At 61.0% G+C, this 57,319-nt stretch carries 53 protein-coding genes (1 of these 53 cut by a window edge); 24 read left to right on the forward strand and 29 right to left on the reverse strand.

All coding sequences use genetic code 11. The annotated features are described in order from the left end of the window. Positions 1–144 precede the first annotated feature (144 nt). Genes AC19YY_RS28060 through AC19YY_RS28070 form a run of 3 tightly spaced genes read right to left on the reverse strand, consistent with a single transcriptional unit; the run spans position 145 to position 2,480 of the window. Positions 145–912 carry an SDR family NAD(P)-dependent oxidoreductase gene (locus tag AC19YY_RS28060; protein WP_106803943.1) on the reverse strand — a complete coding sequence of 256 codons (768 nt, stop codon included), beginning with the start codon at positions 910–912 and terminating at the stop codon, positions 145–147. A gap of 18 nt (positions 913–930) precedes the next feature. Next, positions 931–1,767, reverse strand: coding sequence for an enoyl-CoA hydratase-related protein (locus AC19YY_RS28065; RefSeq protein WP_495093859.1), 837 nt, complete (start codon positions 1,765–1,767; stop codon positions 931–933). Then, on the reverse strand, positions 1,764–2,480 hold the full coding sequence (locus tag AC19YY_RS28070) for an NAD(P)H-dependent oxidoreductase (protein ID WP_106803944.1): 717 nt from the start codon (positions 2,478–2,480) through the stop codon (positions 1,764–1,766). The genes AC19YY_RS28065 and AC19YY_RS28070 overlap by 4 nt, the downstream gene beginning before the upstream one ends. 96 nt (positions 2,481–2,576) lie before the next feature. Between AC19YY_RS28070 and AC19YY_RS28075 the strand changes: the two genes are divergently transcribed. Together AC19YY_RS28075 and AC19YY_RS28080 are read left to right on the forward strand one after the other, a co-directional pair. Further along, positions 2,577–3,602, forward strand: a complete 1,026-nt coding sequence (locus tag AC19YY_RS28075) for a GlxA family transcriptional regulator (protein WP_106803945.1) — start codon at positions 2,577–2,579, stop codon at positions 3,600–3,602. Between the two features lie 75 nt (positions 3,603–3,677). Continuing rightward, positions 3,678–4,496 carry an AraC family transcriptional regulator gene (locus AC19YY_RS28080; protein WP_500605169.1) on the forward strand — a complete coding sequence of 273 codons (819 nt, stop codon included), beginning with the start codon at positions 3,678–3,680 and terminating at the stop codon, positions 4,494–4,496. Here the strand turns inward: AC19YY_RS28080 and AC19YY_RS28085 are convergent. The 4 genes from AC19YY_RS28085 to AC19YY_RS28100 form a co-directional block, all read right to left on the reverse strand. Continuing rightward, positions 4,414–5,643 (reverse strand): pyridoxal phosphate-dependent aminotransferase, encoded by a 1,230-nt coding sequence (locus AC19YY_RS28085; RefSeq protein WP_500605170.1) that lies wholly within the window; start codon positions 5,641–5,643, stop codon positions 4,414–4,416. The genes AC19YY_RS28080 and AC19YY_RS28085 overlap by 83 nt on opposite strands. 40 nt (positions 5,644–5,683) lie before the next feature. Then, entirely contained in the window at positions 5,684–9,166 is a 3,483-nt protein-coding gene (locus AC19YY_RS28090) for an indolepyruvate ferredoxin oxidoreductase family protein (protein WP_500605171.1), read from the reverse strand. Positions 9,167–9,299: 133 nt separating this feature from the next. Beyond that, positions 9,300–9,491 (reverse strand): hypothetical protein, encoded by a 192-nt coding sequence (locus AC19YY_RS28095; protein WP_424082632.1) that lies wholly within the window; start codon positions 9,489–9,491, stop codon positions 9,300–9,302. Positions 9,492–9,528: 37 nt separating this feature from the next. Then, positions 9,529–10,599 carry an AraC family transcriptional regulator gene (locus AC19YY_RS28100; protein WP_500605172.1) on the reverse strand — a complete coding sequence of 357 codons (1,071 nt, stop codon included), beginning with the start codon at positions 10,597–10,599 and terminating at the stop codon, positions 9,529–9,531. A gap of 193 nt (positions 10,600–10,792) precedes the next feature. Between AC19YY_RS28100 and AC19YY_RS28105 the strand changes: the two genes are divergently transcribed. From AC19YY_RS28105 to AC19YY_RS28140, 8 genes are all read left to right on the forward strand, one after another. Continuing rightward, entirely contained in the window at positions 10,793–11,566 is a 774-nt protein-coding gene (locus AC19YY_RS28105; RefSeq protein WP_500605173.1) for an enoyl-CoA hydratase, read from the forward strand. A 68-nt stretch (positions 11,567–11,634) separates the two neighbouring features. Beyond that, positions 11,635–12,819: an acetyl-CoA C-acyltransferase family protein gene (locus AC19YY_RS28110; RefSeq protein WP_500605174.1), complete on the forward strand. Its 1,185-nt coding sequence runs from the start codon at positions 11,635–11,637 to the stop codon at positions 12,817–12,819. 127 nt (positions 12,820–12,946) lie between these two features. After that, entirely contained in the window at positions 12,947–13,756 is an 810-nt protein-coding gene (locus AC19YY_RS28115; RefSeq protein ID WP_177009969.1) for an AraC family transcriptional regulator, read from the forward strand. A gap of 264 nt (positions 13,757–14,020) precedes the next feature. Beyond that, on the forward strand, positions 14,021–14,332 hold the full coding sequence (locus tag AC19YY_RS28120; RefSeq protein WP_101270074.1) for a DUF485 domain-containing protein: 312 nt from the start codon (positions 14,021–14,023) through the stop codon (positions 14,330–14,332). Continuing rightward, the gene (gene actP / locus AC19YY_RS28125; protein WP_500605175.1) at positions 14,329–15,993 is read left to right on the forward strand and encodes a cation/acetate symporter ActP; all 1,665 of its coding nucleotides are present in this window, start codon (positions 14,329–14,331) and stop codon (positions 15,991–15,993) included. Before AC19YY_RS28120 ends, actP begins: the two co-directional genes overlap by 4 nt. A gap of 69 nt (positions 15,994–16,062) precedes the next feature. Next, positions 16,063–16,671, forward strand: a complete 609-nt coding sequence (locus AC19YY_RS28130; protein WP_424082619.1) for a TetR/AcrR family transcriptional regulator — start codon at positions 16,063–16,065, stop codon at positions 16,669–16,671. Between the two features lie 151 nt (positions 16,672–16,822). After that, entirely contained in the window at positions 16,823–17,302 is a 480-nt protein-coding gene (locus tag AC19YY_RS28135; RefSeq protein WP_500605176.1) for a hypothetical protein, read from the forward strand. Positions 17,303–17,346: 44 nt separating this feature from the next. Further along, positions 17,347–18,660, forward strand: a complete 1,314-nt coding sequence (locus AC19YY_RS28140; protein ID WP_500605177.1) for an autotransporter domain-containing protein — start codon at positions 17,347–17,349, stop codon at positions 18,658–18,660. Positions 18,661–18,856: 196 nt separating this feature from the next. Here the strand turns inward: AC19YY_RS28140 and AC19YY_RS28145 are convergent, their stop codons facing one another. Together AC19YY_RS28145 and AC19YY_RS28150 are read right to left on the reverse strand one after the other, a co-directional pair. Further along, positions 18,857–20,188 (reverse strand): sensor histidine kinase, encoded by a 1,332-nt coding sequence (locus AC19YY_RS28145; RefSeq protein WP_170058015.1) that lies wholly within the window; start codon positions 20,186–20,188, stop codon positions 18,857–18,859. Beyond that, positions 20,181–20,855: a response regulator transcription factor gene (locus AC19YY_RS28150; RefSeq protein WP_500605178.1), complete on the reverse strand. Its 675-nt coding sequence runs from the start codon at positions 20,853–20,855 to the stop codon at positions 20,181–20,183. The genes AC19YY_RS28145 and AC19YY_RS28150 overlap by 8 nt, the downstream gene beginning before the upstream one ends. A gap of 138 nt (positions 20,856–20,993) precedes the next feature. On the opposite strand from AC19YY_RS28150, the gene AC19YY_RS28155 reads away from it, so the two are divergent. Together AC19YY_RS28155 and AC19YY_RS28160 are read left to right on the forward strand one after the other, a co-directional pair. Further along, complete coding sequence (locus AC19YY_RS28155; protein WP_169956971.1) at positions 20,994–21,170, forward strand: hypothetical protein; 177 nt, start codon at positions 20,994–20,996, stop codon at positions 21,168–21,170. Then, entirely contained in the window at positions 21,148–21,534 is a 387-nt protein-coding gene (locus AC19YY_RS28160) for a hypothetical protein (RefSeq protein ID WP_170043215.1), read from the forward strand. The genes AC19YY_RS28155 and AC19YY_RS28160 overlap by 23 nt, the downstream gene beginning before the upstream one ends. A gap of 312 nt (positions 21,535–21,846) precedes the next feature. On the opposite strand, the gene AC19YY_RS28165 is transcribed toward AC19YY_RS28160, so the two are convergent. The 4 genes from AC19YY_RS28165 to sohB form a co-directional block, all read right to left on the reverse strand. Continuing rightward, positions 21,847–22,296 (reverse strand): hypothetical protein, encoded by a 450-nt coding sequence (locus AC19YY_RS28165; protein WP_170043214.1) that lies wholly within the window; start codon positions 22,294–22,296, stop codon positions 21,847–21,849. Between the two features lie 186 nt (positions 22,297–22,482). Further along, positions 22,483–23,091: a LysE family translocator gene (locus tag AC19YY_RS28170; protein ID WP_169956967.1), complete on the reverse strand. Its 609-nt coding sequence runs from the start codon at positions 23,089–23,091 to the stop codon at positions 22,483–22,485. Positions 23,092–23,350: 259 nt separating this feature from the next. Next, positions 23,351–23,755 carry a hypothetical protein gene (locus tag AC19YY_RS28175; RefSeq protein ID WP_169956966.1) on the reverse strand — a complete coding sequence of 135 codons (405 nt, stop codon included), beginning with the start codon at positions 23,753–23,755 and terminating at the stop codon, positions 23,351–23,353. 283 nt (positions 23,756–24,038) lie between these two features. Next, on the reverse strand, positions 24,039–25,061 hold the full coding sequence (sohB, locus tag AC19YY_RS28180) for a protease SohB (protein ID WP_170043213.1): 1,023 nt from the start codon (positions 25,059–25,061) through the stop codon (positions 24,039–24,041). Positions 25,062–25,254: 193 nt separating this feature from the next. On the opposite strand from sohB, the gene AC19YY_RS28185 reads away from it, so the two are divergent. The 3 genes from AC19YY_RS28185 (at position 25,255) to hglS (ending at position 27,885) form a co-directional block, all read left to right on the forward strand. Continuing rightward, a complete protein-coding gene (locus AC19YY_RS28185; protein ID WP_169956964.1) occupies positions 25,255–25,965 on the forward strand; it encodes a histidine phosphatase family protein in 711 nt (236 codons plus the stop codon). Between the two features lie 55 nt (positions 25,966–26,020). Further along, the gene (locus AC19YY_RS28190; protein WP_169956963.1) at positions 26,021–26,335 is read left to right on the forward strand and encodes an SCP2 sterol-binding domain-containing protein; all 315 of its coding nucleotides are present in this window, start codon (positions 26,021–26,023) and stop codon (positions 26,333–26,335) included. A 179-nt stretch (positions 26,336–26,514) separates the two neighbouring features. Then, a complete protein-coding gene (gene hglS / locus AC19YY_RS28195; protein WP_169956962.1) occupies positions 26,515–27,885 on the forward strand; it encodes a 2-oxoadipate dioxygenase/decarboxylase HglS in 1,371 nt (456 codons plus the stop codon). 150 nt (positions 27,886–28,035) lie between these two features. Here the strand turns inward: hglS and AC19YY_RS28200 are convergent, their stop codons facing one another. From AC19YY_RS28200 to AC19YY_RS28235, 8 genes are all read right to left on the reverse strand, one after another. Then, complete coding sequence (locus AC19YY_RS28200) at positions 28,036–28,275, reverse strand: DUF465 domain-containing protein (RefSeq protein ID WP_032857259.1); 240 nt, start codon at positions 28,273–28,275, stop codon at positions 28,036–28,038. A 78-nt stretch (positions 28,276–28,353) separates the two neighbouring features. Next, positions 28,354–30,888 (reverse strand): excinuclease ABC subunit UvrA, encoded by a 2,535-nt coding sequence (locus tag AC19YY_RS28205; RefSeq protein WP_169956961.1) that lies wholly within the window; start codon positions 30,886–30,888, stop codon positions 28,354–28,356. 57 nt (positions 30,889–30,945) lie between these two features. Further along, positions 30,946–33,075: a hybrid sensor histidine kinase/response regulator gene (locus AC19YY_RS28210; RefSeq protein WP_500605179.1), complete on the reverse strand. Its 2,130-nt coding sequence runs from the start codon at positions 33,073–33,075 to the stop codon at positions 30,946–30,948. 229 nt (positions 33,076–33,304) lie between these two features. After that, complete coding sequence (locus tag AC19YY_RS28215; protein WP_500605180.1) at positions 33,305–36,403, reverse strand: error-prone DNA polymerase; 3,099 nt, start codon at positions 36,401–36,403, stop codon at positions 33,305–33,307. Beyond that, the gene (locus tag AC19YY_RS28220) at positions 36,379–37,794 is read right to left on the reverse strand and encodes a Y-family DNA polymerase (RefSeq protein ID WP_500605181.1); all 1,416 of its coding nucleotides are present in this window, start codon (positions 37,792–37,794) and stop codon (positions 36,379–36,381) included. The genes AC19YY_RS28215 and AC19YY_RS28220 overlap by 25 nt, the downstream gene beginning before the upstream one ends. 7 nt (positions 37,795–37,801) lie before the next feature. Then, on the reverse strand, positions 37,802–38,413 hold the full coding sequence (gene imuA / locus AC19YY_RS28225) for a translesion DNA synthesis-associated protein ImuA (protein ID WP_169956956.1): 612 nt from the start codon (positions 38,411–38,413) through the stop codon (positions 37,802–37,804). Continuing rightward, complete coding sequence (gene lexA / locus AC19YY_RS28230) at positions 38,413–39,030, reverse strand: transcriptional repressor LexA (protein WP_169956955.1); 618 nt, start codon at positions 39,028–39,030, stop codon at positions 38,413–38,415. The genes imuA and lexA overlap by 1 nt, the downstream gene beginning before the upstream one ends. 79 nt (positions 39,031–39,109) lie before the next feature. Further along, complete coding sequence (locus AC19YY_RS28235) at positions 39,110–40,078, reverse strand: Gfo/Idh/MocA family protein (RefSeq protein WP_169956954.1); 969 nt, start codon at positions 40,076–40,078, stop codon at positions 39,110–39,112. A gap of 141 nt (positions 40,079–40,219) precedes the next feature. Between AC19YY_RS28235 and AC19YY_RS28240 the strand changes: the two genes are divergently transcribed. Further along, the gene (locus AC19YY_RS28240) at positions 40,220–40,582 is read left to right on the forward strand and encodes an NUDIX hydrolase (protein WP_169956953.1); all 363 of its coding nucleotides are present in this window, start codon (positions 40,220–40,222) and stop codon (positions 40,580–40,582) included. A gap of 3 nt (positions 40,583–40,585) precedes the next feature. Here AC19YY_RS28240 and AC19YY_RS28245 read toward each other — a convergent pair whose 3' ends face one another. Continuing rightward, positions 40,586–40,834: a DUF1652 domain-containing protein gene (locus AC19YY_RS28245; RefSeq protein ID WP_169956952.1), complete on the reverse strand. Its 249-nt coding sequence runs from the start codon at positions 40,832–40,834 to the stop codon at positions 40,586–40,588. Positions 40,835–41,296: 462 nt separating this feature from the next. Continuing rightward, positions 41,297–41,626: a hypothetical protein gene (locus AC19YY_RS28250; protein WP_169956951.1), complete on the reverse strand. Its 330-nt coding sequence runs from the start codon at positions 41,624–41,626 to the stop codon at positions 41,297–41,299. A 168-nt stretch (positions 41,627–41,794) separates the two neighbouring features. Here AC19YY_RS28250 and AC19YY_RS28255 point away from each other — a divergent pair, with 168 nt between their 5' ends. Beyond that, a complete protein-coding gene (locus AC19YY_RS28255) occupies positions 41,795–42,337 on the forward strand; it encodes a hypothetical protein (protein WP_500605182.1) in 543 nt (180 codons plus the stop codon). Between the two features lie 57 nt (positions 42,338–42,394). On the opposite strand, the gene AC19YY_RS28260 is transcribed toward AC19YY_RS28255, so the two are convergent. From AC19YY_RS28260 to AC19YY_RS28280, 5 genes are all read right to left on the reverse strand, one after another. After that, the gene (locus tag AC19YY_RS28260; RefSeq protein ID WP_169956949.1) at positions 42,395–43,033 is read right to left on the reverse strand and encodes a hypothetical protein; all 639 of its coding nucleotides are present in this window, start codon (positions 43,031–43,033) and stop codon (positions 42,395–42,397) included. 119 nt (positions 43,034–43,152) lie between these two features. Next, positions 43,153–45,630, reverse strand: a complete 2,478-nt coding sequence (locus AC19YY_RS28265; protein ID WP_432755612.1) for a TonB-dependent siderophore receptor — start codon at positions 45,628–45,630, stop codon at positions 43,153–43,155. Positions 45,631–45,732: 102 nt separating this feature from the next. Further along, entirely contained in the window at positions 45,733–46,677 is a 945-nt protein-coding gene (locus AC19YY_RS28270) for a FecR family protein (protein ID WP_500605183.1), read from the reverse strand. Beyond that, on the reverse strand, positions 46,677–47,219 hold the full coding sequence (locus AC19YY_RS28275; RefSeq protein WP_169956975.1) for a sigma-70 family RNA polymerase sigma factor: 543 nt from the start codon (positions 47,217–47,219) through the stop codon (positions 46,677–46,679). The genes AC19YY_RS28270 and AC19YY_RS28275 overlap by 1 nt, the downstream gene beginning before the upstream one ends. Positions 47,220–47,351: 132 nt before the next feature. After that, positions 47,352–49,499, reverse strand: coding sequence for a TonB-dependent receptor family protein (locus AC19YY_RS28280; RefSeq protein ID WP_432755610.1), 2,148 nt, complete (start codon positions 49,497–49,499; stop codon positions 47,352–47,354). Positions 49,500–49,670: 171 nt separating this feature from the next. Here AC19YY_RS28280 and AC19YY_RS28285 point away from each other — a divergent pair, with 171 nt between their 5' ends. From AC19YY_RS28285 to AC19YY_RS28300, 4 genes are all read left to right on the forward strand, one after another. Next, the gene (locus AC19YY_RS28285) at positions 49,671–49,832 is read left to right on the forward strand and encodes a hypothetical protein (RefSeq protein ID WP_169956945.1); all 162 of its coding nucleotides are present in this window, start codon (positions 49,671–49,673) and stop codon (positions 49,830–49,832) included. 5 nt (positions 49,833–49,837) lie between these two features. Further along, the gene (locus AC19YY_RS28290; protein ID WP_170058001.1) at positions 49,838–50,476 is read left to right on the forward strand and encodes a helix-turn-helix domain-containing protein; all 639 of its coding nucleotides are present in this window, start codon (positions 49,838–49,840) and stop codon (positions 50,474–50,476) included. A gap of 67 nt (positions 50,477–50,543) precedes the next feature. Beyond that, the gene (locus AC19YY_RS28295) at positions 50,544–51,035 is read left to right on the forward strand and encodes a hypothetical protein (RefSeq protein WP_500605191.1); all 492 of its coding nucleotides are present in this window, start codon (positions 50,544–50,546) and stop codon (positions 51,033–51,035) included. Between the two features lie 349 nt (positions 51,036–51,384). Continuing rightward, on the forward strand, positions 51,385–52,221 hold the full coding sequence (locus AC19YY_RS28300; RefSeq protein WP_500605184.1) for an HAD family acid phosphatase: 837 nt from the start codon (positions 51,385–51,387) through the stop codon (positions 52,219–52,221). 1,055 nt (positions 52,222–53,276) lie between these two features. On the opposite strand, the gene AC19YY_RS28305 is transcribed toward AC19YY_RS28300, so the two are convergent. Beyond that, positions 53,277–54,044, reverse strand: coding sequence for an AraC family transcriptional regulator (locus AC19YY_RS28305; RefSeq protein WP_169956941.1), 768 nt, complete (start codon positions 54,042–54,044; stop codon positions 53,277–53,279). Between the two features lie 200 nt (positions 54,045–54,244). On the opposite strand from AC19YY_RS28305, the gene AC19YY_RS28310 reads away from it, so the two are divergent. The 3 genes in view from AC19YY_RS28310 to AC19YY_RS28320 are tightly spaced (at most 44 nt apart) and all read left to right on the forward strand, a layout consistent with a single transcriptional unit that may run on beyond the window. Continuing rightward, positions 54,245–55,861 carry an APC family permease gene (locus AC19YY_RS28310; protein ID WP_170043069.1) on the forward strand — a complete coding sequence of 539 codons (1,617 nt, stop codon included), beginning with the start codon at positions 54,245–54,247 and terminating at the stop codon, positions 55,859–55,861. A gap of 26 nt (positions 55,862–55,887) precedes the next feature. Further along, positions 55,888–56,814 (forward strand): 4-hydroxyproline epimerase, encoded by a 927-nt coding sequence (locus tag AC19YY_RS28315; protein WP_492634540.1) that lies wholly within the window; start codon positions 55,888–55,890, stop codon positions 56,812–56,814. A 44-nt stretch (positions 56,815–56,858) separates the two neighbouring features. Then, positions 56,859–57,319, forward strand: partial view of a dihydrodipicolinate synthase family protein gene (locus AC19YY_RS28320; RefSeq protein ID WP_500605185.1) — the start only. It continues 487 nt past the right edge of the window; 461 of the gene's 948 nt are visible here — the first part of the coding sequence; its start codon is at positions 56,859–56,861; its stop codon lies off the right edge, out of view.

Consider the following 57,319-nt stretch of genomic DNA (forward strand, 5'->3'; position numbering starts at 1 on the left):
AAGCGCTTCGACTTCAAATGCCCAATCGAAGTTATGGGCGAGGTGATGCAGAAGGCCATGGCTATGCGGCATGATGCTCCAGCTTCAATTCAATGACCGTGTTGCACTCAGCTCCTGCAACCGCCCTGTAACTTGCGTTACTCCTTATTGGGCGGCCATGCGCAGTGCACCATCGAGGCGAATCACCTCGCCGTTGAGCATGGGGTTCTGCACGATCGACGCTACCAGTTGCGCGTACTCGCTACCGCGTCCAAGACGTGACGGGAACGGCACCGTTTTGCCTAGGGACTCCTGTACTGCTGGCGGTAGACCCAGCAGCATCGGCGTCTCAAAGATGCCGGGGGCGATGGTCACGACTCGAATGCCGACACGTGCCAGCTCGCGGGCAATCGGCAGTGTCATGCCAACCACGCCAGCCTTGGATGCCGCATAGGCCGCCTGACCGATTTGCCCATCAAAGGCGGCCACGGAAGCGGTCGTGATGATCACCCCGCGCTCGCCATCGCCATTGGGCACATTGTTGCTCATGGCGGCGACGGTCAATCGGATGGCGTTAAACGTACCCACCAGATTGATCGTGATTGCCCGTGCAAAGGTCTCCAAGTCATGCGGCCCCACTTTACTCTGCACCTTCTGCCCAGGCGCAACGCCGGCGCAGCAGATCAGTCCATCCACCCGACCGAAGCGGCTCAACGATTTATCAATAGCGACCTGCATGGAGTGTTCGTCGACCGTATCCGCATGCACAAACAACGCGGCCGTTCCGAGTTCATTCGCCAGCGCTTCACCTGCCGCTGTATTGAGATCAGCCAACACTACTTGGGCACCGGCCTCGACCAACCATTTGGCTGTGGCAGCGCCTAACCCTGAAGCACCACCCGTGATGAAAAAAACCGAACCTTCGATGTTCATGAAAGACCTCTTGGAGAATTAACGAGAAGCACCAAATTGAGTTTTGCGTCGCTGGCAGAACGCGGCGACGCCCTCTGCAAAGTCAGCGCTGGCGGAAACCGCCACGAACGTGGCTTTTTCGGCTGCCAAGGCCGTTTCCAGGGTTGCGTCCAGGCCGCTACGCAGCAAGCGTTTGATCCCCGCATGCGCCGCCGCGGGGCCGTCGGCCAAACGCTGGGCGATGGCCAGGCCAGCGGTGTGTAGTTCATCGCGAGGCACCACTTCAGTCACCAGGCCCGCGGCCTTCGCGTCCGCGGCGCTCAGTTTCGGGTTCAACAACGCGATGGCCATGGCCCGATGCAACCCAACCTGCCGTGGCAGATGCCAGGTAGCACCGCCGTCTGGCGTTGCGCCAATTGCGCTGTACGCCATCAGGAAGCTTGCATCGTCGGCCGCGACCAGAATGTCGCATGCCAAGGCCAGCGACAGGCCAAAGCCAGCGGCCGCGCCGTTGATCAAAGCCAGCACCGGACAGGGCAATTGCGTCAGCCCGGTTACCGCTTCGTTGACGGCACTGATCAGGGTTTCCAACTCATCGGCGCACGCCGCGTTGGAGACATTCAACAAAGCCTCGAAGCGGCGCACATCGCCCCCCACCATGAAGTGCGCGCCACTGCTGCGCAGCACCACAACGCTTGGCGGGTTCACTACCAACGAGCGCACCGCATCTCTCAGCGCCAGCCCCATGCCCAGATCCACACTGTTGCCGGTCTCAGGACGATTCAACGTGATGAAACCAATGAGCCCTTGGCGTTCGACTTGAACGCCTGCATCTGTGTTTAAAGCAGCTGTCATATCGACCTCGCAGACCTTCACGCGTGAGCCGTCGAAGGTTTTGGGCGCAGGATTTCGTCGTAGTCGTCAAGCGACGGAAACTCGAGCGCGGCACGCTGATCCAGGGTCAACAGATGCTCGCGGTACTTCGCCAGGTAGTCCTCACGCGCCGCCTGGCTGATATAGGGCACATGGAAGGCCACGAATGGCGGCAGCACCGTAAGACCGACATAGCCCAGCACACCGCGCTGGATGGGCTGCAACAGGATTTCCAGCTCACCGTGCACAGCGCCGGGACCAAACATATGGTCCTGCCCGCCCAGGGAGAACGCGAGCATGGCTTTTTTATCCTTCAAGCCTCCGCGGTCATAAATGCGTGCACCGCCATAGCAGTACCCCGAAATGAACACGCGGTCGAACCAGCCCTTCATGATCGCCGGCATGCTGAACCAGTAGATCGGGAAGTTGAAGATGATCAGGTCGGCGCGCTTGATCTTCTCCAGTTCAGCGAGGATGTCCGGCGCGAGGGTGCCAGTGGTGTAACCGTTGCGCTGCTCCAGGGCGTAGACCAGGTGCTCGCTGTTGGCGCGCTGGCCAAAGTCGCTGGCGCTGGCGACAGGGTTGAAGTTCATCGCGTATAAATCAGACACGTCCACCTCATGCCCCTGCCCGCTCAACACCTCCACAGCGAGGTTGAACATGGCCGTGTTGAATGACTGCGGTTCGTTGTGCGCGTGGACAATCAGTACGTTCATGAAAGCTCCGGTCAATGGCTGATGAGCTCACTGTACGGAAGCGGATCGCGGTGCTAAATTGGCATTAATGACTATTTTTATGCGTAATTTGCCATTATGAAAATCACCCCGGTACGCGTCGCCATTCTTGCCCTCGATGGCTGTTATGCCTCCAGCCTCGCCGGCATCGCCGACGTGTTCCATGTCACCAATGCGCACCTCAGTCGCCAGCAACACAAGACCGGTAATGCCATTGCCCGGCCCTTTTCCTGGCAGTTCGTGTCGAACAAGGGTAAGCCCGTCACGGCATGCAATGGCTTGGCGTTGAACATTGCCACCCCACTGCCGCAAGAGAAGGTCGATATGATCTTTATTCCGGGGCTGTACTACGCCGGGCATGACGCTTTCGAACAGATGCTCGAATCCGCCGCTCCGCAGTTAGAGTGGCTCAAGGCGCAATGGCGCGAGGGCGCGGTGCTGGCCGCTAATTGCACGGGTACCTTCCTGCTTGCCGAAACAGGCTTATTGCAGGGCCGCCAGGCCACTACCACCTGGTGGCTGGAGCGGCTGTTTCGCGAGCGCCACCCCACGGTGAACCTGCAATTGCGCTCGATGGTGACTGAGGAAGACCGCCTGTGGTGTGCCGGCGCCAATGCATCGTATCTGCTGCAAGGGGTCAGGATGGTTGAGCATTTCTGTGGCGCGAATACCGCGACCCTGACCGCCAAAACGATGCTTATCGACACCAGCCAGACCACTCAACTGCCTTATCTGCCCCTGCAGATGGAAACGGTGCACAGCGACACCATGGTCGCCAAGGCACAGCACTGGCTGCTCAAGCACTTTGCCGAGGATATAAGCCTGCCTGAGCTTGCTTCTGCGCTGTCAGTCAGCGTGCGTACGCTGATCCGCCACTTCAACAGCGTGCTGGGGACAACGCCCCTCGCCTACCTGCAAAATCTGCGTATTGAGATCTCCATGACCCTGCTCGAGAGCGGCGATCTGAGCATCGAGGAGATTGCCAATCAAGTCGGTTATCAGAACGCCAGTTCCTTTACGCGATTGTTTCGCCAGCAAGTGGGATCGACGCCAGCCGCTTATCGCAGTCGGTTTGCGACAACGGGCGGCAATCGACAACGATAGTCTAACCACAAACGTGCAAGCCACGGCCCCCAGTGCAGACGTACTCTGCGGGAAATCACTGAGTAGCCGCTCCCGATGCAGACAAAAGACTGGGTCAGACACGCGCCGCAGACCTCCCCCATAGAGAGACTCGAAGCGTTTTTTGGCACCCATGCGTTCAACACGCACCAGCACGATACCTACGCGATCGGCATCACGCTGCACGGCGCGCACCGCTTCAATTACCGAGGTGAGGCCAAAGTTTGCGCCCCTGGTGAAGTGATGGTAGTGCACCCCGACGAACAGCATGATGGCCGCGCTGGTACCGACGCAGGCTTTCGCTATCAGGGCCTGTACTTGCCGCCCGCGCTGGTACAACAAATCCTCCAGGGCAAACCGTTGCCGTTCCTGAAAACCGCGGTATCCCAGGACCCACGTCTGACGACGACGGTATTCGAACTCTTGCACGCGCAAGACCTCGATCCCATGTCTGAAGAAGATGCACTGCTATCCTTCGTGACCACCCTCGCGGCCGTTACCGGCCAACCCCGCACACGCACGGCCCATCATTTCGAGGCCGCACGCAGGGCGCGGGACTATATTCATGACAACCTGGACGGCCCAATCACCCTTGACGAGCTCGCAGAGTGCGCGGGGCGCGACCGCTGGAGCCTGTCAAAGGATTTTCGGGTGTTCTACGGTACCAGCCCCCATCGCTACATCACCGCACGCCGGCTAAGCCGCGTAAAACTATTGGTACAAGCCGGGCAGACCTTGTCCAAAGCCGCGGTCGATGCGGGCTTCTTCGACCAGAGCCATATGTCCCGGCACTTCACGCGCAGTTTTGGGATTGCCCCTTCCCGTTGGCTTTTCCCAGAGCATGGCGCACCTGCAGAAACTGCTCCATACGACTAACCGCTTCTATGAGCCTTTCAATACTGGTCGTGTAGGAGAAGCGGATATAGCGCTCCGGCTGATTGGTCCCAAAATCCAGACCCGGCCCCGTTGCCACCCCAGCCTCTTCCAGCAGCGTCATGGCGAATGCAAAGCTGTCGGTGGTGAATGCTGAACAGTCGGCATAGATGTAAAACGCGCCTTCCGGCTTGGCCACCACACGAAAGCCCAACCTTGCCAACTCGGCAGAAAGGAAGTCGCGACGGCGCTGGAACTCCATGCGACGCGTCTCCAGCAAGTCGAGGGTTTCGGGTTTAAAGGCTGCCAGCGCCGCGTACTGGGCCGGTGCCGATGGCGACAGGAACAGGTTTTGCGCGAGCTTTTCGATGTGCCGTGTATAGCCTTCGGGTACCACCAGCCAGCCCAGGCGCCAGCCGGTCATCTGGAAGTATTTGGAGAAGCTTTGCACGATCCAGACGCCCTCGCAGCACTGCAGTGCGGTGGTGGACTCCTGGTCGTAGGTGAGGCCCTGGTAGATCTCATCGAGAATAAAATGTCCGCCCTTGGCGCGGATAAACTCTGCGAACGTACGGACCTGTTCGAGGCTGAGCATGGTGCCCGTAGGGTTGGCCGGTGAGGCAAACAGCGCGCCGGCGGTCGAATCATTCCAATGGGCTTCAAGGTCAGCCAGGGTGGGCTGGAAGTTATGCGCTTCGCCCACCGGAATCGAGGTAGGCACGCCCTCAAAGATGCGCACGAAATTGCGGTTGCACGGGTATCCAGGATCGGTCAGCAACCATTCCTTGCCCGGTTCGGCCAGGCAGGCCAGTGCGAGTAACAGCCCACCCGAAGCGCCCGCCGTCACCACGATGCGTGCCGCCGGCACCGTGACGCCATAGCGCCGCAAGTAGTAATCGGCGATCGCCTGCCGCAGCTCGGGAATCCCCAGCGCTGGGGTGTAGGTGGTCTTGCCGTTGGCCAGGGCCGCTTGGCCGGCAGCAATGATGGCGGGTGGGGTCGGGAAGTCGGGCTCGCCGACCTCCATGTGCACAATGTCGCGCCCTTCCGCCTCCAGCCGCTTGGCGCGGGTCAGGATATCAATCACATGAAACGGCGCGACATCGTCCATACGGGCGGCGATAACGGGCGGTTTGATCAGTGAGTTCATGGTTTTATCCTCCATTGATAATCGGTGCGACCTGGGTGACTCAAGCCACTTTTTTCAGCGCGATCACACGACCGCGCAACACATCCAGCAAAACGCTTTCGCGCTGCCTGGCCAACGCCATGGCTTTGGCGCGAACGTGCCCATAACCGCGGATCTGCTCGGGTAGCGAAACCAGCTCCAGCAGCGTGTCGTAATGCGCGCCACCGTCCTCCAGCAGCGGCAATACCTCAGCAATCACCGCCTCGTAGCGTTGGATCAGTGCGCGCTCCTGACGGCGCTCGACGGAGTAGCCGAACACATCCAGCGCAGTCCCCCGTAGCCCACGCAGCTTGGCGAGCAGGCGGAACACCGGCACGATCCAGGGGCCAAATTCGCTTTTCTTCGGCAGTCCGGTATCAGGCGCGCGTTTGGCAAACAGCGGTGGGGCCAGGTTGAACACCAGTTTGTAGTCGCCTTCAAACTGCTGGGAGATGCGGTCAAGGAAACCGCTTTCTACATGCAGGCGTGCGACTTCGTACTCATCCTTGATCGCCAGCAATTTGAAGTAGTACTTGGCAACGGCCTGGGTCAGTTCGCTACGTCCAGTGCCGAGCCGTTGTTCTGCGTTACGTACCTGTTCGACCAAGGCGCTGTAGCGTTGGGCGTAGGCACTGTTCTGATACTCGGTAAGGAACTGCTGACGGACAGCGATCACCTCATCCAGTGTCTTGACGGGCTCCGGTGAAATACGCACACCCTGGCCGGCAGCCTTGGACTCCAGCAATTGCTCGACGGCTTGCGGGTTGACCGCTGCCTGGCGCCCCCAACGGAAGGCTTCTGTGTTCATCTTTTTGGCCGCGCCATTGAGTTCGATGGCCGATTCGATTGAAGTCGCAGAGATAGGAATCAGCCCGCGCTGGTAAGCAAACCCGAGCATGAACATGTTGGCGGCGATGCTATCGCCCAACAGCGCTGTGGCGATGCGACCGCAATCTACGAACTCGGCATGATCCTGGCCCACTGCCTCGACGATATTGCGCCGCAGCGCTTGGGTGGGGTATTGCATATCGGCATTGCGAGTAAAGGCACCCGGCATGGTTTCCTGGGTGTTGGCCAAGACGTAGGTGCTGCCATGGCGCGTTGCCGCGAGGGTCTTGGTGTTGCCCGCCACAATCAGGTCGCAGCCCAGCACCAGGTCGGCGCCACCGGCGGCGATACGGATGGTCTTGATTGACTGCGGGTCGGGGCCGAAGCGCAGATGGCTCCACACCGATCCCCCCTTCTGGGCCAGGCCCGCCATATCGAGCAAGCCACAGCCGCGCCCTTCAAGGTGCGCAGCCATGCCCAAAATGGCGCCAATGGTGACGACCCCAGTGCCGCCCATGCCCGCGACTAAAATGCTGTAGACCCGATCATCGATACTCGGCCGCATCGGTTCCGGCAGCAACGGTACCGCCTGCCCCTGCACGGCCGCCTCCGGCTTGCTCAGGCTGCCGCCAACAACGGTGACAAAGCTTGGGCAGAAGCCGTTGACGCAGGAATAGTCTTTATTGCAGGAAGACTGATCAATCGCACGCTTGCGACCAAACTCGGTTTCCACCGGCTGCACTGACACGCAGTTGGACTTCACGCCGCAGTCACCACAGCCTTCACACACCAGGTCGTTGATCACGATGCGTTTGGCCGGGTCGGGGAAAGTACCGCGCTTGCGGCGCCGACGCTTTTCCGCTGCGCAGGTCTGGTCGTAGATCAGCACCGACGTGCCTTGCACCTCGCGAATCTCGCGCTGGACGTTGTCGAGTTCGTCACGGTGATGGAAGGTCACGCCGGCGGGCCAGGCGGTCTCCAGCGGGTATTTGTGGGGCTCATCGCTGACCACCACGATGCGCTTGACCCCTTCGGCACTGACTTGATGAGCGATGGCCGATACGGTCAATGCGCCATCGTGTTTCTGCCCGCCGGTCATGGCCACGGCGTCGTTGAACAGAATCTTGAAGGTGATGTTGGTGCCGGCGGAAACGGCGGCGCGTATGCCCAGATACCCGGAGTGGAAATAGGTGCCATCGCCGATGTTCTGGAACATGTGCTTGCGCTTGGAAAACGGCGCCTCGCCGACCCACACCATGCCTTCGCCGCCCATGTGGGTGTAGCCCAGGGTGGAGCGGTCCATGGACTGCGCCATCCAGTGGCAGCCAATACCGGCGTAGCCTTTGCTGCCTTCCGGCAGCACCGTGGACGAGCTGTGCGGGCAGCCGCTGCAGAAGTAATAACTGCGTGCCAGCAACTCGGTGTCGCCCTTGACCACTTGGTAGGCACGCAGCTCTTCAATGCGCAGACGCAGGCTGGAGTTGCTACCCAGTTCGAGCAGGCGTTCGCCCAGGGCGATAGCGATCTGGTTGGAGTCAAGGGCCATTTCCGACTGGAACAGCGTCTGGCCCGCCTCATCCAGTTTGCCGACAATGACCGGGGCGCCGGCGCGGCCGTAGAACTGCTCCTTGAGCTGGAATTCGAGCAGGCTGCGCTTCTCCTCCACCACCAGGATTTTGTTCAGGCCCTCGGCAAAACGTAGCGCGCCTTTGGGTTCCAGAGGCCAGACCATCCCGACCTTGTAAATGCGCAACCCCATGACAGCGGCGGCCTGTTCGCTGAGGTTCAGGTCGTCAAGTGCTTGCAGTACATCCAGGTAGCTCTTGCCGTGGGTGATCACGCCAAGCGTAGCGCCAGGGGCATCAATGACTACGCGGTCCAGCGCGTTGTCACGGGCAAAGGCGCGCACCGCATTCAGCTTGTAGCGGTGCAGCCGCGCTTCCTGTGCGTGTGGGGTATCGGGCTGGCGGATATTGAGGCCGTCGGGCGGCAGGGCAAAATCCTGGGGGATTTGGATTTTCACGCGGTTGATGTCGACGTCAATGGTCGCCGTGGCCTCCACGGTGTCCTTGACGCATTTGATGCCGACCCAGCAGCCGCTATAGCGAGACAACGCCCAACCGATCAGGCCGAAGTCGAGGATTTCCTGGACGCCGGACGGGCTGAGTACCGGAATCATGGCGTCGACCATGGCAAATTCGCTCTGGTGGCAGGTACTGGACGATTCGCAGGTATGGTCATCGCCCATCAGCACCAGCACCCCGCCCAACTGCGCGGTGCCCGCGAGGTTCGCATGCCGGAACGCATCACCGGTGCGGTCAACGCCGGGCCCCTTGCCGTACCACATGCCGAACACACCGTCATACTTGCCCTCACCGCTCAGGTGCGCCTGCTGCGCCCCCCAGATGGTGGTGGCCGCCAGATCTTCGTTGATGCCTGGGACAAACAAGGTGTGGTGCTGCTCAAGGTGTATTTTCGCCTTGCCCAACTGATCATCCAGGCCGCCCAGGGGCGAGCCCCGATAGCCGGAGATGTAGCCAGCCGTGTGATGGCCCGCTTGCTGATCACGTTGACGCTGGGTCATGGACAATCGAACCAGGGCCTGGGTGCCGGTGATGAAAATACGCCCTTGGGTAAGCGTGTATTTATCGTCGAGCTGGACGGTCTTCAGGGTCATCATTCAACTCCACCCCTTGGTTGGGGTATTTATTGTTTTTAGTGATGAGCAGGCGCGACTTGCCCTCACGCGGCTGCATGGAGACGACCGCGCGTATTACGTCTGTCTTGGGGCTAAACGGTATGAGGGCTGGCTAGTCCGGCGAGCGCCACATCGTGTAGAGCACCAGCGTGGAGAACACCCCAATCGCCAGCCCTGCCGCGAGTGAAATCTTGAGCCCCATGACGCCGCCAAAGAAGCCTCCCGTCAGGAGCGCCAGCAGCAGGTAAACACCGTCGCTGCGCTTGCGATGAGGGCGAATGATCAAACTCAGAAAAGGGGTCATAACCTTGCTCCGTCGCGATGACGGCCTGGGTCAGCCGTCATGTGGAGCTGACTTTATCGGCTGGCGCCGGAATTGGATTGTACGTTTGTAGGTCTGCGCCTGGACGCCGATATGCACCGGGTGTGCTACCGGTCCAACCACGAAAGGCACGGTGAAACACCGCCGTGGAATCAAACCCCAAGCCCAAGGCAATCTGCATGATGGAGAGGTCGGTATGAATCAGTTGTTGTACGGCGATGTCCCGGCGCAACGCATCCTTGACCATCTGGTAACTGGTTCCTTCCTCCTTGAGCCGACGCGTCAGCGTGCGGGTCGACAGCAACAGCGCCGAGGCCGCGCCCTGGATGGTGTCAGCCTGTTTGAGATGGGCCAACAGGTATTGCCGCACCTGTTGTGCCACCAGGCGCTCCTTCAACGTGGTGAACAGCCAGTAGCGCGGCGCTTCGCGCAGGAACGGCAGTAACTCGGCCTTGCTGCGGCGAAACTGCATTGCGCCCCACGCGGCATCGAACGACAACGCCGTGCACGGCTGCTCGAAACGGACAGGGCCAGGAAACATATGCATGTATTCCGATGCATACACCGGCGTAGCGAAGGAGAACGCCACGCTGTGCAGCGGAATTTCCTGGCCTACCAACCAGGAGGCCACGCCGTGCACGAGTTTCATCATCAGTTCGTGCCCCCAGCGCTGGGCGTTGGCGGCGGGATCACGGGCCTCCAGCGAGATCACCATCTGGCCGTCGCGCTCGTCGTAGCCAAAACAATAGTCGTCCAGCAATAAATTCCAGAATCGCGTAAAGCGGTACATCGCATTACTCAGTGAACGAGCATCCAGCAGGCTCGCACACAAGTACTTGAGCGTGCCGCTGCGCATGCGCCTGGAAAACTGCCCCATCACTTCATCATCGGTACCCAGCGCGACCTGCTGATACAAACGCACAAACTGGTCGTAAGTCACCCGCGCACCCGGTGCCTCAAGCAAATGTCCGGCAATGCCCGCAGCACCGACGAATCCACGGATATCTGCCTCGCTGCAGATGTTCAACGCCCCTTGCAGCAAGCCTTGAACGAAGGTCATGGGCAAGGTGTTATCCACGGAATGGTCCACCTGCTGCGCTCCTATGCTGACGGCTGATATGGCGTGATATGCAAACTATTCGGCGGATCGGGTTATTTCAAGGGCCCAGGCGCACTGGCTAAGCTAGGCCAAAGCCCATATCCAACGCAACCTTGCTCGAATGGCCGCTTGAAAAATGCAGCCATCGCCTGGCCGTTAATGCAAACCTTTCGGAGTCTGAGCCATGCCGTTTGAAACCCTGCTGCTGGAAGTCCATGAGCGCGTCGGTCTGATCACGTTGAACCGCCCCCAATCACTCAATGCCATTAACACCCAGGTGATCACCGAGCTTAACCTGGCCCTGGATCAACTGGAGAACGACCCGGCGGTCGGCTGTATGGTCATCACAGGCTCCATCAAGGCCTTTGCCGCCGGTGCCGATATCAAGGAAATGGCCGAGTTCAACTACCCTCAGGTGTTTCTCGATGATTTCTTCTCGGCCGCCGACCGCATAGCCAGCCGCCGCAAGCCGCTGATCGCTGCCGTGGCCGGCTATGCCCTGGGCGGCGGCTGCGAGCTTGCCGTGATGTGCGATTTCATCTATGCGGCCGACAATGCGCGCTTCGGGTTACCGGAAATCACCTTGGGTGTGTTGCCGGGTATTGGCGGTACACAGCGCCTGACCCGCGCCATCGGCAAGGCCAAGGCAATGGAAATGTGCCTGTCCGGACGCCACATGGGCGCCGAAGAGGCCGAGCGGGCAGGCTTGGTGGCGCGCGTTTTCCCAGTCGACAAGCTGTTGGAGGAAACACTCAGGGCCGCTAGCGCCATCGCCGAAAAATCCCTGCCGGCGGCCATGCTGGTCAAGGAAAGTGTCAACCGTGCTTTCGAGTCGAGCCTCAGTGAGGGCGTGCGCTTCGAGCGCCGCGTGTTCCATTCGATCTTTGCCACCGCCGACCAAAAGGAAGGCATGGCCGCCTTCGTCGAAAAACGTGCGCCCGTGTTCAAACACAGATGACCTGGCCACCGCGGCCCTAGCTGCGACGAACCTCCTTCAACTTTTACCTCTCAAAACGGGAGCCTTCCATGGCCCACAAAGATGTGTTTTTCGTTGGCACCGCGCGCACCGCCATCGGCAGTTTTGGCGGCAGCCTGAAAGATGTGCCCCTGGTTGACCTGGCTACCGTCGCCGTCAAAGGCGCCTTGGCCCATGCCGGGATCGATGGCGAGCCTATCGGCCATGTTGTCATGGGCAATGTAGTGCCCACCGAGCCACGTGATGCCTATCTCTCCAGAGTCGCGGCCATCGGTGCCGGGATGCCCCATGAAACCCCGGCCTTCAACGTCAACCGCCTATGTGGTTCCGGGCTACAAGCGATAGTGAGTACCGCACAAGGTATCTTACTGGGGGATTTTGCCCTGGCCGTTGCCGGTGGTGCGGAGTCCATGAGCCGTGGGCCGTACCTGCTGCCCAACCTCCGCTGGGGCAGCCGTCTGGGTGATAGCCAGGCCGTGGACTACATGAATGGCATCCTGCATGACCCGTGGAAGCGCACGCACATGGGCGTGACCGCCGAAAATATCGCCAAGCGCTACGGCATTACCCGCGACATGCAGGACCGCCTGGCCCTGCAAAGCCAGGAGCGCGCTGCTCGCGCGGTAAGCGAAGGCCGATTCAAGGAGCAGATCGTCCCGGTTGAGGTGCAAGTCAAGCGCCAGACGGTGTTGTTCGACACCGATGAAAACGTGCGCGCCAATCTCGACCTCGCACAACTGGGCCGAATGCATGCGGCGTTCCGGAAAGGCGGAACGGTCACCGCCGGCAATGCCTCAAGCCTCAACGACGGCGCGGCTGCTGTGGTGCTGGCAAACGCCAGCGCGATCCAGCAACACAACCTGCAGCCCCTCGCGCGCCTAGTCGCGTATGCCCATGCCGGTGTCGATCCGGATTACATGGGTATAGGCCCGGTTCCGGCCACCCGCCTGGCCCTCAAGCGCGCCGGCTTGAGCATCCAGGACATCGATGTGATTGAGTCGAATGAAGCCTTTGCGGCCCAGGCCTGTGCCGTGGCACAGCAACTGGAGTTTGACCCGGACAAGGTCAATATCAATGGTTCGGGCATCTCCCTCGGGCACCCGGTGGGGGCGACCGGTGCAGTGATTGCGATCAAGGCGATCCATGAGCTGCAACGCAGTGGCGGGCGTTATGCCCTGGTCACCATGTGCATTGGCGGTGGTCAAGGAATTGCCGCCGTTCTCGAGCGGATGTAACCCGCCGGTCGGCTTTTGCCCCGCGAAAACCGTCAGGCCAGGTTAAACCCACAAACGTCCAAGCCAAACGGCGATGCATCTGCTTATGCTCTGCCAGACAACAGCGGTATCGCCTCGGTGCGCCAACATGCAAAACGACCAACCGAAACAAGACTGGGTGAGACACGCAGCGCCGACCTCAAAAGTAGAGCGTTTTGAAGCCTACTTCGGTTCGCACGCGTTTGATCCGCACCGACACGATACCTACGCAATCGGGCGGACCCTGTCGGGCGTACACCGCTTTCACTATCGAGGTGAATCCAAACTGTGCCTGCCCGGCGAAACCATGATCATTCACCCGGATGAATCCCATGATGGTTGCGCCGGCTCCGACGCTGGTTTCCACTATCGCGGCGTGTATGTGCCGCCCTCGCTGGTTCAAGACATCATCAAGGGCAGCGCCCTGCCCTTTTTCGGCGCCGGTATCACTCAGAATCAGCAACTGGCGGTGGCCGCCGACGCACTGCTCAACACACTGGATGCCGACCTGGACTCCATGGCCGAGGATGACGCGCTCTACACATTTGTCATCACCCTCGCCAGCGTCGCCAGCAGTGACCTTGTCAGTACGTCCCATCACTTTGCGGCTGCTGCCATCGCGCGCGAATACATCGACGACAACCTCGACCAGGCAATCACCCTCGATGACCTCGCTCATTGCGCCGGGCGCGACCGCTGGAGCCTGTCGAGTGACTTCCGCGAGTTTTTCGGCACCAGCCCCCATCGCTATCTGACGCTGCGTCGCCTCGATCGCGTAAAGGCTCTCGTCCAAGCCGGGCAAGGCTTGTCGGATGCGTCGATCGAAGCCGGCTTCTTCGACCAGAGTCATATGACCCGGCACTTCAAGAAGGCCTTCGGCCTTTCCCCCACGCGCTGGTGCAGCCCGCGAAGAACCTGAGGCCCAGACGCCGCAATGAACTGGCGGGTTATGCAAGTTAATCGGCGCATCGGGTTATTTAAATGCCTGTGAGGCACTGGATAAGCTAACGCCACCTACACCGGACATGACGTCCTCATCACACCTGCAAGGCTGATTCCGGCACGCACTCCACGCGTTATGGAAACGCGGCGGGGCGTAGTGCAGCACCCGCGGTGCGCAAGCACGGCAACCCCATAACAAAAAACTCCAGCCAATAACAATCAAGGTATCAAGGAGCTCAACATGTCATTGCACCCTGCCTATCAGGCGTTGCGCAGCAGCCCGCGTTATCGCGAACTGGTCCGGCGTCGCACTCGCCTGACCTTCACCCTCAGTGCCATTGTATTAGGGCTTTATTCGCTGTTTGTCGCGGCGGTGTCCTGGTTCCCCCATGTCCTGTTGCATGTGCCTGTGGGCGGTGGCATCACGGTGGGGATCTGGTCGGCACTCATCCTGATTGTCGGCTCCTGGCTCTTGACCGGGCTGTATGTGTTTCGCGCCAACCACGTGTTCGACAAGCTGAACCGGGCGCTGCTGTCGGAGGTGCAACCATGAAGGCCTCTCGCCTGTTATTCGCCACGGCGGTGCTTTGCCTGTGCAGCTTTGCGGTCCTGGCTCAAACCAGCCAAGCCGTTGCGCGCCAGCCCAACATGACTGCCATTGCGATTTTCCTGGCGTTCGTCGTGACCACCATCGGCATCACCTACTGGGCGGCTGGCCGCACACGCTCAGCGGCGGATTTCTATACCGCCGGCGGCGGCATCAGCGGGGTACAAAACGGTTTTGCGATTGCCGGCGACTACATGTCCGCCGCCGTGCTGCTGGGTGTTTCGAGCATGGTGTTTTCAACCGGTTTCGACGGCATGATTTACTCGGTCAGCGCGATTCTTGGCTGGCCCTTGATTATGTTTCTGATGGCCGAGCGTCTGCGCAACCTGGGGCGCTACACCCTGGCCGACATCATCGCCTATCGCCTCGACCCGGTGACCAGTCGCTTGTTTTCGGCGTTCAGCTCGTTCGTCATCGTATGTTTCTACCTGATTGTGCAGATGGTCGGCGCCGGGCAATTGATCAACTTGCTATTCGGCCTCGACTATGAAGTTGCAGTGGTCTGCGTCGGTGTGCTGATGGTGGTGTACGTCACTTTCGGCGGCATGGTGGCGACCACCTGGGTGCAGATCATCAAGGCCGTGCTGTTGCTCAGTGGCGGCATCCTGCTGACCGGGCTGGCATTCCAGCACTTTGGTTTCAGCATGGAGCGCATGATTGACAGCGCCGTCGCGACACATCAGAGCGGACAGCTGATTCTCGGGCCGTTGAAGATCGCCACGGACCCGGTGTCGATGATTTCCCTGTCCCTGGGGCTGGTGTTCGGCATCGCCGGTTTGCCGCATATCATGATGCGTTTTTTCACCGTTCCGGACGCCAAGGCGGCGCGCAAATCGGTGTTGGTGGCCTATGGCTTGATCGGTCTGTTTTTTATCCTGGTGTGCATCCTCGGCACCGCTGCCATCAGCATCGTCGGCACCGACCCCAGCTACTTCGACCAAGGCGTGATCGGCGGGCCACTGGTGGGCGGCGTAAACATGGCAATCATGCATCTGGCGCAAGCCTTGGGCGGTGATTTGATGTTCGGCTTCCTCGCCGCCGTCGCCTTCGCGACGATCCTGGCCGTGGTGTCGGGCCTGGCGCTTGCCGGCGCGTCCGCCATCTCCCATGACCTCTACGCCAACGTGTTGTGCAAGGGCAAAGCCGACAGTGGCAAGGAAATGCGCGTCAGCCGTTGGGCCACCGTGATCCTGGGTGTGCTGGCAGTTGCGTTGGGGATTCTGTTCAAGGGGCAGAACGTGGCGTTCCTGGTGGCGCTGGCCTTTGGTATTGCGGCCTCGTCAAACTTTCCCATTCTGCTGCTGGCCATGTACTGGAAAGGCCTGACCAGCCGTGGCGCACTGTGGGGCGGGCTGAGCGGTTTGGTCAGTTCCCTGGCGCTGGTGCTGCTGTCGCCGGGGGTATGGGTCAAGGTACTGCATCACCCCGAGGCCTTGTTCCCGTACGACTACCCCGCCCTGTTCTCGATGCCGTTGGCCTTCGCCGTCGCGTGGGGCGTTTCCTGCCTGGATCGCAGCCCGAGCACTACGAGCGAACGTGATGCATACGAGCAGCAAAGCGTACGCGCCGAAACCGGCTGGGGAGCTGAGAAAGCCGCACAGCACTGAAAACTTCTAACGAGAGCGTGGCGCAATCGCGTCACGCTCCCTTTTTTTGAGCTATCGAGAGGCCCGACGATGCCTGTTTCTGAACGACGGTCGCATTTCGGCCAGTACCGGCCCCAGGTGCTGGAACTGCTGGCCAGCAAAGGCTTCAGTCAGGTTGGCATGCGTGAACTTGCCTCCTCCCTGGGCCTGTCACCCGGCGCGCTTTACCACCATTACCCCAGTAAGCAGGACTTGTTGTTCGACCTGATTGAAGAGTTATATGAGGAGTTGCTTGCCGCCGTCGCCAGCGTCAGGCGCTTAGCGGTGAAAAAGCCGGAAAAACTCAACCTGTTGATTCAGGTACACCTTCGCCTGCATGCAGAGATGCCCTGGCACTTCCGCCTGGCGGAACGGGACATTGGGTGCTTGACCGAAGAGCAACAGCAGCGTTTGCAAACCCTGCGTGAAGACTACAAAGGCGATCTTTATAGGACCTTGGGCACACCTGCCCAAATATTTGATCCTGAAGCCGAACTCATCGCCAGGCTTATCGCGAACCTACTGCAATTTGCCCCGACCTGGCTGGCGGGCTCAGCGATAGATCAACGCCAGCAACATAAATTTCTGCAGGACTTCCTGATAACGGCCATAAACAAGTTGCAAATACACAAACGTACAACTATCCGTAGATTAGTTTAGAAAATACACAAGTGATTTTTTAAATTCTAGCATTTGTACCTCGCCCTACCCTGCGCATAATCCTCTCGATCCAGAACGTATGGCTACATCACCAATACACTTTTCCGTATTTACGGAATCGCTGCCAAAACAATAAAAACAGGAAGAGACAGTGAATATCACAGACACGCGAGTCCGCAGTATCCTGATCGCTGGCGCCTTGTCGCTATCGTCTTACTCCGCCCAGGCCAATTCTTTCTACTCCTTTGGCGACAGCCTCACCGACAATGGTATTTCTGTGCGTGAATTTGGCGCAGCCATCGGTAACGCCCCGGGTCGCTACCCGGGCGCAGATGGGAAATTCACCAATGGCAGCACATGGGCCGAAGTATTACCCGGTCTGTCCGGACTTTCATTCAGCGACACCAATGGCTATGCAATCGGCGGCGCAAAAAGTGGATATAGCGGTTTTGATGACGCCTTGGTGGGAGCACCGACCGGTTTTCTAACCCAAATTGAAAAGTTCCGCAGTGACGTGGTCAGTGGAAAAAATTCCTCGGCGAAAATGACCTGGTTGGTATCTGGATTGGCACCAACGACATTTTCGATGACGCATCCCTCGCGGCACTGGATACCTACGTCAACAATATAGAAACAGGCATCCGCACACTTCAGGCACTGGGCGCACATAACTTTGTGCTGATTGGTTTTGATGACGTCTCGTTATTGGCAGGCCCTTCGTCCGCGGTAGATCCGGGCCTTGAAGCGCTTTCAAATGCTGCCAAAAATTTCAACCAGAAACTGCTGGCGCTTAATATTTCCAACGTGAACATCTACTATTTCGATGTACTGACGTTATTGAGAAATACGGTCAGCGATCCCGTGAAATATGGTTTCACTCATGTCACCAGCCTGGATAACTGCGAGGCAAACCAATGCGACACGTTGACACTTGCACAACAAAACACTTACTTAATGAAGGACAGCATTCATTACACCGACCGCTTTGAAAGACTTATTGCGAGTTATATCGCCAATATCATCAATGCTCGAAACACGCTCAGCGTGCAATCGACCATGGTCGGTTCAGCAGGCGCCAATTTTCTTCAGCCGCTGATCAGTCGATATGACCTGCGGGGTATCGATCTTCAGGAGCGCGATCAAGCTTCGTCATGGACGGTGTTTATCAACGGTGGCACAGCCCATGGGGCCGATCATTCGCAGATACCGGGGCCTGGGCTCGATCGCGGAAAAAACACCTTGAAGAGCGACACCATCAGTATCGGAGTCGACTACCGACTCTCAAGTGAATGGACGCTCGGAGCAGCTCTTAACTACTCAGATATCGAATCGAGACAAGCAACCAGAGGTGGCAGCAACACCGCATTGCAAATGGGCCAGGCCGCGGTCCTCGCGAGCTTTGCCGCACGAGGAACATTTATCAATATGGGGGTGGCCTATGGCGCAGGCCAGTTCGATATCTCACGGGCCGGCGTGTTCGACAGCCTGTCTGCCTCACCCAATGCCAATGTCTTGAGTGCCACAGTACGTGCAGGCCGGTGGTTTCACTTTGAGTCGGTTGAGTTGGCCCCGGTGATCGGCCTGGATTACTGGCGTAGCAGAATCAGTGGCTACTCCGAGCAAGGCGATTCATTACTGCAAATGGGTGTGCGCGGCCAGCAATACGAACAACTGAATGCCAGCCTGGGTGGGCAGATAGGAAAACGCATCAATAGCCACGGGGCATCCGTAGAGTCACTGCTGCGCCTGACCACAGAGCAAGTCCTGACCGACAGTGATCGAACGCTTGAAAGCTTTCAACGCAACGCGCCCAATTTCAACATCAAAACCCCCGTCAACGGGACGGACGAAAGACCATTCGGGCGCCTGAGCGCGCAAGTCGACATCCATCTTCCTTCAGGATGGGGCATGAACTTGAATGCGATGAGTACCTTTGGCAACCGGCAGGATGATCGCTCGATAATGGCTAGCTTTAGCTACGATCTCTAACGCGGGTCTGGGGCCGTCACCGCCCCAGAAGCCTTCACTCCTAATAGGATATTTTTAGGGATAAAACTTCCGCGAACCAAGAAAATACTTGAATACTTCAATATATTATGCCGTCATTCGATTCCGGGTTCGGGCACCATAGATATCAAGGGCTTGCATGATGAACTTTATGCAGGCCCTTATCTTTTCTGCTCCGCTATTTGACTAGTGGCGCCGCAAATCCCTCGCCTGCGAACTCTCGACATCCCGCAAACTCAAGAACCACCGTAAAACGCTGTTGCTCAAGAATCACATCAATCTGCCAGCCCAGTTTTGCGCACAGCTGCCGCATCAACTGCAGCCCCAGGCCGTAGCCGTAATCGCTGGATTCCTCCCTCGGCTTGGCCTCCCTGATGTGGTTGGCAATTACCAGGCGCGGGTAGTTGAAGCTGATTTCTACCTGGCCCTCTTCCGCGTATTGCAGGGCGTTGCGCAGGAAGTTACCGATCACGATGCGGCACGCGGTGGGGGGTAGTCGGCAGGGTTCGCTGTGGATGTCGACAAGCAGTTCGATATCCCGATTGCCGATCAGGTAGCGATGTTTGTTAATCAGCTCGCCGACCAACGCGCTCAGGTCGATGTCTTCTTCGGGCAGCGGTTCGGGACGTTCGCGGCTCATCCACAGCAAGGTCTCGGCGATAAGCTGCATGTTCAACACCGAGCGTTCGATACGCTGCAGGGAGGATGGCAGGACACCGCCGGCCTGCAGGGCCAGCAGTTCTATATTGGCCTTGAGCACCGCCAGCGGGGTTCGCAGTTCATGGCTGGTGTAGCGCAACAGGCGGCCTTCACGCTGGCTGGCGGCCTGTACTTGCTCGACACTCTGGGCCAGGGCGTCGGCCAGGGTATTGAACTCCTTGAAGCTGAAATCCGGGCGCGCGCTGGCCATTGCGTCAGGGTTTTTCAGGGTGCTGGACCATTGCGCCAGGCGCCCCAGCGGCCGCACCAGCCACCAGACCAACAGGGCGATGATGATCAGCGCCGGCACGAACACCGCCAGGCTGACAAACACCACGCCTTGCAGCACCTGGTCAAAGTAGGCATCGGACAGCGGCGTCTCGACCTCGCCGCCCTCTTCGTGGTCATGGTCGATGTCATACATATAGAGGGTCTTGCCGTCACCCAGGTCTTGGGAGAGAACCGCCCGGACCTCGGCGTCGTCGTCATCGGAGTCGGTATCACCGAACACCTGCACGGCACCGAAAGACATGCTCGGCGGCGCCTTGAGCAACTCACGCACGCTCGCCGGCAAGGCTTCCTTGCCAATGACGCCCTCGAAGAAGTAGTTGTGCGGAGGGGGTGTGGTCGGGTCCTTTTTATAGTGCCTGATGAAGTACTGCGCCTCTTCTTCCATCATCGCACTGGCGGTGTAGAGCAGGCCGCGCACGGTGTATACCGGCAATAGTTGACTGTAGATCAGTAACACCACGGCAATCAGCAGCAGGAAGCTGCCGCTGATCACCCACTTCAAGCTCAAGCCGTTACGCATGGGTTTTTACCTGGATACCGACCCCAGGCAGGGTGTGGATCAACGGCCGGCCGAAGGGTTTGTCTACCGCCTTGCGCAGTCGATGCATGTGCACTTTGAGGGTGTTGCTGTCCGGCGGTTCGTCGCCCCAGACTGAAGTTTCCAGGCGTTCCCGGGGCACGGGTTCAGGGCTGGCGCGCATCAGGTATTCCAGCAAGGTCCAGCAGATGGGTGACAAATGCAGCGCCTGCCCGGCGCGACTGACTTTGCGGGTGGTGAGGTCCATCACCAGATCGTCTACCTGCAGGCGGCTGGTCTGGCTGCTGCGGCGCATGCTCAGGGCGCGAATCCTGGCCACCAGCTCGGCCAGCTCGAATGGCTTGACCAGATAGTCGTCAGCGCCCGCTGCAAAGCTGGCGAGCTTGTCCGAGAGCGCGTCCAGTGAAGTGAGCATGAGAATGGGCGTCTGGCTGCCTTGCTGGCGCAACCGCTCGCACACCTGCTGGCCGTCGAGGCGCGGCAACATGATGTCCAGGAGAATGACGTCGTAATGCTGGGCGAGTGCCAGGTTAAGGCCAGCCTGGCCATTAGTGACGTGGTCGCAGACCATGCCGCTGATCTCCAGGTACTCGATGACGGTGGTGGCCAGATCCAGGTTGTCCTCGACCAGCAGCAGGTGAATATGCACTAAAAAGTCCCCTCGGACGGGTGTTGCGCAGAGGAGTGAAGGATAACGGAAGTCGAGCGATTTCCAGCGGATGTTTACCTCGCGTTAACCCGGCACTCTCTAAGCTGGGGCTCTTCAAATCCTGAGGTCAGCACCGTCATGAACCTTTATGCGATCGTCAAAAGAGTCCTGTTGGCCCTGATTTTATTCGCCCTGATGGCCAGCGTCCTGCCTTCGCGGGGGCAGCTGGTCAACCTGGGGGGCGGTAGCGGGTTCCTGGTGGGCCAGAGCATCGAGCAGGCAGCTGCATGCTGTGTCGCCAGTGCATTGCGATAAGGCGGGGGCCAGCTACACCTGGCAGTTGGTGCTATGCCTGGGGCTGATTGTGGGCGTGTCGCTTGCCATGGGGGCCTACATCGTCCAGTTGAATGCGCGCGTTGATAAGCAACGAGAACTGTCGCCGGTATACCTGCACCAATGTGGCAGCGGGCGCGGCGGTTTTATTGTGTACCGCGACGGCAGGCGCAGCAGTGATGACTGCTACCCCATCGATGAAGCTCAATCGCCGGGCATCGAACAGATGCGCGACCAGCCAGGCCCGCACCGCGCGCAGTGGTTCAAATACATCCTGCCTGCCGTCGAAAGCCTGCGCCGGCTGGACGCCAATCCCAGGCGCGCTAAAGTTGCCCGGACAGTCTGATCGGCACCTCCACGCCCCAGCCGAAACCTCGGTACAGCAGCGTGCAAGCTGCATCTGATACGCTTTTTTCTTTAACACCTGCATCTGTACCGAACAGACCACAACCGTGACAATGGCTCATCGGCAGGAACTCTCCAGCCGCCCTTCTTCCTTTTGGAGGCCCCATGGCTAAGATGGCATTTTTTCTTCTCGGGTTTCTGGCACTGACCGTTGGAATCGGCCTGCTGGCTACGATCTCGCCGGTCTGAAACCCGGGTCAAGGTGCGCGTGATACACCGCTGTACCCAGCGCACGATTTGGCGTGTTTAACCGCTAGTTGATCAACTCGGGATGGACGCTCATCAGGCTGTCTGGCTTGTCCTTGAGGCCATTGCAACAGACGTAGCCATTATGCAGATAGAGCCCCGGGTATTTTTTAAAGCTCACGGGGTCGAGGGTCACGTATCTCGCATTACTCCAGCCCGAATAGGCGTAGAGGTAGCTGCGGTCGGTAAACGAAAGATACTCTGCGGTATCGACCGTCATAATGTACCAATTCCCGTCGCCATAACTGATAACCAGGAATTTCGAGGCCTGGTTAATATCCTTGGTGGTCATGACGTATCCGCTGGACATCATCAAGTACCTGGCTGGGTTAACCGAGTTGTCTTTGAGATAGGCCAACTGAGAGGGCGGGGCTTTGAACCCCTCTGCAGAACCTCCGGCTTCGGGATGGGGTTGCAACGCGTCTGCGCCCGGCGGGCTGATGAGTTCCTTAGACATTGGGTGACACTCCATTGACTCAAGATTGATGGTTTAACGACGCCCCAAAAACAACATTCGTTGAAAGGCTCGAAAACCGTGGACAGCAATTGATAGTGGGCAAGCCACTGACTGTCCGATACTGTCAATTCTCACAGTTCATTAGAGTCATTCACGATAGCCCCAAGGCTTGATATCCCGAACCTGTCACCCGAGGAAAAACATCGGGTACAACGACAACACCAACAACCCCGCCATCGACCAGTTGAATAGCTTCAACCAGCGCGGCTCACGCAAGACATTGCGCAAGCCGGTGCCACACCCGGCCCACACGCACACACTCGGCAAGTTGACCACAGCAAACACCACGGCAATGATCAGCACGTTAGTGAAGTAACCTTCCGCCGGCGTATAGGTGGTGATCGCCCCCAACGCCATGACCCAGGCCTTGGGGTTGACCCACTGAAACACCGCAGCGGCGAGAAAGGTCATGGGCTTGCGCTTGCCGTCCGTGTCATCCGACATCGCGCTTGAAGTCGCGATCTTCCACGCCAGGTACAACAAATACGCCGCGCCGATGTAACGCAATGCGGTGTAGGCCCAAGGCCACGCCTTGAACACTTCCCCCAGGCCCAGGCCGACCGAAATCACCAACACCATAAAACCCACGCTGATCCCCAGGGCATGGGGAATGGAGCGGCGAAAACCGAAGTTCACTCCCGACGCCAGCAACATGGTGTTATTGGGCCCAGGGGTAATCGAAGACACGAAGGCAAACAGCGCAAAGGCCGACAGCAGGCTGGTGGACATGAACATGGGGCGTTATCCAGGCGATTTATTGTTGCACTGACAGTAGAGGGTTCTGTGGCGCCTCGCCCCGTACAGCTGGGGGCAGATCGAGAGATACAATTCCCGATCAACGATGCTCCATCCTCGTGCCCTGCCCCCGCACAAATGGCACGATCGCTATTTAGCGCTGGCGTAGAATCAAGCCAACGTCACGATCATATTCAGGGGACTGCGGACAATGCTCAGTGCTGATAATCGCGGCCGATGGCTATAGCGCAGGTGCTGATTAGAAAGTAATTGATTGGGCTGGATAGAAGAGCATATTGAGCACAAACAGAATCATCCAGAAGCCGATCTCCAGGGTTTCAGTAATAGGCTGGATACGCTTCAAAGCCCCGTACACATGCACCACAAACATCAATGAGAAAACTACGAACAGCATATCGAACGCATAACTAAAGCTGGTGCCCGTAGTTGCCGAGCGCAACATCGCCACTTCTACCACCAGGATAAACGCCCCCAGGCAGCGCCCAAAATAAATGGCCAGATGCTGATGCTCGGGAATCGTCCAGCGCATCGCCCGGGCCCAGGCAATCGGCGCGATAAAGATCGGCAAGGCAAAAAACAGGGTGGTGAAGAGCATCAGCGTGGTGATGTAATACTGGCTGTAGTGCGCATAGTAACCGAGCATCAGGCGATTCCTTATCCTTGAGAATAACCCCTTTGGGGTAGAGCCCAAGAATTACAGCCAGCAATACCAGTGTCCAATGTAAGCAGGTCGCGCAACACCAAAGAGAATGGACTTGGGTAAAGGGGATTACTACCTAAGATGCACTGTGTAATCCCCTACGCTGCCAGGGCGCCCCGGACGACAACAACGTGTATAGCCTGCATCGCAGCGATATATGAGCCAGCTTGCGGGCAATAGCGATCTGAAGATCGTCATGGTCTGCAAGCCGACTACAAGGCGGGGGTTACCAGAAGCGCTGTTGGGTCAGGCGGCTCCACCAGGTCAGCAGTACCCGGTCTACCGAGCCGCTGGCCGCCAGGCCCACCCGCTCTTGCAGGCTTTTGCGCTCGGCATAGTGCAGGTGGAACAGTTCGGCGGTCTTGGCCCTGGTGGCCAGGTATTCGTCACTGGTCTGCAAGGCGTCCACCAGTTGCTTGTCCAGCGCCGCGACGCCCAGCCAGACTTCGCCGGTAGCCACTTCGTCAATGGCCAGTTGCGGGCGGTAGCGCGACACGAAGTTCTTGAACAGTTGATGGGTGATGTCCAGGTCTTCCTGGAACTTCTCCCGGCCCTTCTCGGTGTTTTCGCCAAACACCGTCAGGGTGCGCTTGTACTCGCCAGCGGTGAGTACTTCAAAGTCGATATCGTGCTTTTTCAGCAGGCGGTTGACGTTGGGCAACTGGGCCACCACGCCAATCGAGCCGAGGATGGCAAACGGCGCGCTGATGATCTTCTCGCCGATGCACGCCATCATGTAGCCGCCGCTGGCCGCGACCTTGTCGATGCACACCGTCAAGGGCACGCCCGCCTCGCGGATCCGCGCCAATTGCGAGGACGCCAGGCCATAGCTGTGGACCATGCCACCGCCGCTTTCCAGGCGCAGCACCACTTCGTCCTTGGGTGTGGCCAGGCTCAGCAACGCGGTGATTTCATGGCGCAGGCTCTCGGTGGCTGAGGCCTTGATGTCCCCGTCAAAATCCAGGACAAACACCCGTGGTTTGGCCTCGGGGGTTTTCTTCTGTTTTTTCTCGGCCTTGCCCTGGGACTTGCGCAGGGCCTTGAGCTGATCCTTGTCGAGCAAGGTCTGCTCCAGGCGCTCGCGCAGGCCTTTGTAGAAATCATTGAGTTTGCTGACCTGCAACTGCCCGGCATTCTTGCGCCGGCCCTTGCTGCGCAACGCCGCAAAACTGATCAGCACCACCAGAATGGCGACGACCAACGTAACGGTTTTAGCCAGAAAACTTGCATACTCAGCCAAAAACTCCATGGGACTCCTTACAGAAACGGTGCGCCAGGCGCGGATTGCCCCAGCATACCGATGGGACTGCCGGTGAGCCAGAGCTGAAACCCCTTGAAGCGGGCCTCTAACGAGCTTTTAAAACAAGCGTATGTTTTTTCATTGACAGCTTCCCGGCATCCTCATAACCTCGCCAGACTTTCAACGTACCGGGTGAACGGACGTGGGCAGCATCTATTTGATTCGACATGGCCAGGCCTCCTTCGGTGCAGACGACTATGACGTCCTGTCGCCCGTCGGTGTGCAGCAGGCCCAGGTACTGGGCAGCCACCTGGCGGACCTGGGCCTGACGTTCGACCGCTGCGTATCGGGCGACCTGCGCCGCCAGCAGCACACGGCCAACGCCGCGTTCGAAGCCATCGGCGCCCAAGGCTTGCCGGTGCCGCCCCTGGAAATCGACAGCGCCTTCAACGAATTCGACGCCGACGCGATCATCCGCGCCCTGCTCCCAGACCTGCTCGACAGCGAGCCCGAAGCCCTGGAAATCCTGCGCAACGCCCCACACAACCGTGGCGAGTTCCAGCGCATCTTCGCCCTGATCATCGAGCGCTGGCTGAGCGGTACCTATGACACGCCCGGCCTGGAAAGCTGGCTGGGCTTTGTCGAGCGCGTCCAGGGTGGCCTGCAGCGCCTGCTCGAGACTGCCGACAATTCCCACAAGATTGCGGTATTTACCTCTGGCGGCACCATCACCGCCCTGCTCCACCTGATTACCCGCATACCTGCCACCCAGGCTTTCGAGCTGAACTGGCAGATTGTCAACACTTCGCTCAACCACTTGAAGTTCCGTGGTCGCGAAGTGGCACTGGCTTCCTTCAACAGCCATACCCACTTGCAACTGTTGAAGGCGCCGCAGCTCATCACTTTCCGATGACTGCGGCCAACCGTGACCCCAAGGTCACTGGCACCACCCATAAAAGGATCGAACCATGACTGACGTAGCTAAAGCCGTAGAAGCAATGAAAGCCAAATTCAACCCAAGCGCTGCTGCCGGCCTGGACCTGGTGTTCGGTTTCCGTATCGACGACACCCAGAACTTCTCGCTGATCGTCAAGGACAGCACTTGCGAATTGCAAGAAGGCGAGAACCCTGACGCCCAGGTGACTCTGGTGATGGATGCTGAAACCATGAAAGGTATCGTCAGCGGCGAAACCGATGGCATGCAGGCCTTCATGGGCGGCAAGCTGCGCGCCGAAGGCGACATGATGCTGGCAATGAAGCTGAGCGAATTGTTCCCAGGCTGATCCAGGGCAACCTGGGTTGACCAATCCCGCCTACCCAGGCGGGATTTTTGTTTATGCCTGTGGCGCTCATTCATTTGCAGAATGAAGTCCAGAGGAATCTTCGTTTGCACCCAAGGGCACCGCCCAACAAAATCTGGCTCACGGCCCATACCACCGTTATCGCAGCCAGGAATTTTTCTATGCCTACCCCTCGCCATATCAGCCCCGACGACATCCGCAAAGACTTCTCCAGGGCCATGTCCGACATGTACCGCGAGGAAGTACCGCTGTATGGCGCGCTGCTGGAGTTGGTGGCCCAAACCAATGCCCGGGTACTGGCCAGCGATACCGACCTGGCGCAGCAACTGCAGCGCACCGGTGAAATCCAACGCCTGGACATGGAGCGCCACGGCGCCATCCGCCTGGGCAGCGCCTATGAGCTGGCAACCATCCGCCGCCTGTTTGCGGTGATGGGCATGCAACCGGTGGGCTACTACGACCTCACCCCGGCCGGCGTGCCGGTGCATTCCACCGCCTTTCGCGCGGTGCATGAAAGCGCCTTGCAGGCCAGCCCGTTCCGGGTCTTTACCTCGCTGCTGCGCTTGGAACTGATCGAAAACCTTGAACTGCGAGCCTTTGCCGAAGCCGCCCTGGCCAAGCGCTCGATCTTCACCCCACGAGCCCTGGCGCTGATAGAGCAAGCTGAAACCGACGGCGGCCTGAATGCCAGCGATGCCCAGGCCTTTGTCCAACAAGCCCTGGAAACCTTTCGCTGGCACCACACCGCCACGGTCAGCGCAGCCCAGTACCAGCAACTCAGCGACCAGCACCGGCTGATTGCCGATGTGGTGGCCTTCAAGGGCCCGCACATCAATCACCTGACCCCACGGACCCTGGACATCGACCGCGTACAAGCCGACATGCCCGGCAAAGGCATCACCCCCAAAGCCGTGATCGAAGGCCCGCCCCGCCGCCAATGCCCGATCCTGCTACGCCAGACCAGCTTCAAGGCCCTCGACGAAGCCATCGCCTTTACCGATGCCAAGGGCAGCCACAGCGCCAGGTTTGGTGAAATCGAACAGCGTGGCGTGGCCCTGACACCCAAAGGCCGGGCACTCTACGACCAATTGCTCAACGCCGCGCGGGATGAACTGGGCGCCTTCCCCAACGAAGCCAACGCCCAGCGCTACACCGAACTGATGGCGCAGCATTTCCAGGCCTTCCCGGATAATCACCGGGCCATGCGCGAACAAGGGTTGGCGTTCTTTCGCTACTTCGTGACCGACACGGGCCGCGCAGCCGACAAGAGCCCGCAACCCAATCTGGACGCACTGCTTGCGGCCGGCTGCGTGGCAATCGAACCATTGGTGTACGAGGATTTTCTGCCGGTCAGCGCGGCGGGGATTTTCCAGTCGAACCTGGGCGATGCGGCGCAGAGTCACTACACGGCCAACGCCAACCAGGCCGAATTTGAACAGGCCCTGGGCCGCCGGACCCTTGATGAATTGCAACTGTATGCAGACACCCAGCAGCGCTCGATCGACGCTTGCCTACAGGCGCTACGCACCTAGAAAAGAGAGTTCGCCCGACACCACAACGCATTCCATGCGCAGTCAACGTGCCCCAGGGTCGGGCGAACGGTTGGGATAATAGGCAGTGGAGGGGCTGCTGTCCTTCGGTCAATTCTGAACAAATATGGACACCCCCGCTCCCAACGTTGGCTAGTGCCCCTTGGTCTGTTCCAGTTGTTCGACGATTTTATCTTTGATCAACAGGCGTTTCTTTTTCAGGTTCTCTACATCATCGTCATTGGCACTTGCGGATTCTGCTTCCAGCACCTCCTTGTCGGCGACGTCATACTGGGTGAGCAATACATCTAACCGATGGTGGCTTGCCCGACGCTGCTGAACGTCTTCCTTGCTCAACCCCAAATCCTGATAAAGATCATGTTTCACTGGCATGAAGTACCTCCGCAAGTTAATCAATGACTGGTACACCTTGAAGCTAGCCCATCCATGGGCCTCTTGTCATGCCCAAGGTCAATTCCCCTGGCCCAGTTCCCGTGCGAGGAACGGGGCGGTGCGGCTGGTTTTGTTCTGGGCGAGGTGTTGGGGCGTGCCGCTGGCGACGACTTTACCGCCACGGTCGCCGGCGCCTGGGCCGATGTCGATGACCCAGTCGCTCTGGGCCACCACGCGCATTTCGTGTTCGACCACGATCACCGTGTGACCGGCGTCCACCAGGTGGTTGAGTTGCAGTAGCAGGCGGTCGACGTCACGAGGGTGCAGGCCGGTGGTCGGCTCGTCGAGCACATACAAGGTCGCGCCCCGCGCGGTGCGTTGCAGCTCGGTGGCCAGCTTGATCCGCTGGGCCTCGCCGCCGGACAGCTCGGTGGCCGGCTGGCCCAGGCGCAGGTAACCCAGGCCGATGTCGCGCAGGACTAGCAACGCACGCAGTACGCCCGGTTGTTCGGCGAAAACGTCCACCGCCTGCTCGACGGTCAAGCCCAGCACCTGGGCGATGTTCAGGCCCTGCCAGGTAATCGCCAGGGTCTGGGGGTTGTAGCGCGCGCCGTGGCAGATGGGGCATGGTGCGTAGACGCTGGGCATAAACAGCAATTCGACGCTGACAAAACCCTCGCCCTCGCAGTTCGGGCAGCGGCCCTTGGCGACGTTGAAGGAGAACTGCCCGGCATCGTAGTGGTGTTTTTTCGCCGCCGGGGTGGCGGCGAATAGCTTGCGCACGTTATCGAACAGGCCGGTATAGGTCGCAAGGTTGGAGCGCGGGGTGCGGCCGATCGGCTTCTGGTCCACCTGCACCAGGCGGCGGATCTGCTCCAGGCCCGCGCGGATGCGCCCGCCGCTGGTTTGCGGTGCGTCTTCCAGATCGGGCTCGTCGTCGCTGACCACCACCCGCCCCAGGCCCTCCCCCACCAGGTCCAACAGGGCCTGGCTGACCAGGCTGGATTTACCCGAGCCGGAAATCCCCGTCACCGCGGTAAAACAGCCCAGGGGGAAGTCCACGCTCACCCCGTCGAGATTATTGCGGCTGACCCCTTCCAGGCTGAGCCAGCCACTCGGCGCACGGTGCGAGGTGTTCAACGGGCGCGGCTCGGCAAACAGGTACTCGCGGGTCTGTGAGGCTTCAATCTGTGCCAGGCCCGCCGGTGGGCCGCTGTACAGCACCTGGCCGCCTTGCTCGCCGGCTGCCGGGCCGACATCGATCAGCCAGTCGGCCCGGCGCATGGTTTCCAGGTCGTGCTCCACCACAAACAGCGAGTTGCCGGCGGCTTTCAGGCGTTCCAAGGCAGTGAACAAGGCTTCGCCATCGGCCGGGTGCAAGCCCGCCGACGGTTCATCCAGCACGTAGATCACGCCGAACAACTGCGAGCCCAATTGCGTCGCCAGGCGCAGGCGCTGCAACTCGCCAGAGGACAGGGTCGGCGTGCTGCGCTCCAGCGACAGATAGCCCAGGCCCAGGTCGGTCAGGGTGCTGACCCGCTCCAGCAAATCCTGGGCGATGCGTTGGGCGGCCAGGCGTTTTTCCACCGAGAGTTTTACCCGCCCCTTGCCCTCGGCCACCGGGCGTAAAAGCTGTGCCAGTTGCAACAACGACAGCTGCGACAACTCGCCAATATCCACTCCGGCGAATGTCACCGACAGCGCAGCCTTGGTCAGGCGCTTGCCCTCGCACAAGGGGCACGGGCTGCCTTGCATGAACTGCGCGACACGCTTTTTCATCAGCGCACTCTGGGTGTGGGTGAAGGTGTGCAGGATGTAGCGCCGGGCGCCGCTGAAGGTGCCCTGGTAACTGGGTTCGAGTTTGCGCTTGAGGGCGTCGCGGGTTTGCGCCGGGGTCAAGCCGGCATACACCGGCACCGTGGGCGTGTCCTCGGTGAAGAGGATCCAGTCACGCTGTTTTTTTGGTAGCTCGCGCCAGGGGACATCGACGTCATAGCCCAGGGTCACGAGGATGTCCCGCAGGTTTTGTCCTTGCCAGGCCAGCGGCCAGGAGGCGACGGCGCGTTGGCGAATGGTCAGCGAGGGATCGGGCACCATCAGCGCCTCGGTCACCTCATACACGCGGCCCAGGCCGTGGCACTGCGGGCAGGCGCCCTGGGGCAGGTTGGGCGAGAAATCTTCGGCGTACAGCATCGGCTGCCCCGGCGGGTAGCTGCCAGCGCGGGAATAGAGCATGCGGATCAGGCTGGACAAGGTGGTCACGCTGCCCACCGATGAGCGCGTGCTCGGCGTGCCCCGCTGCTGTTGCAAGGCCACGGCGGGCGGCAGGCCTTCGATCGAGTCCACATCCGGCACGCCCACCTGGTCGATCAGGCGCCGGGCATAGGGCGCCACCGACTCGAAGTAACGCCGCTGCGCCTCGGCGTACAACGTGGAAAACGCCAGGGACGACTTGCCCGACCCAGACACCCCGGTGAACACCACCAGGGCATCCCGTGGGATGTCCACATCGACATTGCGCAGGTTGTGTTCCCGGGCGCCCCGCACCCGGACAAAACCGGGGCGCGCGGCAGGCAGATCGGTGGCAGGCGGCAAGTGGCGCTGTGAAGTCATGGTCAACCTTATAGGAGGCGGCAAGTCCAGTGGTGGATCCGGCACCTTGGCAAACGTTCAATCGCAGTGGTTTATCCGCGCGGTCAGCACCGAGCGTACCTGTTGCGTCAGCTCTTCGGGGCTGTAGGGTTTGCCCAGCAGATGTATTTCGCTGCCCAGCAAGTGGTCGCTGGAAAGAATGTTACGGGTATGCCCGGAGGTGAACAGTACCGCAACCGGCGGCTGTTGCGCCTTGGCCCACTCGGCCAGGTCGGTGCTTTTGATTCGCCCCGGCATCACCACATCGGTGAAGATCAGGTCCGGCCGCAAGCCGGTGCGCAGCATCAGCATCGCATCATCGCCATCCTCGGCGGTGAGCACTGTGTAGCCGGACTGTTGCAGCAACTCCACGGCCGCGCCGCGTACACCTTCGTTGTCCTCCACCACCAGGATGGTTTCCCGGCCGCCTTCTTGCAGTGCCACGGCGGCAGGTGCCTCCTGGCTTTCCGGCTCAAGGCTGTGGGGAAAGTACATCTGCACCACGGTGCCCTGCCCTGGCTCGCTGCTGATCTGCACGTGCCCGCCGCTTTGCTTGACGAAACCAAACACCATGCTCAAGCCCAGGCCGGTGCCGTGACCGTCCGGCTTGGTGGTAAAGAATGGCTCGAAGACCCGCCGCAGCACCGCCGGCGGCATGCCCGCCCCGGTGTCACTGACCGACAGGCGCACATATTCACCGGGGGCAATCCCGTTGCGGCTGCCATCCTCGGGTGACAGGGTGATGTTTTCACCGGTGATGCGGATCACCCCCTCGCCCTTCATGGCATCCCGGGCATTGATCGCCAGGTTGAGCACGGCGTTTTCCAACTGATTGCGATCGACATGGATGCACCATGGATCTTGCGGTAATTGCACATCGATCTGGATGGTTTCTCCCAGGGCCCGCTGCAGCAATTCACCCAGGCCTTCATAAATGCGCCGGGGGTTGAACACCGCAGGTGACAGGGGCTGGCGCCGGGCAAAGGCCAACAGTTGCGAGGACAGCTTGGCGCCGCGCTCGACAGCCGCCAGGGCGGCACCGACGCGCCGTTGTACCTGGGGATTGTCCCGTTCATGGCGGGCCAGCAAGTGCAGGTTGCCGGCAATCACCTGCAGCAGATTATTGAAGTCATGGGCCACGCCCCCGGTCAGCCCGCCAATGGCCTCGAGCTTTTGCGACTGGCGTAACTGGTCCTCGGCGGCCGAGCGCGCCTGGACTTCGGCAGCGACGCGCTGCTCCAGGTTATGGGTGAGCTTGAGCAGGGATTCTTCGGCAATCTTGCGCACATGGATATCAATGATCACCCCCGGAAAACGCAGCGGCCGCCCGCCCGCATCCAACTCGCAACGCCCACTGGCCAGTACCCACAGATAGCTGGCGTCAGGGCGCCGCACGCGAAACTCGACGTTATACGACCCGCCGGTATCCAGGGTGCGGGCAATCAGGCGGTTGACCCGCGCCAGGTCATCGGGGTGGATGATCTGGGTGGCAACGGCAATGGACAGGCCCTGCTCCACGTCATCCATAGACAGGCCCAGGGTGCGGGCAAAACGCTCGTCGCCCGACAGCCGATCCGGCAGCACATCCCAGACAAAGGAGCCCAGCAGCGCCCCGGCATTGAGCGCCAGTTGCAAGCGCTCGTCCGCCACGCGGTAAGCGCCCTCGGCTTCCTGGCGCAAACGCTCGGACAGCACATGCGCGGTGGTTTCCACGACAATCGCCAGCACCCCGGCCGGCTGCTGGTCGTCACCGGCCACCGGGCTGTAATAGAGGTCGAGCCACAAGTCTTCGGGGCTGCCATTGCGCAGCAGCATCAAGGCCTTGTTGCGATAGGACAAGGTGCCGCCAGCCAGGCAGGTGTCCATGACATGCCGGTTGAAGTCGGCCACTTCCGGCCAGCCTTGCTCCACCGGCACGCCCAGCAGAAACGGGTGGCGCCCGCCGGCGAACACCGAGTAACTGTCGTTGTAGATCATGTACCCGGCGCGCCCCCAGAGCATCACCATCGGCACCGGCGAAGCCAGGAGCATCTGCACGGCGCAGGTCAGGCTGGTGGACCAACTGTCAATCGAGCCCAGGTCCGTGGTCGACCAGTCAAAGGCACGAATCCTTTGGGCCATTTCACCGCCCCAGCCGTCACAACCATGGGTATTGGATAAAAATTGCATGGATCAACTCAGTGCAGAGAGAGGACAGTCGCCAATGTTGGAGCATAGCCGGACGCGATGGTTTCACTGCATCTGCGAACCATTGCAGGAGCAAGCTTGCCGGCGATGATCGTTAACCATGACGTGGGCCCTAGGTGTTCTTGCTGGCAAGCCTGCACCCACAGAGGATAGCGCTCCGCGCGCAGGCTCGGCCCGTTACACCACGATGGCCGCAGGAAGGTTGCCCCCCTCAGCGGAAATCCCGGCTACGCACGCTGATCCCCGACAACAGCGGCGTCAGGTCGCTCAAGCGGCCAGCGATCAAATGGCGCACTTCGCCTACCGCTTCCCAGCGCCCATCCACCTTGAGCAGCCGGGAGCCCACCAGCACCTGGCGCTGGCGCTCGGCCAGGTCGCGCCAGACCACCACGTTGATGTTGCCAAACTCATCTTCCAGGGTCACGAAGGTCACGCCGCTGGCGGTGCCCGGTCGCTGGCGCCCGGTGACCAGGCCGGCAACGCTGACATTGCGCCCATGCTCCACCGCCTGTAGCTCCTGGGAACTGCGACAGCGCCGTGCGCGCAGTTGATCACGCAGCAGCGCCAAGGGATGGGGCCCCAGGGTGGTGCCCACGCTGGCATAGTCGGCGTACAGGTCTTCGCCGACGCTGGGGGCCGGCAGTTGCACCGCCTCTTCCTGCGGGCTCGACACCCCGGCAAACAAGCCCAGCTGTTTTTCCACCCCGGCCACGTCCCAGCGCGCCCGATGCCGGTGCCCGGCCAACTGGCGCAAGGCCCCGGCATCTGCCAGCAGTTCCTGGGCCCGGCTGTCCAGTTGGGCGCGTTCACCCAGGTCGGCGATAGTCGCAAACCTAGCGCCCTGGCGAGCTTTTTCGATACGCCGGCCCTCTTCTTCGCGAAAGCCGCTGATCATGCGCAACCCCATGCGAATCGCCGGTTGCTCGCCGTCGATGGGTTCCAGGCTGCAATCCCAGTCACTGGCGGTCACGTCCACCGGGCGAATCTGCAAGTGATGGCGGCGTGCGTCCTGCAGGATCTGGTCCGGGCTATAGAAACCCATGGGCCAGCTGTTGATCAGGGCACAGGCGAATGCCGCCGGCTCATGGCATTTGAGCCAGCAACTGGCATAGGTCAGCAAGGCGAAGCTGGCCGCGTGGGACTCCGGAAAACCATAGCTGCCAAAGCCCTTGATCTGCTCGAACACCTGGGCGGCGAAGGCCTCGCTGTAGCCGTTTTTGAGCATGCCGGTGCGCAGCCGCTGGCGATGGGGCTCCAGGCCGCCATGGCGCTTCCAGGCCGCCATCGAGCGGCGCAACTGGTCTGCTTCGCCAGGGGTGTAGTGCGCCGCGACAATGGCGATCTGCATCACTTGCTCCTGGAACAGCGGGATACCCAGGGTGCGCTTGAGTACCGCCTCCAGCTCGGGCGACGGATAGGTCGTAGGCTCTTCCTTGTTCCGCCGCCGCAGATATGGATGCACCATGCCGCCCTGGATCGGCCCGGGGCGCACGATGGCCACCTCGATCACCAGGTCATAGAACGTCTCGGGCCTGAGCCGGGGCAGCATGGACATTTGCGCCCGGGACTCGATCTGGAACACGCCTATCGTGTCGGCGCGGCTGATCATTGCGTAGGTTGCCGGATCCTCCCCGGGCACTGTCGCCAGCGTCAGGTCGCGATGGCGATGGCGGCGCAGCAGGTCGAAGCAGCGGCGGATCGCGCTGAGCATACCGAGGGCGAGGATATCCACCTTGAGCAGGCCCACCGCGTCCAGGTCGTCCTTGTCCCACTGGATGATGGTGCGCTCGGCCATGGCGGCGTTTTCCACCGGCACCAACGTGTCCAGCGGCTGCTCGGAAATCACGAAGCCGCCGGGGTGCTGGGACAGATGGCGCGGAAAGCCGATCAGTTGTTGGGTCAGGCCCAACACCCGCCGCAACACCGGGCTGTGCGGGTCGAAGCCACCCTCGCGCAAGCGTTCCAGGGGCGGCGCTTCATCGCTCCAGCGCCCACAGCAATCGGCCAGCGCGTTGACCTGATCCGGTGGCAGGCCCAGGGCCTTGGCCACATCCCGCACTGCGCCGGCACCGTGGTAGCTGCTGACCACCGCGGTCAAGGCCGCGCGACGCCGGCCATAGCGCTGGAACACGTATTGCAGCACCTCTTCGCGGCGTTCGTGCTCGAAGTCCACGTCGATGTCCGGTGGCTCGTTGCGTTCGCGGGACAGGAAGCGTTCGAACAGCATGTTCATCCGCCCCGGGTCGATCTCGGTGATGCCCAGGGCAAAGCACACTGCCGAGTTGGCCGCCGAGCCACGGCCCTGGCAGAGGATCGAACGGCTGCGGGCGAAGCGCACGATGTCGTGCACCGTCAAAAAGTAGCTTTCGTAGCCCAGTTCGCTGATCAACTGCAGCTCATTATCGATCTGCTCCAGGGTCTTGGCTGGCGCGCCCTCGGGCCAGCGATGGGCGATGCCCTCTTCGGTCAAGGCACGCAGCCAGGATTGTGGGCTCTGCCCTTGCGGCACCAACTCCCTGGGGTATTGATAGCGCAACTGGCTCAGGTCGAAAGTGCAACGGCTAGCAATGTGCAGCGACTCCGCGAGCAAGTGCGCCGGGTACAGCGCGCGCAGGGCCTCCAGGCTGCGCAGGTGCCGCTCGCCATTGGGGTGCAGGCGCTGGCCGGCCTGCGCCACCGGCAGGTGGTGGCGGATGGCGGTCATGGTGTCTTGCAAGGCGCGCCGGCTGCGCACATGCATATGCACATCGCCACAGGCCACGGCCGGCAGGTGCAGGCTGGCGGCCAGTTGCAGGCGCTGCGCCAGGCGGCGGGCATCGTCCTGGGCGCAATGCAGCTCTACCGCCAGCCATAGCCGCCCGCTGAAGGTCTCGCACAGCCACTGGCCGTCGGCAGGCGTATCGCCCTCCTCGGCCAGCCACAGCACCAGCAACCCCGGCAGCGGGTCGGCAAAGTCTTCGCGCAACAGGCGGTACTGGCCTTTTTCGGCACGCCGCCGGGCCAGGGTGATCAACCGGCACAGGTGCTGATAGCCCTGCAGGTTCTCCACCAGCAACACCAGTTTCGGGCCGTTTTCCAGGCGCACCTCACTGCCGACGATCAACCCCAGCCCGACCTCCTTGGCCGCCTGCCAGGCGCGCACGATACCGGCCAGGGTGCATTCATCGGTGATTGCCAGGGCCTGATACCCCTGCTGTTTGGCGCGCTCGAACAACTCGCGGGCACTGGACGCGCCACGCTGGAAGCTGAAGTTGGACAGGCAATGCAGTTCGGCGTAGCCCTCCATCATGCAAACCAGCCTTGCAGCCACAACCCGGCGCTGTCGCCCACGGTGCGATAGGCCCAGCCTTGCTGCCCGGCGCGGGTGCGCACCAGGTAGTAATCGCGGCGGATATCGGCGCCATCCCACCAACCGGATTCGATACGCTCCGGGCCCAGCAGGATCTGGATGCCCTGCTCGGCCAGCAAGGTCGGTTCGTTGAGCAGCCAGCCAGGGCGTTGCACCGGGCTCAAGGCTGGGCAGGCGCGGCTGTCGGTGCCCGGCAGCCAGGCGCACTCGGGGCGATGGTCAGCATTAAAGCGCAGGCCCTGCACCGCCTCATCCCCCAGGCGCGCCCGCAGACGTTCGCGCAATTGCACCCACGGCAGGGTTTGCTGCGGGCGCTCATCGAACAGATCCTGGCGCTGTGGCACAAACACCGGCAGATCCTCGGCCAGCAGGCGCAGGCCACGCACCGGTGCGGCCACTTGCACCTGCTCCAGGCGGCCACGGGCCAGTTCAAACAGCATCGAGGGTTCGCGCTCGGCACTCAGCAGGCCCACCGTGATCACGCTGTCTGGCGCCTCGGCATGCTCCAGGTGCAGGGCAAAACGCTGCACGCCACTGTCGCGGCCACAGAGGAACGCGGCGAGGTCGCCAGTCAGGCGCCGCAAGGGAAACAGCAACGCCTGGTGGGACTGCACATCGAAATTCAATTCGATGCGCAGGTCAAACCGATCCGGCGGCTGATAAAAATCCAGGCCCAGCGGCCGCAGCCCGGTCAAGGCATCCAGGTGCTTGAGCAACCCGGCGTCGAAGCGCCTGGCCAAGGTATGCCGGGGCAACGCCTGGACCTGGGTCAGGGTCCGCAGGCCCATGCGCGACAAGGCTGTGGCGGCTTGCGGGTCGATGCCGACGCGATCGATCGGCATCGGCCCAAGGGCTTGCTGGAGCGCCTCGGCATCGGCCACCGCCAGGCCATCGTAGGCATTGGCCAACACCCGCGCGGCGGCCGGGTTGGGGGCGGCGACGATACGGTGGCGAAAGCCCAGGTCGCTCAGTTCCTCGCGCAAGCGTGCTTCCAGCAGCGGCCACGGCCCGAACAGGCCCAGGCTCGATTCGATTTCAAACAGCAAGGCCCGTGGATAGAACACGCTGACCTGGGAACTGAAACGGTAGGCCCAGGCCGCGAGCAGTTGTTGGCAGCGCTCGATATCCACCGGGTCGTATTCGACGCAGGCAAAGGCCTTGGTCAGGGCATGGGCCGCCGTCAGGGATAGGCCGGGGCGCAGGCCCAAGGCACGCGCGGCGCCATTGACGGTTTGCAGCACCCGGCGTTGCGGCGGGCCGGCCAACAACGCCAAGGGTTGCTCGGGCTCGGGACGTCGACGCAAGACCCCGTCCAACGCCAATTGCGGGAAGACAATACACACCCAGCGCATATCAACCTCAGTGCCCGCTGGCCAGGGCAATGGGTGCGGGATGGGCCAGGCCACCGCGGCACTTGAGCACCCGCACCTGGCTCGGCTCGACGGCCAGGCGCAGGGCGGCCGGTGACGGGTTGATCGCCTCGCCCATGGCCCGCCAGGCAAACGCCAGGGTCTGGCCGGTCTCGGCGGCCACCTGCAAGCGGCGCAAGGCCCGGTCATCGGCCTTGCGTGGCCAGCACAGCACCGCGCCGCAACTGCCGGAGCGCAGGCACTGCTCGGCCGCCCACAAGGCATCGCGCTCATCGGCCTGGATCACCGAGAGCTGGCGCAGGTCCACCCCGGCGTTCTGCCAGGCGTGGGGGTATGGGGTATACGGCGGCGCCACCAGCACAATGCGCTCGCCGGCCGCCGACAGCCGCGCCAGGGTCGGCCAGACCAGTTGCAACTCGCCCACGCCCTGCTGGGCCACGAGGATTTCACTCAAGGCCGCCGCCGGCCAGCCACCGCTGGGCAACACCGCATCCAGGGCCGCCAGCCCGGTGGGATACACACTGGCCGGTGGCGCGGCCGGCCGCCCCTTCCACACCCGCCCGCCATTGAACAGCGAGTCCAGTGCAACCACGGCGCCCATCACCCTTGCCTCACCAGGCCACAGAACACGCCTTCGATGGCCAGGTCCTGGTCGGCACGGACCACGATAGGTTGATAGGCCGGGTTGCGCGGCAACAGGCGCACGCTGTGGCCCATCCGCTCGAAGCGCTTGATGGTGACCTCGCCGTCCAGGCGCGCGACCACGATCTGCCCGTTCAGCGCCTCGGCACTGCGGCGCACGCCCACCAGGTCGCCATCGAGGATGCCGTCTTCGATCATCGAGTCACCCTGGACCCGCAGCAGATAATCCGGGACCCGGGCAAAGGTCGCCGGGTCCAGCATCAGCCGCGCATGTACTTCGGCGTCGGCGCCGATGGGCAGGCCGGCGGCCACGCGGCCCAGCACCGGGACCTCCAGCCATTGCGGGCGCGCCGGTTGATTGAGCAGGCGAATACCCCGGGCCTGGTTCGGGTTGACCTCGATAAACCCGGCCTCGGTCAGCGCCAGCACGTGTTTGCGCGCCACACTGCGCGAAGCAAAACCGAAGGCCTCGGCGATCTCGGCGAGGCTGGGGGACTGACCTTGCTGCGCGATACGTTCGCGGATGAAGTTCAGGATGGCGGAGCGGCGGGGAGTGAGAGTCGTCATGGAGTACATTTGTACTCCTGTGGGAAATTTCTGACAATAGCCGCCAGTCAGACAAACACCTTGGCGGCTCCGACAAGGGTAGGCGGGGTCAGGGCTTGCGCTGCAACACCCGATCCATGATGCGGTCGGTCTTCAAGGCCTCGATCGCCAGTGCCGGGTGTACGCTCTCGCCACGGATATGCGCGTTCATGCCCAGCACGTGATGCCACTGGATATGGGGGTGATGGGCAATATGCAGGGTCTGGCTGACCTCGGCCTCAAGGTGCAACGGCTGCTCGTCGAACACTGCAAAGCTGATCCGCCCTTTGCTACCGATCAACTCGACCCGGTCTTCACGCCGGTCCGCCACAAAGTTCCAGCAGCCCATCCCCAGCGCGCCCGAGCTGAAGCTCCAGCAGGCGGTGACCGCATCTTCCGCCGCATAGCGCCCGGCCTGGCGCGCGGTATACCCCGTGACCTCGACGATATCCCCCGCCAGGTACTGGAACAGGTCGAAACCATGGCTGGCGAGGTCGGCAAAATAACCACCGCCGGCAATCGCCGGGTCGGTGCGCCAGTTGCTGGCGTTGGTGTCCGTGGGCGATGGCGGCTTGCACAACGTCCAGCTCAGGTGCCGCAACTCACCGATGCGCCCTTCTTGCAGCCAGGCACGGACCTGCTGGAAGCGCGGCAGGGAACGGCGGTAATAGGAAACAAACAGATGCAGCCCAGCCCGCTCGAAGGTGCGCTGCATCAACGCGCTCTGCTCGGCATTCAGCGACATCGGTTTTTCTACACAGCAATGCTTGCCCGCCGCTGCCACCAACAGGCTGTACTCCAGGTGGCTGTCGGGTGGTGTGGCGATGTACACCGCATCCACTTCGGGGTCATCGATCAGCGCCTGGGCATCCGTGTAAAAGCGGGCAATCCCGTGGCGTGCCGCATAATCGCGCACCGCTTCCTCGCGACGCCCCATCACGGCCACCAGGGCCGAGCCTGGCGCTTTGTAGAAAGCGGGTCCACTCTTGAGTTCAGTAACACTGCCACAACCGATCATGCCCCAGCGAATGGTGCTCATCAGACTTTCCTTCAGCGGTATTTTTTCAGTCGGGCAGTATCGGCGTTTTCCTGCGTGGTCTCCAGCCTCCCCCTATAAAGACCTAGCATGACAATTGCATTACACTTTTATGACAATCATCCAGCTGCGGGGGCACAGACGATGAAAATACGCGCAACGGTGATTTGCGAACACGAGGGGCACATTCTGTTCGTGCGCAAGGCCAGGTCGAAATGGGCATTGCCCGGGGGCAAGGTCGAGCGCGATGAGCGCCCGGTCGGCGCGGCCGAGCGGGAGTTGCAGGAGGAAACCGGGCTGAACGTGGATGGGTTGCTGTATCTACAGGAGTTGAAAGCCAGTGACACGCTGCATCACGTGTTTGAAGCCTCGGTGGTGAACATCGACCAGGCCCGGCCCTGCAATGAAATCATCGATTGCCAGTGGCATGCCTACAGTGCGTTGGAGCAACTGGACGCCACCGACGCCACCAAGCGCATTGTGCGCTCGTTTCTGCGCCGGCTCTGACGCCTAGCCGAATGCCGCAAACCCACGGCGCCCGGCCTTGAGCTCGGTGCGCAGCTCGCCGATCAGGTTGGAGATGGCACGGATGCTATCCAGGCCCTGGGGCGACACGCCGGTCAACAGCAGGTCGACGCGACCGGACTCCGGCTCAAAGACACGGATGGTCAAGAAACCCTGGGGGTTGACGCTACAGTCGCACGCCAGCGGGACGAAACCGGACGCCATGATGCGGCTCAACTCAACGATCGGAATCATCCTGGGCACCCTTGCTCGCACATGACGCGATGGACGTGATCCATGCAGGGTAGATCAGGTTGTGCAACGCGTGTAGGCAATCCTACGAAAGTGTTAGCTACCCCACACTTTTCCCCGAAAGCGCCGGCGCAATGACGCCAGAAAAACCACGGACACTTATCTGCCAAGCAGGTATGAAGGTCAAATCCCGGGCAAAAAAAATCCCAAGTAGCTGATGGAAACTTGGGATTTAAAAATGCATAAACCGTGGGAGGTGAACGCCCGGTCATAATAACCACCGAGACAACCTGTAACAAGTTTATTATTAGCCTTTCGTCGGATTGAAACAGCGCTAAGTCATTCAATAACCACACATTTTTCATGGTTCGCGATATCTTTAGTGCCACTTTTTGGTGCAACTTCCAAACTTGCCGGGTTAAAACCCTAATAACTATCAGGTTAATAAACCAGTCTGCAGCGTGTCTATCTACGCGCCAGTTTGTAGCGCACGCACTCTTCATAAAAACTCGAACGCACCGCCGTCGGCTTGAGCCGCGAGGGGCTGTCATAAGTCTGCTCGGTGATGCCCATGGCCATCATGCGCATCCACGACTTGTCGAACTTGTACCGCTGGATCTTCTGCCGCGCCGCATACAACGAAACGCCAGCCAACTTCAGCTCCTGGGCCCTGGCCGCCGTACCCGCGCCCCAACTGCACATGTACCGATCCCCTTCACGCAGCGCCTTGCCCTGGGCTGCCGCCGCCCCGCTCGCCAGGGCCAAGGCAATCAGCGTGATTTTTACGTTGCGCATTGGCATCCACCTAACCACCTGAAAATAAAAGTGATTTTGGCGAAACATGCAGCAGATGGGGGCCAGCAAAATGCCTTCTTGGCGATCTCCCCTTCCCGCGCGGGTTGCCGCCCTACCAACGGCTGACCATAATCGCGCCCCCCTACCCCCCTCACGCAAGGAAATGCCGTGAAGAAGTTTCTTATGTTGGCCCCACTGGTCTTACTGCTGCAAGGTTGCGGCGTGACCATGACGCAATACGAGCCCAATTTCGACAACGTCCAGCGCCTCAAGCAGACGCCAGCGCTGCAACCCATCAGCCAGGCCAAGGTTACTGCCGCCTCGGGCCAGGGTTCGTTGATGGTCCGGGCCAATCCGATCAGCTCGCCCACCGGCAGTATCCCGGCCCATGTGCAGGCGGCGCTTACCCAGGAACTGTCCCTGGCCGGCCTGCTGAATCAAAGCGCGCCGCGGCGCCTTGACGTACTGCTGGTGAAGAACGAGCTGACAGCTGGCGTGGGTTCCGGCCACGGCACACTGGCCGCGCGCTTTACCTTGCTCAAGGATGACGCCGTGGTGTACGACGCCACCAAGGAAGTGACCAGCGTATGGTCCAGTTCATTCTTCGGCCCCATTGCGATTCCGAATGCGGCGAATGCCTATAACCCGCTGGTGCGTGACTTGCTCAAGGCCTTGTACAGCGATCCGCTGTTCATTCAGGCACTGAAGTAAAAACCCGGGTAAAAAAAAGGGAGCCGGTCAGCCGGCTCCCTTTTTTTGCGGCCAAAATCAGGCCCGCGGCACACCGGCATCCAGTGCCGAGTACTTCAGGTTATTGCTCTCGACCATCTGTTTGAGCAGCGCATTGACCTGGCGCGTGAAGGTATCGGTCACCGCTTCTTTTGGCGTGTAGGCCATCATCGGGATAAACCAGATACCCAACCAGGTGTTGATCGCATCGTGGTTGCTGCCTTTGCTCAGCGCCTGGCCCTGTGGGTCCAGGGCCTCCAGGCTCATGGTGTACTGGTCGGTACCCAGCGCCGGGATAATGGTGAAGGTGAAGCCGCTGATAAACGCCAATGCCATCTGACCGCCACCTGGCGGATGGTTGTAGACCTTCAGGCGCAGGCTGTAGTCGCCCGGCTGCTTCTGGAACTCATCCAGGGTCACGCGGCCGAACAGGCCGGAATCGGTGAGGATCTTTTGCAGTTGCGGACGCAGCATGTCCCGCGCCTGGGGGACTTCGGCAGCGGCAGCGTTGGTCGGTTCGCCCTGATAGAAATCAAAGTCGACATAGACGTTCGGCTTGTTGGCGAAGCTCGCCTTCGATGGCAGGGTGACTGGCGCGACTTCGTCCTTGGTGAAGCTGGCGCAGCCACTCACTGCCAACATCATCAGGGCCAACCCCAGCATTTTTCCAATGTGCATTACGACTTCCTTAGTTGATGGAGCGTCTCCATGGCCGGAGGTGCTGGGGGCGGATAATAGAGAGTCAACGGCCCGGGTAAAAGGCCGCCGTAGGAAAAATCCTCACTCGTTATCGGCATTTACCACTGATACGTCGCACTGGCCTGCACCGTGCGTTGCGAGCCGTACCAGCACCACGAGTACGAATAGCAGGACGCAACGTACTCTTTGTCCGCCAGGTTGGTGGCGTTCAGCGCCAGGCGCAGGTTGTCGCCCAGGGTGTTGATGTGCGGGATGTCGTAGTGCACCGACGCATCGAACAAGGTGTAGCCGGGAACCTTCAAGGTGTTGGCCGTATCGCCCCAGGACGAGCCGACATAACGCGCACCCGCGCCGACGCCGAAGCCCTTGAGGTTGCCGTCATGCAAGGTGTAATCGGCCCACACCGAAGCGGTGTGGCGCGGCACAGCGTAGGTGGTGGTGCCCTGGGTCGGCACGGCCGGGCCTACGCCGATGTCGGTGATCGGCGCGTAGCGCACGGTGCTGTTGGATTTGCTGATGCGGTTATCGAGGTAGGCATAGGCCGCCGTGATATCCAGGTTGTCGTTGAGGCTGGCCTTGCCTTCGAGTTCAAAGCCACGGGAGCGCACTTCACCGTCCTGGACCTGGCAGCGACCGTTGCCACACAGGTGGGTGGGATCCGGGTCCATGGTCGGCACGTTGTTCTGGCGCAGGTCAAAGATGGCGGCGGTGATAAAGCTGTTGCTGCCTGGCGGCTGGTACTTGATGCCGATTTCGTACTGCTTGCCTTCGGTGGGCTTGAACACCGAACCGCCGTAGCCGGTACCGGTTTGCGGCGAGAAGGATTCGGAATAGCTGGCGTAAGGCGCCAGGCCGTTATCAAAGAGGTAAACCACGCCCAGGCGGCCGGTGAAGGCTTTGCTGTCCAGGGAGGATTTGGTTTTCTTGCCGTCGGTCAAGCTCAACGAGCTGTTATCCGTGCTGGCCCAGTCATAACGACCGCCCATCAACAGTACCCATTTATCCCACTTCGCCTGCTCCTGCAGGTACACACCGGTCTGCTCGCTACGCTGGGTCGCGTCGCTGGAAAATGCCGGGGTGGTCACCGGCGCACCGTACACCGGGTCGAAAATATCCAGGTCCGGTCCCTTGCCGTAACCGGCCTTGGTATCGACGCTGGTGTTCTGGTAATCAAGCCCCATCAACAGCGTGTGCTGCACCGGGCCGGTGTCGAACTTGCCCTGCAACTGGTTATCCAGGTTGTAGGCGTCCATGTCGACATCGGTGGCGATGGTCGAGCGGTTCAAGGTGCGGTAATCGGCCTGCAGGTTGCTGCTGTAGATACTGCGGTAGATCCCTTCGCTGCGCATATAGCGGGCGTTCTGGCGCACGGTCCAGACGTCGTCGAGGTGATGCTCGAAGGCATAGCCGATGGAGTAATGCTCGCGGTCACTCTTCTCGAAGTTTTTCTCGCCATCGTAGAAATCGACATCGATCTTGCGCCCCAGCGGGCTGTGCAACACCGAGCCCCACGCCGGCATCGAGCCGTAGGAAGCCCCCTTGGGATCCTTCTGAAAATGCCCCAGCAGGGTCAGCGACGTGTCCTCGTTCGGGCGCCAGGTGAAGGCCGAGGACAGCGATTGACGACGGGTCTCGGTATGCTCCACCTGCCCGTCGGCATCGTCGAACAATCCGGCGACGCGGTAGGAATACACCCCTTGCTCATCCAGCGGGCCGCTGAGATCGAAGGTGGTGCGCTTTTTGTCGAAGGTGCCGTACTCCACGCCGACTTCATGGAACGGCGTATCCAACGGGCGCTTGGTGACCATATTGATCACGCCACTGGGGCTGCCCTGGCCGTACAACACCGAGGCTGGGCCGCGCAGGACCTCCACGCGTTCAAGGTCGAAGGCATCCTTTTGCGGCGAGGCATCGCGGCTCGATGCCACGCGCAGGCCGTCGAGGTAAGTCACCGGCGAGAAGCCGCGAATGGTCAACTGGTCCAGGCGCGAGGCGGTGGCGCCACGGGTTTCCGGAACAACCGCGGCGCTGTAGCGCAGGATCTGGTTGAGGCTCTCGGCATTCTGCGCACGCATCTGGTCTTTGGTGACCACCGAGATCGATTGCGGGGTCTCGATCAGCGCGGTGTCGGTCTTGGTGCCCGACAGGCTGCGCGTGGCCACATAACCGGACACCGGGCCGACGGGGCTTTCACTTTGAGCAGCGCCGCTGATGGTGGTGGCCTGCAATTCCACCGAGCCATCCGCCTGGGGAATCGGCTCGATGCGATAGCGCTGGGCAGACAGCGCCTGGGCACGCAAACCGCTGCCCGCCAGCAACTGGGCGAGTGCCGCGTCGCTGCTCAAATGCCCGTTCAAACCGCTGCTGCGCTTGCCACGGGTCAAGACCGGATCAAAGGCCAGGACCAGCCCGGCCTGTTCGGCAAAGCCGTTGAGGGCCTGGCTCAGGTCACCGGCAGGGATCGAGAAATGGCTGCTTTCATCAGCCCATGCGGTGTGAATGGTCAGGGGCACAGCGGCAAAAGCCATCGCCACTGACAGCGCCAGCGGGTGCAACGGACGAGCAAAGCGTGACATGAGAGGTCCTGGAAAAGAGGGTTCTATATTCCATGACGGCCATGTCGGGAAATCGGGTATGAATGAGACCGGTTTTTATTTGAACGGGTGTCTTCAGGCAGATCAGAGGGGCTTGATCACCACCAGCAGGTCGGTGAAATACTCCACCTTGATCGGCAGGTTATCCGCCAGGGTCGCCAGCGCCGCGTCGCTGTCATCGAGCTTGAACACCCCCGACACACGCATCCCGTGCAACGCCTGGGCATCAAACCGCACCACCCCATGGCGATAGCTGGCCAGGGTTTGCAGGACTTCGCTCAACGGCCGGTCATCCACCGTGAGCAAGCCCCGGGTCCAGGCTGCCGGGTCGCCGCTGCCGACCGCTTGCGCTGGCTGGGCGTGCCCCTGCCTGAGAATCGCGCGCTGGCCTGCCGTCAACTTCACAACCTCGCTGTCAGTGCCTTTGGCGGCCACCGTTGACTCGATCACCGTGACCACCGTCGAGCCATCCACCGCACGCTGCACCAGAAAACGCGTGCCCAATGCCGTCGCCGTGCCCTGATCGGTGCGCACCACGAACGGCCGTTGCCCATCCTTGGCCACCTCGACCCACATCTCGCCCTTGAGCAATTCGATCACACGCTGTTGGCCGTCGAACTTCACGTCCAACGCCGAGTTGCTGTTGAGCTGCACCTGGCTGCCATCGGTCAATACCACCTGACTGCGCTCGCCGACGCCGGTGCGTTGGTCGGCCATCCACAGCGGCAGTTGCTCGACGCTCGCCCAGCCGGCCACCAACACCCCCAACAACGCCAGGGCTTGCCCGCCGCGCACGGCGTACCCGGCTTTGCGTGGAATGAAGGCTTGCTTCAACGCCAGGCGTGCAGGTGCCGCAGGCAGTTCATCGAGGCTGCCCCACAACGCCCCCATGCGCTCGAAGGCCACCCGGTGGCGTGGATCGGCCGCACACCAGGCTTCAAATGCCTGGCGGTCGGCGGCGCTGACGTCCTCGTCATTGAGCAACGCCAACCATTGCGCTGCCTCGCTGACAATCTGTTCGGCGGGCATCAGAGCGGGTCCGCGCCATAAAGGGTCTGGTAGCAATGCACCAGCGCGCTGGAGATGTAGTTTTTCACCGTGCTGGACGAGACCTGGAGCTGGGCCGCGATTTCACTGTAGGTCAGCCCATCCAGGCGACTGAGCAGGAACGCCTCGCGGGCCTTGTCCGGCAGGCCGGCGAGCATCAGCGCAATGCGTTCCAGGGCCTGCAACGCCACGTGAATGGTCGCAGGGTCAGGCATGCCGGCGTCTTCGTACTGGATGGCCAGGGCTTGCATATAGGCTTTCTCGATCTTGCGCCGCCGCGCACCGTCAATCAGCAAGCGCCCGGCAGTGGTCGCGAGAAATGCCCGAGGCTCCTGAATGTTGTGGGGCTCGGCCAGCAGCAACACCCGCACGAATGCATCCTGGGCCAGGTCCGCCGCATGCTGCGAACAGCCGAGCTTCTTGCGCAGCCACCCCTGGAGCCAGGAATGGTGGTCGCTGTAGAGCGCGGTGAGTGTCTGCTGGCGGCGGGCTGTATCACAATCGGCCACGGGAAAGTCATGCATGCGCAAAAATTTCTCAAACAAGAAAGATTACCAATCGCGCAAACGATGACAGTAAAACGATGGCAGAGCAAGGGCCCAACGATGGCGCCTGGGTATCGGCGTAGGCACCGGCTTGCCGGCGCCTGCAAGGGTTTAGCGCAAGCTCCAGGAAACGCCGGCGTACACGCCCATGCCGTCACCCGGCGTCGAGCGCGCCATATCGCTGCCATGATCGTCATAACCCGGGGTCACGGTATTGGCGTAGCGCTGGTTGGTCAGGTTGCGCAGGTCGACCCAGGCTTGCCAGTCCTGTTTCGGTGCGTCGTAGCCGAGGGTGGCGCCCAACAAGCCATAGGCCGACGCGTAGTAGGAGTTGGCATAGTCCACCGCCACCCGCGAGGAATACTCGCCATTGAGGCTGCTGAAAAAGCCGCTGGGATGGCTGTAGCGCAACTGCGCCTGGTAATAGTGCTTGGGGATACCGGGCAATGTGTTGTCGCCAAAGCGCGGGTCGTCGCGGTAGTGGAAGTTACTGAAGGTGTAGGCCTGGCGCAGGGCCAGGCGACCGGTATTGCCACCGTCCCACAGCGCGCTGGTGAGGCTCAGTTCCAGGCCTTGGTGAAGGGTCGGGCTGGCGTTGGATTCGGCGACCACCTGCGACAAGTTAGGCGTAGCCGCCTGGGTTTCGACGCTCAGCAGTTCATGGCGCACCAGCGAGTGGTACAACGCCAGGTCCCATTGGCCGAACCACGCTTCGCCGCGCCCGCCCACTTCCAGGGTGGTGGCCGTCTGGTTTTGCAGCTTCACGCCTTCGCGGGTCAAGCCGGCCTCCGGCCTACCCGAGTCTTTGGCAAAGAACTTGTTGGAACCCCAGATCATCGACCAGGCATGCGGCGGCTCCACCGAGCGGCTCAGGTTGCCATACACCTGCAACTGCGGGTTGAAGTCATAGCGCAGGCCCACGCGCGGGGCATAGTCCCAGTCATGAGTGCTCAAGGGGGCATGGGTGTCGGGATAGGTGACTTCGGTTTCGCGACGGGTATAGATCGCCGCCAGGCCGGTGGTCAGCCACAGGTCGGGCAGCAGCTCCAGGTCGTTGCTCACGTGCAGCACGGTATCCGACCCCAGGTAACTGTAGTCACGGGTCTTGGTCCCCGGGGCGAAACCGGCGGTGGCACCGGCAGGCACCCGCACGTACTCCGACACACCGTTATTGGGCAGGCCCTGGGTGGTGCGCAGGCCGACTGTGGTCTTGCTGTCGCGACCCAGCAGCGTGTCCTGGCGGATGTAGTTCAAGGTGCCGCTGATATCGGTATACGCCACCTTGAGCCGGTTGGTGCCTTCGCGCAGGTCCATGGGGTAGTCGTGATACACCAGCCCCGCTTCGACGCGGGAGTTATCGTCCAATTGCAGCGTGGTCTTGTTGGCGATCCAGGTAGAGCCCGGCTGCAAGCGCTTGGAGTCGCGTGCCAGGTTGAGGGCGTTGGCTGCGCGCGGGCTGTGCTCGATCTGCTGGCGCGTGAGTTTGCCGGGGCTGTCGTTGGCGGTTTCGCGGTAACGGAAATAGAAGCGGGTTTCCAGGTCTGGGTTGAACCGGTAGCCGAAGTTGGCCGCCACGCCTTTGCCGCTGCCGGCGCTTTGTTGCTGGAAGCCATCGTAGTCAGTGTCGGTCAGGCTGATGTAATAGTCGGCATCGCCCAGCACTTGCCCGGAACTGATTTCCCGCTGGGCGTACCCATGGCTGCCGGCCTCGTAGCGCACGCGCAACTTGGGCGCATCGTAGCCGGTGTGGGTGACATAGTTGACCGCCCCGCCCAGGGCCAGTGCGCCGCGATCAAACCCGTTGGCGCCGCGCAGCACTTCGACCCGGCTGAGCCACAGCGGGTCTTTGAGCTCATAAGGCGTTCCGCCGGGGCCGGTCAGTGGCAGCCCGTCGATGGTTTCATACAGGCCAGATGCATGGCTGCCGGGGCCACGGTTGATGCCCGAGCCACGAATGGAGATTTTCACCCCTTCGTTATTCGCCGCCTTGGCGTAGATGCCAGCCTGGTACTTGAACACATCTTCATTGCTGCTCACCCGCCCCTGCTCGACGCTGGCCATGTCGACGTAATTGGTAGCGCCGGGCACCTGCTGGAGTTGCGCCTGGGCCGCTTCGCCTTCGCTCAGTTCGGTGCTGGTGACTTGCAGCGGCGACAACTGCAGCGCCTCCTGGGCCTGGGCCAGATGGGTGAATGTCAGGGCAACGCCAAAACCGAGCCAACGAGGAGGGAGAAACAGCAAAGGTTGTGGCAGGCGCATGGGGCCGAATCCTGGGAAAGTTCAAGCGTTGGAAGAACATCGGATACGGCAGGTCACGTCTGTTTTTAAGTCCAAAATAGAATTAATAAATGCAAACTCAGTATTTAAGGAAATAAGCTGCGCGCAGTAATGTGGAGCAACCGAGTCACCACCGTCACCCGAGACTGCGCCATGTCGATATCCGCCAACGTCATTGATTTCACCCTCCACCGCAAACGCCGCCAGGCTCGTGCAGCGGCCCAGTTGATGTGGGCAATGTACGCCGCGCGCGCCGGGTTGTCGGTATTCACGTTGCAGGCCAGTAACGCGCCCAGCGACACACGCCGGGCGTAACGCCGATGAGTTTTCTCCAGGCCCTTCCCGACGTGCTGCCCCCCATCGCTCAACCCAAGGATTGCGCCAGCCGCGACGACGATGCCATCGGCCAGTGCGTCGCGCACAACCTGCATCGCCTGCGCAGTAAACGCTACCTGTCCCTGGATGCCCTGGCCCGAGCCTGTGGCGTCAGCCGGGCGATGCTCGCGCAGATCGAGTCCGGGCGCAGCGTACCGTCGATCAAGGTGCTGTGCAAAATCGCCAAGGGCCTGAAAGTGTCGGTGGCGGCGTTCCTGGAAAACCGCTCGTTCGAAGGGGTTGAATTACTGCCCGCCCACCAAAGCAAACGCCTGGTGAGCGCCGACGGCACATTCGTCAGCCGGGCATTGTTCCCCGACGACATGTCGCGCCAGTCCGAATTCTATGAGGTACGCCTGAGCGCACGCGGTGAAGAGGTGTGCGAAGGCCGCCGGCCTGGGATCCAGGCAAACCTGGTGGTGGCCCAGGGCGTGCTGGAGGTCAGCGTCAACGAGGAACGATACTTGCTGTCCACCGGCGACTCGATCCTGTTCTATGCCGACCAGCCCCACCGCTATCGCAACCCGGCAGACAGCGATGCGCTGGCGTTCCTGGTCATCCTCCACCCCGAACGCCTGGACTGAACGCAAAAAGCCCCGCCTGATTGCTCAGGCGGGGCTTTTTCATGCGCACGAAACGTCGGTTCAGCAGGTGCAGCACATCATCGGCATGCCGTTGCAGCTGATCATCATCGGCATGGCGCAATCGTTCATCATTTTCTTCATCAGCATGCAGCAGTTGTCCATCATCACCATGCTCATACCAGGCATCGGCATCATCTTGCAGGTCATGCCATCGGCTTGCAGGGTGCATTCCATGACGCACTTCATCATCGGCATGGTCATCGCTGGCATGTTGTTGAGCATTGCCATGGTGTCCTGCGACATGCACATCATCGACAGGTTGGCGCACTGCATCATCATCGGCATGCCGCAGTTCATCATCATCGCCATCATTTCGGCGTTGTTCTTGAACATCGCCATGTCCATACCGGCGGCCGGCTTCATGGTGCACACCATGGCATCGCCGGTCATCTCGCACTGCATGGTGGCCATCATCATCGGCATGCCCATCATCGGCATCATGGGCATCGTATTGTTCATTGGCATCTGCATGGCATTCATCATGTTCGAAACTCCGTAATCGACAGGAAAGGTCTAAATTCTGGGGCCGATTCTAGAGATGACGCGCCGCGCTGCAAGACGCTGGCCGAGCAGCAGGAATCGACGCCAGACCGTCCACTTCTGATTAAAAGCAGACTGCAAAAACGCGGCAGCAGACGGGCGTTTGTTATTGCATCCAGCGCCTTTGCTGCGACCAGTAAATGGACGCAATGGATATTCACTAAAATGCTATGCACCTTCGATAAGGAAATAAACGATCTAACCCTGATGAAAATAAGCGTCTGATGCAGGCTGGGGCGCAATACTGCGCTACTGTGCCGGGCCTTATCGTCGATCCGCGACCGCCATTTTTGAGGCCGACTCTTTTTATGCGTCTTATGAATTTCGCCGGCGTATGCCTGCTTTCCTCGGTGCTGCTGGGCTGCCAACAGCACCCACCCGCCAACGATCAACTGGATGCGGTGCTGTGGACCCAGACCTCCATCGAACACGAGATGATCTATCGCCAAGTGTTCGCCGACGCCACCCGCCAGCTCGATGTAGCCCTGGCCACCAAGGACTGGGACGCCCTGCCCTTTGCCCCGCGTAACCTCAGCGGCCTGCCGCCGGCAGTGATCGTCGATATCGATGAAACCCTGCTGGACAACGTGCCCCTCAACGCGCGGGACATCGTCAACAACCAGGTCTACTCCTATGACCGCTGGAACACCTGGGTCGACCAGGCCAAGGCCCAGGCCCTGCCCGGTGCCGTGGCGTTTTTGCAGGCGGTGCAGCAACGGGGAATCAAGGTGTATTACCTGACCAACCGCGAGCACAGCCAAGTCCAGGCCACCGTCGCCAACCTGCGCCTGCGCGGCTTCCCGGTGCAGAGCAACGAATACGTACTGGCGGCCGCCACCCCCACCGGCCATTGCGCATCGGCGGGCTACGGCAAGAACTGCCGCCGCCAGTGGGTCGCCAGCCAGGCGCGGGTGTTGTTGATGGTCGGGGATTCCCTGGGGGATTTCGTCCAGGCCGAACACAACACCCTGGCCGCCCAACGCCGGGCAGTCGAACCTTATGTCGGCTGGTTCGGCCAACGCTGGTTCCTGCTGCCGAACCCAACCTACGGCAACTGGTACAGCGCGCCCTATGGCGACCGTGAAGAGATTCCATTTGAGCAGAAGCGTTTTTTCAAGCGTGAGGCCCTTCAGTTGCAGCAATGAGGATCAGATGGGGCAGCTGAACTGCAATCCTCCAAACCCTGAAGATCGAGGTGGGAGCTGTCGAGCCTTGGCGAGGCTGCGATGGCGGCGGCATTGCTGGGATTGATGTTGGCTGACCCGCCGCTATCGCTGGCAAGCCAGCTCCTACATTGGATCGTCGTACATTGAGTACCGTATGCATCCTGCGGTGGCAGTGAAATGCAATCTTCCAACCCCTGAGGATCAATGTAGGAGCTGTCGAGCCTTGGCGAGGCGGCGATGGCGGCGGCATTGCTGGAGTGGATGTTGGCTGACCCACCGCTATCGCTGGCAAGCCAGCTCCTACATTGGATCGTCGTACATTGAGTACCGTGTGCATCCTGCGGTGGCAGTGAAATGCAATCTTCCAGACCCTGAAGATCGAGGTGGGAGCTGTCGAGCCTTGGCGAGGCTGCGATGGCGGCGGCCTTGCTGAAGTTGATGTTGGCTGACCCGACGCTATCGCTGGCAAGCCAGCTCCTACATTGGATCTTCAGTACATTGAGTACCGTATGCATCCTGCACTGGCAGCTGAAATGCAATCCTCCAATCCCTGAGGATCAATGTAGGAGCTGTCGAGCCTTGGCGAGGCTGCGATGGCGGCGGTATTGCTGGGATTGATGTTGGCTGACCCGACGCTATCGCTGGCAAGCCAGCTCCTACATTGGATCTTCAGTACATTGAGTACCGTATGCATCCTGCGGTGGCAGTGAAATGCAATCGTCCAATCCCTGAGGATCAATGTAGGAGCTGTCGAGCCCCGGCGAGGCTGCGATGGCGGCGGCCTTGCTGAAGTTGATGTTGGCTGACCCGACGCTATCGCTGGCAAGCCAGCTCCTACATTGGATCGTCGTACATTGAGTGCCGTATGCATCCTGCGGTGGCAGTGAAATGCAATCCTCCAATCCCTGAGGATCAATGTAGGAGCTGTCGAGCCTTGGCGAGGCTGCGATGGCGGCGGCATTGCTGGGGTTGATGTTGGCTGACCCGCCGCTATCGCTGGCAAGCCAGCTCCTACAGGGACTTGCGCCCACTCATTAGCGGGTGGCCTGGCGATACTGGCGTGGCGTAAAGCCGGTCAACGCCTTGAACTGGCGGGTGAATGCACTGTGGTCGGTGTAGCCGCATTGCAAGGCCACTTCGGTGATCGGCAACTCGGTATGCAACAGGCGATGGGCATGTTCCAGACGTACTTTCTGGATCATTTGCCGGGGAGTCAGGTGGAACACGCGCTTGCAGTAGCGCTCCAGTTGAGCCACCGACGTGCCGGCGATGCGCGTCAGTTCACCCAAGGTCACGCGCCGGTTGAAATGGGCCCGGATGTGCTCGTCCACCGCCGCCAATCGCTGATAGGCCGGGTGGGTCTCGCTGGCGGATTGCAAGTCGACCGAGATCCCCGCCAGGCCAATGATCGCGCCCTCGCGGTTGTATAACGGCCACTTGTGGGTCAGGCACCAACCGGGTTCGCGGCTGCCGTACAGGTGCAACTCCAGTTGATCCTCCAGCACCAGGCCCTGTTCGAGCACGCGCCGGTCCTGCTCGGTGTAGCCCGGCCCCAACTGCGCGGGGAACACCTCGGCGCTGGTCTTGCCCAGTAGCGGGCGCCGGTCTTTCAAGCCACAACGCTGTACCAGGGTGTGGTTGGCCATGACATAGCGCGCCTGCACATCCTTGATAAACATCGTCGCATTGGGAATCACGTCGAGCATCGGCAACAGCATGGCCACGCCCGCCAGCAGCTGTTCGAGGCTGTGTGGCCGCTGCTCGCCACCTTGGCACAGGGTTGCAAACGCGTTGTGCATCATGCCGCTCACCGCCTCGTTTATCGCCTCGCCGGGCCAGCAGATTGCCCGATGGCCATGGCCCTGTCGAGCGCCGTTGCCCACCTGGCAATTGTGCTGAATTCGTCATTGATGGCCGCGCAAAACATCAATCGCCAGCGGGCTGATGGGTTCACTGTAGCGCCACTGCATGCCTATCCAATAACCCACAAGAAGGCGCCGCTATGTCAGCCCAAGGCAAGTTCAAGAAACAGCTGTCTCTGATTGACCTCACCTTTATCGGACTGGGAGCCATCTTCGGTTCCGGTTGGTTGTTTGCCGCCAGTCACGTGTCGTCCATCGCAGGCCCGGCAGGGATTTTTTCCTGGTTGCTCGGCGGTTTTGCGGTGCTGTTGCTGGGCATTGTGTATTGCGAATTGGGCGCGGCCCTGCCCCGTGCCGGGGGCGTGGTGCGCTACCCGGTGTATTCCCACGGCCCGTTGCTGGGCTACCTGATGGGCTTTATCACACTGATCGCGTTTTCCAGCCTGGTGGCGATTGAAGTGGTCGCCTCAAGGCAATACGCCGCCGCCTGGTTTCCCGAGTTGACCAAGGCCGGCTCCAGCGACCCCACCACCCTCGGCTGGCTGGTGCAGTTCGGCCTGCTCTGCCTGTTTTTCGTGCTCAACTACCGCAGCGTCAAGACCTTCGCCATCGCCAATAACCTGGTCAGCATTTTCAAGTTCATCGTGCCGCTGCTGGTGATCGGCGTGCTGTTCACCTTCTTCAAGCCGGCCAACTTCCACTCCCAGGGGTTCGCCCCGTTCGGCCTGTCGGGGATTGAAATGGCAGTGTCCGCCGGCGGGGTGATTTTTGCCTATCTGGGGCTGACGCCGATCATCTCGGTGGCCAGCGAAGTGAAAAACCCGCAACGCACCATTCCCATTGCCCTGATCCTTTCGGTGCTGCTGTCCACGGCAATTTATGTGCTGCTGCAAGTAGCCTTCCTCGGCGGCGTGCCCACCGAAATGCTCGCCAATGGCTGGGCCGGCATCAGCAAGGAACTGGCTCTGCCCTATCGCGATATCGCCCTGGCCCTGGGGGTGGGCTGGCTGGCCTACCTGGTGGTGGCCGACGCGGTGATCTCCCCCAGCGGCTGCGGCAACATCTACATGAACGCCACGCCACGGGTGATCTATGGCTGGGCGCAGACAGGCACCTTCTTCAAGATTTTCACGCGCATCGATGAGAAATCCGGCATCCCGCGCCCGGCGCTGTGGCTGACCTTTGGCTTGTCGGTGTTCTGGACCCTGCCGTTCCCGTCCTGGGAGGCGCTGATCAATGTGGTGTCCGCCGCCCTGGTGTTGAGCTACGCCGTGGCCCCGGTGTGCGTGGCGGCGCTGCGACGCAATGCGCCGGACATGCCGCGCCCGTTCCGGGTCAAGTGGATGAGTGTGCTGGGCCCGCTGTCATTCATCATCGCCGCGCTGATCGTCTACTGGTCGGGCTGGAGCACCGTGTCCTGGCTGCTGGGCCTGCAAATCGTGATGTTTGTGGTGTACCTGCTGTGCCGTCGCCTGGTGCCGACCCAGCACCTGAACATCGCCCAGCAAGTGCGTTCCAGCGCGTGGCTGATCGGCTTCTACGCCGTAACCATGGTGCTATCAAAACTCGGCAGTTTTGGCGGCCTGGGCGTGCTCAGCCATCCCTTCGACACCCTGGTCGTCGCCGCCTGCGCCCTGGGCATCTACTACTGGGGCGCCGCCACCGGCGTGCCGGCGCACCTGGTGGAACTGGAACACGAAGACGACGAAAGCGAAGCCGTGCTGCCCGCGAGCGGCATGCACCCGGCGAACGCATAACTGGCCAATCACCAAGGAATAGCTGGATGAAACGACTGCATGTGATTGACTCCCACACCGGCGGCGAACCGACGCGCCTGATCATCAATGGCTTCCCGCAGCTGGCCGGCCAGACCATCGCCGAGCAGCTCGACAGCCTGCGCACCACACACGACCAATGGCGCCGCGCCTGCCTGCTGGAGCCCCGTGGCAACGATGTACTGGTTGGCGCGCTGTACTGCGAGCCGGTCTCGCCGGGGGCCACCTGCGGGGTGATTTTCTTCAACAATGCCGGCTACCTCGGCATGTGTGGCCACGGCACCATCGGCCTGGTCGCCTCGTTGCACTACCTGGGCCGCATCGCGCCAGGGGTGCACAGCATCGACACGCCGGTGGGCCAGGTCAGCGCCACCCTGCATGAGGACGGCGCGGTCACCCTGCGCAACGTGCCCGCCTATCGCTATCGCCAGCAGGTGCCCGTGGAGGTGCCGGGGCATGGCCGGATCTACGGCGATATCGCCTGGGGTGGCAACTGGTTTTTCCTGGTGTCCGAGCACGGCCAGGGTGTGCACATGGCCAATGTCGAGGCCCTCACCGACTTCACCTGGGCGATGCTCAAGGCCCTCGAAGCCCAAGGCATCCTTGGCGCAGACGGCGCGTTGATCGACCACATCGAACTGTTCGCCGATGACGAGCAGGCCGACAGCCGCAACTTCGTCATGTGCCCCGGCAAAGCCTACGACCGTTCGCCCTGCGGCACCGGCACCAGCGCCAAGCTGGCGTGCCTGGCCGCCGACGGAAAACTTCAGGCCGGTGAGCCCTGGGTGCAAGCCAGCATCACCGCCAGCCAATTCGAAGGCCGTTTTGAATGGGAGGGCGAACACATCCGCCCCTTCATCACCGGCCGCGCCTATATGACCGCCGACAGCACCTTGCTGATCGACGAACAGGACCCTTTCGCCTGGGGCATTTGAGCACCCGGCAGCTTTTAAACAGACCCTTCCAAGGAGCTAGAACCATGAGCGATAACATCTTCACCGGCTGCATCCCTGCCCTGATGACCCCGTGCACCGCCGAGCGCCAGCCGGACTTCGACGCCCTGGTCGCCAAGGGCCGCGAGCTGATCGATATCGGCATGAGCGCCGTGGTGTACTGCGGCTCCATGGGCGACTGGCCGTTGCTCACCGAAGCCCAGCGCCAGGAAGGCGTGGCGCGCCTGGTCGCGGCGGGCATCCCGACCATCGTCGGCACCGGCGCGGTCAACAGCCGTGAGGCGGTCTCCCATGCGGCCCACGCGGCCAAGGTCGGCGCCCATGGCTTGATGGTCATCCCGCGGGTGCTGTCCCGTGGCGCTTCAGCCAGCGCGCAAAAAGCCCACTTCGCGGCGATCCTCAGCGCCGCGCCGAACCTGCCGTCAGTGATCTACAACAGCCCCTACTACGGCTTTGCCACCCGCGCCGAGCTGTTCTTTGAACTGCG

The sequence above is a fragment of the Pseudomonas sp. MF09156 genome (genome assembly GCF_059862305.1).

What these genes read in the sequence shown, in the direction of transcription:
- AC19YY_RS28060 (WP_106803943.1), bottom strand. Translation starts at nt 912, where the DNA reads ATGAACATCGAAGGTTCGGTTTTTTTCATCACGGGTGGTGCTTCAGGG.
- AC19YY_RS28070 (WP_106803944.1), bottom strand. Translation starts at nt 2,480, where the DNA reads ATGAACGTACTGATTGTCCACGCGCACAACGAACCGCAGTCATTCAAC.
- AC19YY_RS28075 (WP_106803945.1), top strand. Translation starts at nt 2,577, where the DNA reads ATGAAAATCACCCCGGTACGCGTCGCCATTCTTGCCCTCGATGGCTGT.
- AC19YY_RS28080 (WP_500605169.1), top strand. Translation starts at nt 3,678, where the DNA reads ATGCAGACAAAAGACTGGGTCAGACACGCGCCGCAGACCTCCCCCATA.
- AC19YY_RS28085 (WP_500605170.1), bottom strand. Translation starts at nt 5,643, where the DNA reads ATGAACTCACTGATCAAACCGCCCGTTATCGCCGCCCGTATGGACGAT.
- AC19YY_RS28090 (WP_500605171.1), bottom strand. Translation starts at nt 9,166, where the DNA reads ATGACCCTGAAGACCGTCCAGCTCGACGATAAATACACGCTTACCCAA.
- AC19YY_RS28095 (WP_424082632.1), bottom strand. Translation starts at nt 9,491, where the DNA reads ATGACCCCTTTTCTGAGTTTGATCATTCGCCCTCATCGCAAGCGCAGC.
- AC19YY_RS28105 (WP_500605173.1), top strand. Translation starts at nt 10,793, where the DNA reads ATGCCGTTTGAAACCCTGCTGCTGGAAGTCCATGAGCGCGTCGGTCTG.
- AC19YY_RS28110 (WP_500605174.1), top strand. Translation starts at nt 11,635, where the DNA reads ATGGCCCACAAAGATGTGTTTTTCGTTGGCACCGCGCGCACCGCCATC.
- AC19YY_RS28115 (WP_177009969.1), top strand. Translation starts at nt 12,947, where the DNA reads ATGCAAAACGACCAACCGAAACAAGACTGGGTGAGACACGCAGCGCCG.
- AC19YY_RS28120 (WP_101270074.1), top strand. Translation starts at nt 14,021, where the DNA reads ATGTCATTGCACCCTGCCTATCAGGCGTTGCGCAGCAGCCCGCGTTAT.
- actP (WP_500605175.1), top strand. Translation starts at nt 14,329, where the DNA reads ATGAAGGCCTCTCGCCTGTTATTCGCCACGGCGGTGCTTTGCCTGTGC.
- AC19YY_RS28130 (WP_424082619.1), top strand. Translation starts at nt 16,063, where the DNA reads ATGCCTGTTTCTGAACGACGGTCGCATTTCGGCCAGTACCGGCCCCAG.
- AC19YY_RS28145 (WP_170058015.1), bottom strand. Translation starts at nt 20,188, where the DNA reads ATGCGTAACGGCTTGAGCTTGAAGTGGGTGATCAGCGGCAGCTTCCTG.
- AC19YY_RS28155 (WP_169956971.1), top strand. Translation starts at nt 20,994, where the DNA reads ATGAACCTTTATGCGATCGTCAAAAGAGTCCTGTTGGCCCTGATTTTA.
- AC19YY_RS28165 (WP_170043214.1), bottom strand. Translation starts at nt 22,296, where the DNA reads ATGTCTAAGGAACTCATCAGCCCGCCGGGCGCAGACGCGTTGCAACCC.
- AC19YY_RS28170 (WP_169956967.1), bottom strand. Translation starts at nt 23,091, where the DNA reads ATGTTCATGTCCACCAGCCTGCTGTCGGCCTTTGCGCTGTTTGCCTTC.
- AC19YY_RS28175 (WP_169956966.1), bottom strand. Translation starts at nt 23,755, where the DNA reads ATGCTCGGTTACTATGCGCACTACAGCCAGTATTACATCACCACGCTG.
- sohB (WP_170043213.1), bottom strand. Translation starts at nt 25,061, where the DNA reads ATGGAGTTTTTGGCTGAGTATGCAAGTTTTCTGGCTAAAACCGTTACG.
- AC19YY_RS28190 (WP_169956963.1), top strand. Translation starts at nt 26,021, where the DNA reads ATGACTGACGTAGCTAAAGCCGTAGAAGCAATGAAAGCCAAATTCAAC.
- hglS (WP_169956962.1), top strand. Translation starts at nt 26,515, where the DNA reads ATGCCTACCCCTCGCCATATCAGCCCCGACGACATCCGCAAAGACTTC.
- AC19YY_RS28200 (WP_032857259.1), bottom strand. Translation starts at nt 28,275, where the DNA reads ATGCCAGTGAAACATGATCTTTATCAGGATTTGGGGTTGAGCAAGGAA.
- AC19YY_RS28205 (WP_169956961.1), bottom strand. Translation starts at nt 30,888, where the DNA reads ATGACTTCACAGCGCCACTTGCCGCCTGCCACCGATCTGCCTGCCGCG.
- AC19YY_RS28210 (WP_500605179.1), bottom strand. Translation starts at nt 33,075, where the DNA reads ATGCAATTTTTATCCAATACCCATGGTTGTGACGGCTGGGGCGGTGAA.
- AC19YY_RS28220 (WP_500605181.1), bottom strand. Translation starts at nt 37,794, where the DNA reads ATGCGCTGGGTGTGTATTGTCTTCCCGCAATTGGCGTTGGACGGGGTC.
- imuA (WP_169956956.1), bottom strand. Translation starts at nt 38,413, where the DNA reads ATGGGCGCCGTGGTTGCACTGGACTCGCTGTTCAATGGCGGGCGGGTG.
- lexA (WP_169956955.1), bottom strand. Translation starts at nt 39,030, where the DNA reads ATGTACTCCATGACGACTCTCACTCCCCGCCGCTCCGCCATCCTGAAC.
- AC19YY_RS28235 (WP_169956954.1), bottom strand. Translation starts at nt 40,078, where the DNA reads ATGAGCACCATTCGCTGGGGCATGATCGGTTGTGGCAGTGTTACTGAA.
- AC19YY_RS28240 (WP_169956953.1), top strand. Translation starts at nt 40,220, where the DNA reads ATGAAAATACGCGCAACGGTGATTTGCGAACACGAGGGGCACATTCTG.
- AC19YY_RS28245 (WP_169956952.1), bottom strand. Translation starts at nt 40,834, where the DNA reads ATGATTCCGATCGTTGAGTTGAGCCGCATCATGGCGTCCGGTTTCGTC.
- AC19YY_RS28250 (WP_169956951.1), bottom strand. Translation starts at nt 41,626, where the DNA reads ATGCGCAACGTAAAAATCACGCTGATTGCCTTGGCCCTGGCGAGCGGG.
- AC19YY_RS28260 (WP_169956949.1), bottom strand. Translation starts at nt 43,033, where the DNA reads ATGCACATTGGAAAAATGCTGGGGTTGGCCCTGATGATGTTGGCAGTG.
- AC19YY_RS28265 (WP_432755612.1), bottom strand. Translation starts at nt 45,630, where the DNA reads ATGTCACGCTTTGCTCGTCCGTTGCACCCGCTGGCGCTGTCAGTGGCG.
- AC19YY_RS28270 (WP_500605183.1), bottom strand. Translation starts at nt 46,677, where the DNA reads ATGCCCGCCGAACAGATTGTCAGCGAGGCAGCGCAATGGTTGGCGTTG.
- AC19YY_RS28275 (WP_169956975.1), bottom strand. Translation starts at nt 47,219, where the DNA reads ATGCATGACTTTCCCGTGGCCGATTGTGATACAGCCCGCCGCCAGCAG.
- AC19YY_RS28280 (WP_432755610.1), bottom strand. Translation starts at nt 49,499, where the DNA reads ATGCGCCTGCCACAACCTTTGCTGTTTCTCCCTCCTCGTTGGCTCGGT.
- AC19YY_RS28285 (WP_169956945.1), top strand. Translation starts at nt 49,671, where the DNA reads ATGTCGATATCCGCCAACGTCATTGATTTCACCCTCCACCGCAAACGC.
- AC19YY_RS28290 (WP_170058001.1), top strand. Translation starts at nt 49,838, where the DNA reads ATGAGTTTTCTCCAGGCCCTTCCCGACGTGCTGCCCCCCATCGCTCAA.
- AC19YY_RS28300 (WP_500605184.1), top strand. Translation starts at nt 51,385, where the DNA reads ATGCGTCTTATGAATTTCGCCGGCGTATGCCTGCTTTCCTCGGTGCTG.
- AC19YY_RS28305 (WP_169956941.1), bottom strand. Translation starts at nt 54,044, where the DNA reads ATGATGCACAACGCGTTTGCAACCCTGTGCCAAGGTGGCGAGCAGCGG.
- AC19YY_RS28310 (WP_170043069.1), top strand. Translation starts at nt 54,245, where the DNA reads ATGTCAGCCCAAGGCAAGTTCAAGAAACAGCTGTCTCTGATTGACCTC.
- AC19YY_RS28315 (WP_492634540.1), top strand. Translation starts at nt 55,888, where the DNA reads ATGAAACGACTGCATGTGATTGACTCCCACACCGGCGGCGAACCGACG.